General features: G+C 44.1%; 53 protein-coding genes, 1 other RNA gene, 3 pseudogenes and 1 riboswitch (2 of these 58 only partly in view). Of the genes and pseudogenes, 41 read left to right on the top strand and 16 right to left on the bottom strand.

Features of this window, described 5'->3' with window-relative positions; all coding sequences use genetic code 11:
* The 4 genes in view from BTW01_RS14145 to eno are tightly spaced (at most 30 nt apart) and all read left to right on the top strand, a layout consistent with a single transcriptional unit that may run on beyond the window.
* On the top strand, positions 1 to 344 hold the end of the coding sequence (locus tag BTW01_RS14145; protein ID WP_162103587.1) for a phosphoglycerate kinase. The gene continues 841 nt to the left of window position 1, outside the view; only the last 344 of its 1,185 coding nucleotides appear in the window; its start codon lies off the left edge, out of view; its stop codon occupies positions 342 to 344.
* Between the two features lie 30 nt (positions 345 to 374).
* The gene (gene tpiA / locus BTW01_RS14140) at positions 375 to 1,136 is read left to right on the top strand and encodes a triose-phosphate isomerase (RefSeq protein WP_162103586.1); all 762 of its coding nucleotides are present in this window, start codon (positions 375 to 377) and stop codon (positions 1,134 to 1,136) included.
* Positions 1,129 to 2,664 (top strand): 2,3-bisphosphoglycerate-independent phosphoglycerate mutase, encoded by a 1,536-nt coding sequence (gpmI, locus tag BTW01_RS14135; protein WP_162103585.1) that lies wholly within the window; start codon positions 1,129 to 1,131, stop codon positions 2,662 to 2,664. The genes tpiA and gpmI overlap by 8 nt, the downstream gene beginning before the upstream one ends.
* A gap of 28 nt (positions 2,665 to 2,692) precedes the next feature.
* Positions 2,693 to 3,985, top strand: coding sequence for a phosphopyruvate hydratase (eno, locus tag BTW01_RS14130; protein WP_162103584.1), 1,293 nt, complete (start codon positions 2,693 to 2,695; stop codon positions 3,983 to 3,985).
* A gap of 42 nt (positions 3,986 to 4,027) precedes the next feature.
* Here the strand turns inward: eno and BTW01_RS14125 are convergent, their stop codons facing one another.
* Entirely contained in the window at positions 4,028 to 4,495 is a 468-nt protein-coding gene (locus BTW01_RS14125; protein WP_162103583.1) for a GNAT family N-acetyltransferase, read from the bottom strand.
* A 119-nt stretch (positions 4,496 to 4,614) separates the two neighbouring features.
* On the opposite strand from BTW01_RS14125, the gene BTW01_RS14120 reads away from it, so the two are divergent.
* Positions 4,615 to 6,432, top strand: a complete 1,818-nt coding sequence (locus BTW01_RS14120; protein WP_162103582.1) for a zinc ribbon domain-containing protein — start codon at positions 4,615 to 4,617, stop codon at positions 6,430 to 6,432.
* Positions 6,433 to 6,470: 38 nt separating this feature from the next.
* On the opposite strand, the gene BTW01_RS14115 is transcribed toward BTW01_RS14120, so the two are convergent.
* Positions 6,471 to 7,169: a zinc ribbon domain-containing protein gene (locus BTW01_RS14115; RefSeq protein ID WP_162103581.1), complete on the bottom strand. Its 699-nt coding sequence runs from the start codon at positions 7,167 to 7,169 to the stop codon at positions 6,471 to 6,473.
* A 341-nt stretch (positions 7,170 to 7,510) separates the two neighbouring features.
* Between BTW01_RS14115 and BTW01_RS14110 the strand changes: the two genes are divergently transcribed.
* Positions 7,511 to 8,143 (top strand): NAAT family transporter, encoded by a 633-nt coding sequence (locus tag BTW01_RS14110; protein ID WP_162103580.1) that lies wholly within the window; start codon positions 7,511 to 7,513, stop codon positions 8,141 to 8,143.
* A 19-nt stretch (positions 8,144 to 8,162) separates the two neighbouring features.
* Here the strand turns inward: BTW01_RS14110 and BTW01_RS14105 are convergent.
* A pseudogene (locus BTW01_RS14105) lies at positions 8,163 to 8,719 on the bottom strand (GbsR/MarR family transcriptional regulator).
* A 285-nt stretch (positions 8,720 to 9,004) separates the two neighbouring features.
* Between BTW01_RS14105 and opuBA the strand changes: the two are divergent.
* Genes opuBA through BTW01_RS14085 form a run of 4 tightly spaced genes read left to right on the top strand, consistent with a single transcriptional unit; the run spans position 9,005 to position 12,405 of the window.
* Positions 9,005 to 10,150 (top strand): choline ABC transporter ATP-binding protein OpuBA, encoded by a 1,146-nt coding sequence (gene opuBA, locus BTW01_RS14100; RefSeq protein ID WP_162103579.1) that lies wholly within the window; start codon positions 9,005 to 9,007, stop codon positions 10,148 to 10,150.
* A gap of 14 nt (positions 10,151 to 10,164) precedes the next feature.
* Positions 10,165 to 10,818, top strand: coding sequence for a choline ABC transporter permease OpuBB (opuBB, locus tag BTW01_RS14095; RefSeq protein WP_162103578.1), 654 nt, complete (start codon positions 10,165 to 10,167; stop codon positions 10,816 to 10,818).
* Positions 10,819 to 10,829: 11 nt separating this feature from the next.
* The gene (gene opuBC, locus BTW01_RS14090; protein ID WP_162103577.1) at positions 10,830 to 11,750 is read left to right on the top strand and encodes a choline ABC transporter substrate-binding lipoprotein OpuBC; all 921 of its coding nucleotides are present in this window, start codon (positions 10,830 to 10,832) and stop codon (positions 11,748 to 11,750) included.
* A gap of 16 nt (positions 11,751 to 11,766) precedes the next feature.
* Positions 11,767 to 12,405, top strand: coding sequence for an ABC transporter permease (locus BTW01_RS14085; RefSeq protein WP_162103576.1), 639 nt, complete (start codon positions 11,767 to 11,769; stop codon positions 12,403 to 12,405).
* A 38-nt stretch (positions 12,406 to 12,443) separates the two neighbouring features.
* Here the strand turns inward: BTW01_RS14085 and BTW01_RS14080 are convergent, their stop codons facing one another.
* A complete protein-coding gene (locus BTW01_RS14080) occupies positions 12,444 to 13,448 on the bottom strand; it encodes a S8 family serine peptidase (protein ID WP_162103575.1) in 1,005 nt (334 codons plus the stop codon).
* Positions 13,449 to 13,548: 100 nt separating this feature from the next.
* Between BTW01_RS14080 and BTW01_RS14075 the strand changes: the two genes are divergently transcribed.
* Positions 13,549 to 14,259, top strand: coding sequence for a DUF4258 domain-containing protein (locus tag BTW01_RS14075; RefSeq protein ID WP_162103574.1), 711 nt, complete (start codon positions 13,549 to 13,551; stop codon positions 14,257 to 14,259).
* A gap of 11 nt (positions 14,260 to 14,270) precedes the next feature.
* Complete coding sequence (locus BTW01_RS14070) at positions 14,271 to 14,684, top strand: DUF2283 domain-containing protein (protein ID WP_162103573.1); 414 nt, start codon at positions 14,271 to 14,273, stop codon at positions 14,682 to 14,684.
* Between the two features lie 50 nt (positions 14,685 to 14,734).
* On the opposite strand, the pseudogene BTW01_RS14065 reads toward BTW01_RS14070, so the two are convergent.
* The 4 genes and pseudogenes from BTW01_RS14065 to rghR all read right to left on the bottom strand — a co-directional run.
* A pseudogene (locus BTW01_RS14065) lies at positions 14,735 to 15,055 on the bottom strand (methyl-accepting transducer); the annotation flags it as partial.
* A gap of 116 nt (positions 15,056 to 15,171) precedes the next feature.
* Complete coding sequence (catR, locus tag BTW01_RS14060) at positions 15,172 to 15,498, bottom strand: catDE operon transcriptional regulator CatR (protein WP_084993400.1); 327 nt, start codon at positions 15,496 to 15,498, stop codon at positions 15,172 to 15,174.
* Between the two features lie 91 nt (positions 15,499 to 15,589).
* Entirely contained in the window at positions 15,590 to 16,009 is a 420-nt protein-coding gene (locus BTW01_RS14055) for a helix-turn-helix domain-containing protein (protein WP_162103572.1), read from the bottom strand.
* A gap of 28 nt (positions 16,010 to 16,037) precedes the next feature.
* On the bottom strand, positions 16,038 to 16,445 hold the full coding sequence (gene rghR, locus BTW01_RS14050) for a transcriptional repressor RghR (protein WP_162103571.1): 408 nt from the start codon (positions 16,443 to 16,445) through the stop codon (positions 16,038 to 16,040).
* A gap of 152 nt (positions 16,446 to 16,597) precedes the next feature.
* Between rghR and BTW01_RS14045 the strand changes: the two genes are divergently transcribed.
* From BTW01_RS14045 to azoRB, 8 genes are all read left to right on the top strand, one after another.
* A complete protein-coding gene (locus BTW01_RS14045) occupies positions 16,598 to 16,831 on the top strand; it encodes a helix-turn-helix domain-containing protein (protein ID WP_162103570.1) in 234 nt (77 codons plus the stop codon).
* Positions 16,832 to 17,508: 677 nt separating this feature from the next.
* Positions 17,509 to 17,739: a preprotein translocase subunit SecG gene (gene secG / locus BTW01_RS14040; RefSeq protein WP_003220028.1), complete on the top strand. Its 231-nt coding sequence runs from the start codon at positions 17,509 to 17,511 to the stop codon at positions 17,737 to 17,739.
* Positions 17,740 to 17,869: 130 nt separating this feature from the next.
* On the top strand, positions 17,870 to 18,610 hold the full coding sequence (locus BTW01_RS14035; protein ID WP_162103569.1) for an alpha/beta hydrolase: 741 nt from the start codon (positions 17,870 to 17,872) through the stop codon (positions 18,608 to 18,610).
* A gap of 18 nt (positions 18,611 to 18,628) precedes the next feature.
* Entirely contained in the window at positions 18,629 to 20,974 is a 2,346-nt protein-coding gene (gene rnr, locus BTW01_RS14030) for a ribonuclease R (RefSeq protein ID WP_162103568.1), read from the top strand.
* 142 nt (positions 20,975 to 21,116) lie between these two features.
* Complete coding sequence (gene smpB / locus BTW01_RS14025) at positions 21,117 to 21,587, top strand: SsrA-binding protein (protein WP_162103567.1); 471 nt, start codon at positions 21,117 to 21,119, stop codon at positions 21,585 to 21,587.
* Positions 21,588 to 21,763: 176 nt separating this feature from the next.
* Positions 21,764 to 22,125, top strand: a transfer-messenger RNA (tmRNA) gene (gene ssrA, locus BTW01_RS14020).
* A 298-nt stretch (positions 22,126 to 22,423) separates the two neighbouring features.
* Positions 22,424 to 23,218 (top strand): SDR family NAD(P)-dependent oxidoreductase, encoded by a 795-nt coding sequence (locus BTW01_RS14015; protein WP_162103566.1) that lies wholly within the window; start codon positions 22,424 to 22,426, stop codon positions 23,216 to 23,218.
* A 438-nt stretch (positions 23,219 to 23,656) separates the two neighbouring features.
* Positions 23,657 to 24,292 (top strand): FMN-dependent NADH-azoreductase AzoRB, encoded by a 636-nt coding sequence (gene azoRB, locus BTW01_RS14010; protein ID WP_162103565.1) that lies wholly within the window; start codon positions 23,657 to 23,659, stop codon positions 24,290 to 24,292.
* A gap of 35 nt (positions 24,293 to 24,327) precedes the next feature.
* Here azoRB and BTW01_RS14005 read toward each other — a convergent pair whose 3' ends face one another.
* Positions 24,328 to 25,377, bottom strand: coding sequence for an oxidoreductase (locus BTW01_RS14005; RefSeq protein ID WP_225493337.1), 1,050 nt, complete (start codon positions 25,375 to 25,377; stop codon positions 24,328 to 24,330).
* Between the two features lie 153 nt (positions 25,378 to 25,530).
* On the opposite strand from BTW01_RS14005, the gene csoR reads away from it, so the two are divergent.
* The 11 genes from csoR to BTW01_RS13950 all read left to right on the top strand — a co-directional run bounded on the left by csoR (position 25,531) and on the right by BTW01_RS13950 (position 41,355).
* On the top strand, positions 25,531 to 25,836 hold the full coding sequence (gene csoR / locus BTW01_RS14000; protein WP_162103564.1) for a copper-sensing transcriptional repressor CsoR: 306 nt from the start codon (positions 25,531 to 25,533) through the stop codon (positions 25,834 to 25,836).
* A gap of 73 nt (positions 25,837 to 25,909) precedes the next feature.
* A complete protein-coding gene (copZ, locus tag BTW01_RS13995) occupies positions 25,910 to 26,119 on the top strand; it encodes a copper chaperone CopZ (protein WP_162103563.1) in 210 nt (69 codons plus the stop codon).
* Between the two features lie 82 nt (positions 26,120 to 26,201).
* Entirely contained in the window at positions 26,202 to 28,613 is a 2,412-nt protein-coding gene (gene copA, locus BTW01_RS13990; RefSeq protein ID WP_162103562.1) for a copper-exporting P-type ATPase CopA, read from the top strand.
* Positions 28,614 to 28,771: 158 nt separating this feature from the next.
* The gene (locus tag BTW01_RS13985; protein ID WP_162103561.1) at positions 28,772 to 30,880 is read left to right on the top strand and encodes a heavy metal translocating P-type ATPase; all 2,109 of its coding nucleotides are present in this window, start codon (positions 28,772 to 28,774) and stop codon (positions 30,878 to 30,880) included.
* Positions 30,881 to 30,999: 119 nt separating this feature from the next.
* Positions 31,000 to 31,668: a DsbA family protein gene (locus tag BTW01_RS13980; protein ID WP_162103560.1), complete on the top strand. Its 669-nt coding sequence runs from the start codon at positions 31,000 to 31,002 to the stop codon at positions 31,666 to 31,668.
* A gap of 4 nt (positions 31,669 to 31,672) precedes the next feature.
* Positions 31,673 to 32,089: a disulfide oxidoreductase gene (locus BTW01_RS13975; protein WP_162103559.1), complete on the top strand. Its 417-nt coding sequence runs from the start codon at positions 31,673 to 31,675 to the stop codon at positions 32,087 to 32,089.
* Positions 32,090 to 32,260: 171 nt separating this feature from the next.
* Positions 32,261 to 32,869 carry a trimeric intracellular cation channel family protein gene (locus BTW01_RS13970; protein WP_162103558.1) on the top strand — a complete coding sequence of 203 codons (609 nt, stop codon included), beginning with the start codon at positions 32,261 to 32,263 and terminating at the stop codon, positions 32,867 to 32,869.
* A 185-nt stretch (positions 32,870 to 33,054) separates the two neighbouring features.
* A complete protein-coding gene (gene helD / locus BTW01_RS13965) occupies positions 33,055 to 35,379 on the top strand; it encodes an RNA polymerase recycling motor HelD (protein ID WP_162103557.1) in 2,325 nt (774 codons plus the stop codon).
* A gap of 167 nt (positions 35,380 to 35,546) precedes the next feature.
* Complete coding sequence (locus BTW01_RS13960) at positions 35,547 to 37,367, top strand: assimilatory sulfite reductase (NADPH) flavoprotein subunit (protein ID WP_162103556.1); 1,821 nt, start codon at positions 35,547 to 35,549, stop codon at positions 37,365 to 37,367.
* Between the two features lie 25 nt (positions 37,368 to 37,392).
* Entirely contained in the window at positions 37,393 to 39,105 is a 1,713-nt protein-coding gene (cysI, locus tag BTW01_RS13955; RefSeq protein ID WP_162103555.1) for an assimilatory sulfite reductase (NADPH) hemoprotein subunit, read from the top strand.
* Positions 39,106 to 39,342: 237 nt separating this feature from the next.
* The gene (locus BTW01_RS13950) at positions 39,343 to 41,355 is read left to right on the top strand and encodes a Na+/H+ antiporter (RefSeq protein ID WP_162103554.1); all 2,013 of its coding nucleotides are present in this window, start codon (positions 39,343 to 39,345) and stop codon (positions 41,353 to 41,355) included.
* Positions 41,356 to 41,401: 46 nt separating this feature from the next.
* Here the strand turns inward: BTW01_RS13950 and yvgO are convergent, their stop codons facing one another.
* Positions 41,402 to 41,887, bottom strand: coding sequence for a stress response protein YvgO (gene yvgO / locus BTW01_RS13945; RefSeq protein WP_162103553.1), 486 nt, complete (start codon positions 41,885 to 41,887; stop codon positions 41,402 to 41,404).
* Between the two features lie 222 nt (positions 41,888 to 42,109).
* Between yvgO and pgoN the strand changes: the two genes are divergently transcribed.
* Positions 42,110 to 42,940, top strand: a complete 831-nt coding sequence (gene pgoN, locus BTW01_RS13940; RefSeq protein WP_162103552.1) for a glyoxal/methylglyoxal reductase — start codon at positions 42,110 to 42,112, stop codon at positions 42,938 to 42,940.
* A gap of 29 nt (positions 42,941 to 42,969) precedes the next feature.
* Here pgoN and modB read toward each other — a convergent pair whose 3' ends face one another.
* Together modB and modA are read right to left on the bottom strand one after the other, a co-directional pair.
* The gene (modB, locus tag BTW01_RS13935; RefSeq protein WP_162103551.1) at positions 42,970 to 43,662 is read right to left on the bottom strand and encodes a molybdate ABC transporter permease subunit; all 693 of its coding nucleotides are present in this window, start codon (positions 43,660 to 43,662) and stop codon (positions 42,970 to 42,972) included.
* On the bottom strand, positions 43,634 to 44,416 hold the full coding sequence (gene modA / locus BTW01_RS13930) for a molybdate ABC transporter substrate-binding protein (protein ID WP_162103550.1): 783 nt from the start codon (positions 44,414 to 44,416) through the stop codon (positions 43,634 to 43,636). The genes modB and modA overlap by 29 nt, the downstream gene beginning before the upstream one ends.
* A gap of 109 nt (positions 44,417 to 44,525) precedes the next feature.
* Between modA and BTW01_RS13925 the strand changes: the two genes are divergently transcribed.
* Positions 44,526 to 45,452, top strand: a complete 927-nt coding sequence (locus BTW01_RS13925; RefSeq protein WP_162103549.1) for a substrate-binding domain-containing protein — start codon at positions 44,526 to 44,528, stop codon at positions 45,450 to 45,452.
* Between the two features lie 26 nt (positions 45,453 to 45,478).
* On the opposite strand, the gene BTW01_RS13920 is transcribed toward BTW01_RS13925, so the two are convergent.
* A complete protein-coding gene (locus BTW01_RS13920) occupies positions 45,479 to 47,332 on the bottom strand; it encodes an LTA synthase family protein (protein WP_162103548.1) in 1,854 nt (617 codons plus the stop codon).
* 99 nt (positions 47,333 to 47,431) lie between these two features.
* The gene (locus tag BTW01_RS13915) at positions 47,432 to 47,914 is read right to left on the bottom strand and encodes a metal-dependent hydrolase (protein ID WP_162103547.1); all 483 of its coding nucleotides are present in this window, start codon (positions 47,912 to 47,914) and stop codon (positions 47,432 to 47,434) included.
* A 161-nt stretch (positions 47,915 to 48,075) separates the two neighbouring features.
* On the opposite strand from BTW01_RS13915, the gene sspJ reads away from it, so the two are divergent.
* Positions 48,076 to 48,216 carry a small acid-soluble spore protein SspJ gene (gene sspJ, locus BTW01_RS13910; RefSeq protein WP_162103546.1) on the top strand — a complete coding sequence of 47 codons (141 nt, stop codon included), beginning with the start codon at positions 48,076 to 48,078 and terminating at the stop codon, positions 48,214 to 48,216.
* A gap of 118 nt (positions 48,217 to 48,334) precedes the next feature.
* Positions 48,335 to 48,514, top strand: a riboswitch (Lysine riboswitch).
* A gap of 103 nt (positions 48,515 to 48,617) precedes the next feature.
* Complete coding sequence (locus BTW01_RS13905) at positions 48,618 to 50,021, top strand: amino acid permease (RefSeq protein WP_162103545.1); 1,404 nt, start codon at positions 48,618 to 48,620, stop codon at positions 50,019 to 50,021.
* Positions 50,022 to 50,145: 124 nt separating this feature from the next.
* Here BTW01_RS13905 and BTW01_RS13900 read toward each other — a convergent pair whose 3' ends face one another.
* Entirely contained in the window at positions 50,146 to 51,090 is a 945-nt protein-coding gene (locus tag BTW01_RS13900) for an iron-hydroxamate ABC transporter substrate-binding protein (protein ID WP_162103544.1), read from the bottom strand.
* 206 nt (positions 51,091 to 51,296) lie between these two features.
* Here BTW01_RS13900 and BTW01_RS13895 point away from each other — a divergent pair, with 206 nt between their 5' ends.
* From BTW01_RS13895 to BTW01_RS13870, 6 genes and pseudogenes are all read left to right on the top strand, one after another.
* Complete coding sequence (locus tag BTW01_RS13895) at positions 51,297 to 52,343, top strand: FecCD family ABC transporter permease (RefSeq protein WP_162103543.1); 1,047 nt, start codon at positions 51,297 to 51,299, stop codon at positions 52,341 to 52,343.
* Entirely contained in the window at positions 52,343 to 53,353 is a 1,011-nt protein-coding gene (locus BTW01_RS13890; RefSeq protein WP_162103542.1) for a FecCD family ABC transporter permease, read from the top strand. Before BTW01_RS13895 ends, BTW01_RS13890 begins: the two co-directional genes overlap by 1 nt.
* A 15-nt stretch (positions 53,354 to 53,368) precedes the next feature.
* A pseudogene (locus tag BTW01_RS13885) lies at positions 53,369 to 54,179 on the top strand (ABC transporter ATP-binding protein).
* Between the two features lie 170 nt (positions 54,180 to 54,349).
* Entirely contained in the window at positions 54,350 to 55,549 is a 1,200-nt protein-coding gene (locus tag BTW01_RS13880) for an efflux RND transporter periplasmic adaptor subunit (protein ID WP_162103540.1), read from the top strand.
* Positions 55,533 to 56,222 (top strand): ABC transporter ATP-binding protein, encoded by a 690-nt coding sequence (locus BTW01_RS13875; protein WP_162103539.1) that lies wholly within the window; start codon positions 55,533 to 55,535, stop codon positions 56,220 to 56,222. The genes BTW01_RS13880 and BTW01_RS13875 overlap by 17 nt, the downstream gene beginning before the upstream one ends.
* Positions 56,215 to 57,444, top strand: a complete 1,230-nt coding sequence (locus BTW01_RS13870) for an ABC transporter permease (RefSeq protein ID WP_162103538.1) — start codon at positions 56,215 to 56,217, stop codon at positions 57,442 to 57,444. Before BTW01_RS13875 ends, BTW01_RS13870 begins: the two co-directional genes overlap by 8 nt.
* A 33-nt stretch (positions 57,445 to 57,477) precedes the next feature.
* Here the strand turns inward: BTW01_RS13870 and BTW01_RS13865 are convergent, their stop codons facing one another.
* Positions 57,478 to 57,671, bottom strand: the end of a protein-coding gene (locus tag BTW01_RS13865) for a YrvL family regulatory protein (RefSeq protein WP_276019976.1). Its footprint extends 205 nt past the window's final position; the window shows 194 of its 399 coding nt (coding positions 206-399); its start codon lies off the right edge, out of view; the stop codon is at positions 57,478 to 57,480.

Here is a 57,671-nt window from a genome sequence, read left to right as displayed (position 1 = left end):
TGCCGGTTTCTGAAATCCCTAGTGATTTAGAAGCAATCGACATTGGTACGAAAACACGCGAAACATATGCTGACGTTATCAAAAACAGCAAACTTGTTGTGTGGAACGGACCGATGGGTGTGTTCGAAATCGACTTGTTCGCTCAAGGAACAAAAGCGGTTGCAGAAGCATTGGCAGAGGCGAAAGATACATACTCTGTCATCGGCGGAGGAGACTCTGCGGCAGCGGTTGAAAAATTCGGCCTTGCTGACAAAATGAGCCACATCTCAACAGGCGGCGGCGCATCCCTTGAGTTTATGGAAGGCAAAGAGCTTCCAGGGGTAACTGCACTTAACGACAAATAATCTCAAAACTGCTATAAGGAAGTGGAACAGATGAGAAAACCAATTATAGCCGGTAACTGGAAAATGAACAAAACACTCGGCGAAGCTGTCAGCTTCGTTGAAGAAGTGAAATCTTTCATTCCAGCAGCAGACAAAGCGGAAGCTGTTGTTTGCGCGCCAGCGCTTTTCCTAGAAAAGCTTACTTCTGCTGTGAAAGGCACTGACCTTAAAGTCGGCGCTCAAAACATGCACTTTGAAGAAAGCGGCGCGTTCACAGGTGAAATCAGCCCGGTTGCTCTAAAAGACATTGGCGTTGACTACTGCGTCATCGGCCACTCTGAGCGCCGTGAAATGTTCGCTGAAACTGATGAAACAGTTAACAAAAAAGCACATGCTGCTTTCAAACACGGCATTGTGCCGATCATCTGTGTGGGTGAAACGCTTGAAGAGCGCGAAGCCGGCAAAACAAATGATCTTGTTGCAGACCAAGTGAAAAAAGGCCTTGCTGGTCTTTCTGAAGAACAAGTTGCTGCTTCTGTTATTGCATATGAGCCAATCTGGGCTATCGGAACAGGCAAATCTTCTACAGCAAAAGATGCGAATGACGTGTGTGCGCATATCCGTAAAACCGTCGCTGAAAGCTTCAGCCAAGAAATTGCAGACAAGCTTCGCATTCAATATGGCGGAAGCGTAAAGCCTGCAAACATTAAAGAATATATGGCAGAGTCCGATATTGACGGTGCTTTGGTTGGCGGCGCGAGCCTTGAGCCACAGTCGTTCGTTCAATTATTGGAGGAAGGTCAATATGAGTAAAAAACCAGCTGCACTCATCATTCTTGATGGGTTTGGATTACGCAACGAAACAGTAGGAAACGCAGTCGCTTTAGCGAAAAAACCTAATTTTGACCGCTACTGGAATCAGTATCCACATCAAACATTGACTGCTTCAGGCGAGGCTGTAGGCCTTCCTGACGGACAGATGGGGAACTCCGAAGTGGGTCACTTAAATATCGGTGCGGGACGTATTGTGTACCAAAGCTTAACACGCGTAAATGTTGCCATTCGCGATGGAGAGTTTGAACGCAATCAAACATTCCTTGACGCAATGAACAACGCAAAAGAAAATAACAAAGCCCTGCACCTGTTCGGCCTTTTATCAGACGGCGGTGTGCACAGCCACATCAATCATTTGTTCGCATTGTTAAAGCTTGCGAAAAATGAAGGGCTGACAAAGGTTTACATTCATGGTTTCCTTGACGGCCGCGATGTAGGTCCGCAAACAGCGAAAACTTATATCAAGCAGCTGAACGAACAAATCGAGGAAATCGGTATTGGGGAAATCGCCAGCATTTCCGGACGCTACTACTCAATGGACCGCGACAAACGCTGGGACCGTGTAGAAAAAGCGTACCGCGCAATGGCTTACGGCGAAGGCCCGACATACCGCAGCGCAATGGATGTTGTTGATGATTCTTATGCGAATGGAATCTATGATGAATTCGTGATTCCGTCTGTCATCACTAAAGAAAACGGTGAGCCTGTTGCGAAAATCGAAGACGGGGATTCTGTGATTTTCTATAATTTCAGACCGGACCGCGCCATCCAGATTTCCAACACGTTCACAAACAAAGACTTCCGCGATTTCGACCGCGGCGAGAATTATCCGAAGAACCTGCATTTCGTCTGCCTGACGCACTTCAGTGAATCAGTTGACGGCTATGTGGCGTTTAAACCGATAAATCTTGACAACACAGTCGGAGAAGTATTAGCTCAGCATGGATTAAAACAGCTTCGAATTGCAGAAACTGAAAAGTATCCGCACGTCACGTTCTTTATGAGCGGCGGCCGTGAAGCTGAATTCTCGGGTGAAGAGCGTATTCTCATCAACTCGCCGAAAGTCGCGACGTATGACTTGAAGCCTGAAATGAGTGCGTACGAAGTGAAGGACGCGCTTGTTAAAGAAATTGAAGCTGACAAGCATGACGCGATCATTCTTAACTTCGCAAACCCTGATATGGTCGGCCATTCCGGAATGGTTGAACCAACAGTGAAAGCAATTGAAGCAGTGGACGAATGCTTAGGCGAAGTCGTTGACGCGATCCTCGCTAAAGGCGGTCACGCGATCATTACCGCTGATCACGGTAATGCTGACATTCTGATTACAGAATCAGGCGACCCGCACACTGCGCATACGACAAACCCAGTTCCTGTGATTGTGACGAAAGAAGGCATCACGCTGCGTGAAGGCGGAATCCTAGGCGACCTTGCACCAACGTTATTAGACCTTCTCGATGTTGAAAAACCGCAAGAAATGACTGGAACATCTTTAATTCAAAAATAAGCTGAAATCAAAAGGAGAGACATAACTCATGCCATACATTGTTGATGTTTATGCACGCGAAGTATTAGACTCCCGCGGCAATCCAACAGTTGAAGTTGAAGTATATACAGAAACAGGAGCTTTCGGTCGCGCATTAGTGCCAAGCGGAGCTTCTACAGGCGAATACGAAGCAGTTGAGCTTCGTGACGGCGACAAAGACCGTTACCTTGGAAAAGGCGTGTTAACAGCTGTTAACAACGTAAACGAAATCATTTCTCCAGAGCTTCTTGGCTTTGATGTAACTGAACAAAACGCAATCGATCAGCTTTTAATCGAGCTTGATGGTACTGACAACAAAGGCAAACTTGGTGCAAACGCAATCCTTGGCGTATCTATGGCTTGTGCGCGCGCTGCTGCTGATTTCTTACAGATTCCTCTTTACCAATACCTTGGAGGATTCAACTCAAAAACGCTTCCTGTACCGATGATGAACATCGTAAACGGCGGAGAGCATGCTGATAACAACGTAGATATTCAAGAATTCATGATTATGCCTGTAGGTGCTCCTAACTTCCGTGAAGCACTTCGCATGGGCGCTCAAATCTTCCACAGCTTGAAATCAGTTCTTTCTGCTAAAGGAATGAACACAGCTGTAGGTGATGAAGGCGGATTCGCTCCAAACCTTGGTTCTAACGAAGAAGCGCTTCAAACAATTGTTGAAGCAATTGAAAAAGCCGGCTTCAAACCTGGCGAAGAAGTAAAACTTGCAATGGATGCTGCATCTTCTGAGTTCTACAACAAAGAAGACGGTAAATACCATCTGTCTGGCGAAGGCGTTGTGAAAACATCTGCTGAAATGGTTGACTGGTACGAAGAAATGGTTTCTAAATACCCAATCATCTCTATCGAAGACGGACTTGATGAAAACGACTGGGAAGGCCACAAGCTTCTTACTGAGCGTCTTGGCAAAAAAGTTCAGCTTGTCGGTGATGACCTCTTCGTTACAAACACGAAAAAACTTGCTGAAGGTATCAAAAACGGCGTAGGCAACTCTATCCTGATCAAAGTAAACCAAATCGGTACATTGACTGAAACATTCGATGCGATCGAAATGGCGAAACGCGCAGGCTACACTGCTGTTATCTCTCACCGTTCTGGTGAAACTGAAGACAGCACAATCGCTGACATCGCTGTGGCAACAAACGCAGGACAAATCAAAACAGGTGCTCCGTCTCGTACGGACCGTGTTGCGAAATACAACCAGCTTCTTCGCATTGAAGATCAGTTGGCTGAAACTGCTCAATACCACGGCATTAACTCTTTCTACAACTTAAACAAGTAATAAATTGACCGCCGAGATGTTCTCGGCGGTCTTTTTGCGCTTTCAGAGATCCAAATATAACCTCACCATGTCACGGCATTGAATTCCGTTTTCAAAGATATCCTCATCATAATGTCTAATAAAAAAGTCATGATCGATCGCCTGTAGGCGAAAACCGCACTTTTGATAAAGTGAAAGCTGATGGATACTGGAGTTCCCCGTGCCTATTTCTAGCGTGTCCGCATCCAGCTCCTTTGCCTTTTCTATGGCGTCTCGTACAAGCTGTTTGCCAAAACCCTTCTTCTGAAGAGATTCTTTTACGGCAATATTTACAATTTCAACTGTTTGCGGCCTTGTTTTTAGCAATACATAAACACCTGCAAGCTCATCACCGGACCAAGCCGTATAACATTCTCCTCTCTCAAGATATTCATCTACAATGTCTTTGGATGGATCGGCGAGCAGCAATAAGTCGTATAATTCGTCATTTGTTTTTTTCTCCAATTGAATCCTGAGATTTTGCATATTCATTCCACCTTTTTAGTCTGATAGACATTTAATTTTTTCATTCGTTCCCAATTTCATTCTGTTTTATTATAAAATATGAAAAGCAGTAAATGTCATCAAACGAGTAGAATAGGAGGAAAGTCATGTTTTTTTGTAAAAATTGCGGCTCTCAAAATAATGAAGGAGCCAAGTTTTGTAAAGAATGCGGCACCCCAATAGAAGGGAGCAGCAGACAGGCGAATCAAGAAACAGCAAGCGCTACTGAAACGAAGCAGGCTCCCCGAAAACCAATCCCTAAGAAGACGATCATTTTATGGAGCAGCATCGCCGCAGCGTGCGTTATATTATTCGCCGCATATAAAACAGGAGCGTATTTTACGTCAAAGGAGAGGCTGGTCGACAAGTTTGAAGAGGCTGTAAATAATGAGGATAAAGACAAAATCGCATCTCTGCTTACGCCGCAAAGCGACAAGCTTAAACTGACAAAAAATAATGTAAAACCATTCATCTCTTATTTAAAGGATCACCCTGATAAAAAAGAGGAGCTTTTTGCATCTTTGCGTTCTGAAACAGACCAAAAGGATATTGTAAATGCGGAGAAAGACGGGAAAAGCTTGCTCATATTTGATCATTATAATTTAAAGATCACACCAGTTTATTTTGAAGTAACCAGCAATTATAAAAATGCCGATCTATATGTGAATAAAGAGGATGCCGGATCTATAAAGAAAGCGGATCAAGCACAAACTCTCGGACCGTACATTCCCGGTGAATATACAGTCTCAGCCAAACTGAAAAACGATGTCGTCGATCTTGTGAAAAAGGAAGACATTCAAGCGGTTGGCGATAACAGCTTTCGTGTTGATCTCTCATTGGAAGCGGACGATGTCACATTCAGCTTAGCGGATGACATTAAGAGCGGGAAGGGAGAGTTGCTGATTAATGGCAAGTCGATTCATAAAGATCCGTTCAAATCCGTCACATATGGCCCTCTTCTGACAGACGGGTCCATGACGGCCGCAGTCGAAGCGGAGTTTCCGTGGGGAAAAACAAAAACAGCGGGCGTGCCAATCGACAATAAAGAAATGGAGTTAACGTTAATTCCTGACCAAGACACACAGGAAGCGATTATGAAAACGATTGTCAAAACAACTAAGCAGTATTCAAAAGCGCTTTCGGATGGGAATACAGCCCAGATGACAGAGGCTAGCGCCAAATGGAAGGCACAGGCGAAGGATACCGTCGATTCTATGAAATATACGAACTCTTACTTAAAAGATAAATATTTAGAAACTGATTTTGATCTGGATACATTCACTCTCTCTCAGAAAAACGACGGGACATGGCAGGTATCGGTAACAGGAAAAGAACTTCACCAGTCGTCTTCGTATAACGACTATACAAAATCTGAAATGACTGATGACAGTCCGAGTTACAAATATCTCCTTTCCTATGATAAAAAACAGAAAAAGTGGATTTTTGAAGAAGCTGAATCAACATTCGAATCGGCCGGAACAAATATAAAGAAAATCAAAAATGATAAGCCGGAAACGTACACGTCTGACTGGGAAGGCTCGAAAAATAAAAACAGTGAAAGCTCTCCAAGCGGTAATGTTACAGATGAACAAGTGACATTATTTATGGGCAGTTATCTGCAAAGTCAGGCAGATGCCATAAATCAAAATCGTTTCTCATTGATGGAAGACAGTCTTAAAAAAGGCAGTTCTCTTTATTCCGACCAGCAGCACCTTGTGGCGAAATTAAATAAAGAGGGGACAACAGAAGATTTTAATAACTATGAAGTGAAAAGCTGGAGCCAAAATGGATCGGCTATCACGATTAAGACGTATGAAGAGTTCTATATCACAAAATCCGGAGGCAGCCCAAAGCTTAGAACATATAACTGGACCTACACAGGCACAGTGAAGGACGGAAGAATTTATCTAACATCTATTCAATAAAAACAACCCCATCACCAGCAGGTGATAGGGTTGTTTTTTTAAAAGAGCATAGAACGGAAAATTTCTTTGATATAATGTCCGATAATAAGCCGGAATGTAACGCAGGTAATGAGATAAATGACAATCGTTGAGTAAATCACATCTATCTTTCCTTTATATGAATGCTGGTAACTGCTCAGCATTGCAGGAGGAATGGCAAAGAATGCACCGATTAAACCAACGGCTAATATAATGAAGCAAATGTCTGAATGCAATAAAAAGAATAAAAGGGCAATAATCAAAATAGCCGTAAACGGAATAAGAAACGCTCCGAATCTGGAGAACGAATCTTTAAAAGATACTTGGTTTCCCGCGATTTTCAAGGCGAAAAAGACCAATGCATGTAAACCGAAAAGAAACAGGGCAAAGTAAATGGTTGGCTCTAGAAAGACTGCTGTAAAGCTTACGCTTACCGGACCGTCAGAAAAAAGAATATAAAACATTAAAGGGGTCAGCAAACTAAATAGAACCAGTGTAATGATCGCGCTAATCAGCTGTTCTCCGCCTGTTGTTTTACATTCCTGATAAGGACGTTTTAGAACGGCCAACACAAATGAACCGAACTGTTTTGCTGCTTGCTTTGCAGCGGCCCCGGTTTGAGCTGCCTGCTGCTGGCCTGATTGAGCAGGGAGCGGCGAGCCGCATTTCTCACAAAACTTTCCGCCATCTATTTGATGGCCGCATTGAGGACAATACATAAAATAACTCCTTTTTTATCATATAGGGAAAATAGACTACTAGCTTTATTATAAAAGAAAAATGTTGTAAAGTAACCAATGTTTATACAAAAATACCACAAAAAAAGACACAAGCCCCATTTTAGTTGTGTCTTTTATCATGCTCATATTTATCCGATATCAGCTAAGCCCCTTGCACCTGCTGCAAATTTTTAAAACTTCGTATACGTATTTCCTGTTCAACTTGTCACTTCATTGGGGTATGGAGTGTTTTTGATGCGTTTATAGAGAAATCGCTACCGGGTAAAGGGAGGAGAATATTTCTTTTTCCTGTGCAAACAATAACAACAAGGAGGTTTAAGATGTTTTCATTCATCGTTCATGTCTTCATTTCTTTATTCGCCGTATCAAACCCGATCGGAAACGTACCGATATTTCTAACGCTGACAGAAGGCTATTCAGCTGCGGAAAGAAAAGCGATTGCCCGGAAGGCAGCGATTTTATCCTTTTTTATTTTGACGGCTTTTTTGGTTTTTGGCCATCTTATCTTTCAACTGTTTGATATTAACATTCATGCGCTCCGAGTGGCGGGCGGCATATTCATTTTCGGAATTGCCTATCATTTATTAAATGCGAAAGAGTCACACGTGCAGTCCCTTCATCATGATGAACATAGGGAAAGCAAGGAAAAAGCGGACATTTCAGTCACCCCGTTATCCATTCCCATTATCGCTGGGCCCGGAACGATTGCAACGGTGATGAGCCTCTCCGCCGGGCATGGCGGCATTGGCCATTATGCGGCTGTTTTGATCGGCGTCGCCGCAGTTATTGCCCTGACCTTCCTCTTTTTCCACTATTCTTCTTTTATTAGCAGCAAACTCGGGAAAACCGAGATGAACGTCATTACCAGACTGATGGGATTAATCTTAGCCGTGGTTGCGGTCGGAATGATTGGTGCCGGGCTGAAAGGCATGTTTCCGATCTTAACCTCATAATGCAAAAAAAGCAGTTCCCTTACTTGAGGGTGCTGCTTTCTTTTGTTTTCGGAACATATTGAAAGATTTCCTCACTCTCAAAAAACTCAATCAGCCTGCTTAGCCAGTCATAGTAATGGAGCCATTCTTTCAGTTCATATATAGCAGCTGATTGACTTTCTCTTCCGCTTCAGGGGTAAGCTCTTCATCCAATATGCTGAGCAGCTCTCGGCTGAGTTTTTTATGCATCATTTTGTTTTTGCTGACGACCTTGCTCCAAGTGGCTGTAAACAGCGTGATAAACGTTTGGTAGTAGTCCTGCTCAACCTCATACAAATCTTTTCGCACGCCTTTTTCGAATACTTTCTCGCCGATATTGGCATCAAGCATTTCCCGCACAACCTGGCTCATGCGTGTTTTGCTCATGCCGGTTGCTTCAGACAATTCGGCGAGTGTCATCGGTTTTCGATTCATATAAATAATGCCCAGCACGCGTCCGAGGGTTGAGGGCATTCCGAATGCATGCATATTTTCCGCGATTCTTTCTATTAAATGGTCCTCAGCTTGATCAATGATCGTTAACGGATCTTTCTCCATCGGTTTCGATCCTTTCAGCTAACAATTCCGATTGCCAATATACACATTTTTGAGACGGCGAAAATGCTGTAAAAAGAGAATTTGGAAGGGAATTGGAGCAATAAGGAGATCAATACAGGTCAATGCGGATAAACCAGCTTTTACACATAATTTATAAAAAAATATGAACAAATTGTAAACTTTTTATTTTATTAACTTTATTCTATAATGAGAAGCATTCAATTATCTGAAAAATTAAATATGAACTGAATGAATTGAATAAACTTAATTTTGGAGGTGCGATGTTTGCTGACATTAGAAAATGTCTCGAAAACATACAAGGGCGGCAAAAAATCCGTGAATAACGTGAATCTTGAGATTCAAAAAGGTGAGTTTATCTGTTTTATCGGTCCGAGCGGCTGCGGAAAAACGACAACCATGAAAATGATTAACCGATTAATTGAGCCTTCCGCCGGCAAGATTTTTATTGGCGGCGAAAACATTATGGAACAGGACCCTGTAGAGCTTAGGCGTAAGATTGGCTATGTTATTCAGCAAATTGGCCTGTTTCCCCATATGACCATTCATCAGAACATTTCACTTGTCCCAAAACTATTGAAATGGCCGGAGCAGCAGCGGAAAGAGCGGGCGCGTGAACTTCTGAAATTGGTCGATATGGGGCCGGAATATTTGGACCGTTATCCTCATGAATTAAGCGGGGGACAGCAGCAGCGAATAGGTGTATTACGGGCACTTGCCGCAGAGCCGCCGCTTATCTTAATGGATGAACCGTTTGGGGCGCTCGACCCGATTACGCGTGATTCCCTTCAGGAAGAATTTAAAAAACTGCAAAAAACCTTACATAAAACCATCGTATTTGTTACCCACGATATGGATGAAGCGATTAAACTGGCAGACCGGATTGTGATTTTAAAAGGGGGAGAAATCGTTCAAGTTGGAACCCCCGATGATATTTTGAGAAATCCGGCTGACGAATTTGTTGAGGAATTTATCGGCAAGGAGCGGCTGATTCAGTCATCCAGCCCAGATGTGGAACGTGTTGACCAGATCATGAATACGCGGCCAGTAACAATTACCGCGGATAAAACGCTTTCTGAAGCGATTCAGCTGATGAGGCAGGAGCGTGTCGATTCATTGCTTATTGTCGATGACGAGCACGTTCTCCAAGGCTATGTGGATGTTGAAATCATTGACCAATCCCGGAAAAAAGCGAATCTCGTAGGAGAGGTGCTGCATGAAGAACTTTACACAGTATTGGACGGCACATTGCTGCGCGATACGGTCCGTAAAATTTTAAAACGGGGTGTCAAATATGTTCCTGTTGTGGATGAAAATCGGTGCTTAATCGGAATTGTGACAAGAGCGAGTCTTGTTGACATTGTGTATGACTCCCTTTGGGGAGAAGAAAACCAACTCGCGGTATTGTCATAGGGAGGTGGAAAATCATGCACCAAATTGTACAATTTTTGCAAACAAATGGAGTCGAGCTCCTTTATAAAACATATGAGCATATCACCATATCGCTCATTGCTGTCATCTTAGGCGTGCTCGTTGCCGTCCCCCTTGGGGTTGTGCTTACCAGAATAAAAAAGGGAGCCGGCACCATTATCGGCATTGTCAATATCATTCAAACACTGCCGAGTCTGGCGATTCTCGCTTTCTTTATTCCGCTCCTCGGTGTCGGAAAGGTTCCAGCCATTGTGGCATTGTTTTTCTATTCCGTTCTGCCGATTCTCCGCAACACCTACACAGGCATTCGCGGAGTCAATCAAAATCTGCTCGAGTCTGGCAAAGGCATCGGGATGACGCCGGCTGAACAAGTGCGCCTGGTGGAACTGCCGCTTGCTGCACCTGTCATTATGGCGGGAGTTAGAACATCGACGATTTATTTAATCGGCTGGGCTACGCTTGCTTCTTTTATTGGCGGCGGCGGATTGGGTGATTACATTTTTATCGGATTGAATTTATATCAGCCGGAATATATCATCGGCGGCGCGGTGCCTGTCACCGTATTGGCGATTGTGATTGATTATGTGCTGGCGGTGACGGAACGAAAACTAACACCTGCCGGCATGCAGCGATTAAAGGAAGCTTCGTAAGGAGGCGGCTCATGAAAAAAACATATCTCAAATGGATGATCGGGCTAACGCTTGCAGCAATGCTGACGTTGAGCGGGTGTTCGCTTCCGGGTCTCAGCGCCGCTTCAGACCAAACCATTAAAATCGGCGCACAAAGCATGAGCGAATCAGAAATTATCGCCAGCATGCTCGGCCAGCTGATCGAACACCACACTGATTTAAAAACAACAACCATTAAAAACCTCGGCTCCAACGCGGTGCAGCAACAGGCCTTATTGAACCAGGAAATTGATATTGCGGCCACAAGATATACAGGAGACGCGCTGACTGGAACATTGAGAATGAATCCTGAAAAAAATCCGGACAAAGCGCTGGCGCTGACACAGCGGGAGTTTAAAAAAAGATACAATTTAAAATGGTATGATTCCTATGGGTTTGATAATACATATGCCTTTACGGTCAGCAAGGAGCTGGCCGATCACTATCATTTAGAAAACGTATCAGACGTTCAAAAATGGGCCCCGCAATTAAAGCTGGGCGTCGATAACTATTGGATGAAGCTCAAAGGAAACGGCTATCAGGATTTTACGAAGACCTACGGAATGGCATTCGACGGTACGTACTCCATGCAGATCGGACTTGTGTATGACGCGGTGAAAAGCGGAAAGATGGACATTGTCCTCGCGTATTCGACGGATGGAAGAATCAAGTCCTATGACCTCCAAATGCTAAAGGATGATAAGCAATTTTTCCCGCCGTACGACTGCTCTCCGGTTGTTCCCGAACAAGTGCTTAAAGAACATCCTGAGCTTGAAAGCATTATCCAGAAAATAATCGGAAAAATCGACACAGCCACCATGCAGGAGCTTAACTATGAAGTTGACGGCCATCTAAAAGAACCGTCTGTCGTTGCTAAGGATTATTTAGAAAAGCACCACTATTTCGAATCGTGAAAGGGGGACAAAGCCAATGAACGTGTTTGAACAGTTAATGACGTATTACGCACAGAACGGCGGCTACGTAATGGATGAATTCGGCCGTCACTTTCTCATGTCGGCTTACGGCGTCTTGTTTGCCGCTGTCGTCGGGGTTCCAGTCGGAATCCTCATTGCGCATTATCGCCGATTGTCTGCCTGGGTGTTCGCCGTAACAAATGTCATCCAGACAATCCCCGCGCTCGCCATGCTGGCGGTTTTAATGCTTGTGATGGGGCTAGGGGCAAACACTGTAATTGTAGCATTATTTTTGTATTCCCTCCTGCCGATTATCCGAAACACGTACACAGGGATTGTCAGCATTGAACATGCTTACTTAGAATCGGGAAAAGCGATGGGCATGACGAAATTCCAAGTGCTTCGGATGGTTGAGCTCCCGCTCGCGCTTTCTGTCATCATGGCAGGCTTGCGCACGGCTCTCGTCATCGCCATCGGGATTACAGCGATCGGCACATTTGTCGGCGCCGGCGGACTTGGGGACATGATCGTCCGCGGCTCAAATGCGACAAACGGAACAGCCATTATTCTGGCCGGCGCGATCCCGGCTGCGGTGATGGCGGTAGGAGCTGATTTGCTGCTGGCTTGGCTGGAGCGGACCTTAAAGGTGATATAGTAACTAGAGAAAGATAAAACATATGTAGAATTACAAAATTATATCTTCTTAATGTTAGGAGATATAATTTTTTTAACTATAAATAGGAACAATAAGAAAATAGTTATGATACCAAAGATACAAAAAGTGATTTTTATTAATTCAGCATTATGTCTACGTTTAATTGCTTCTTCTAAGTCAAATATTCCGTAACCATATTCAAATCTTGATCCTTTGGAGTAGGCTGATTTTTTCACAGTGTTAATAATATCTTCATTAGTAATATTAAAATTTTCAAATTGAAATAGAAGAGCTAGTGCCCCACTTACATATGCATTAGAAACTGAAGTTCCGCTTGTTTTATAATAGTCACTATTAATTGAATAACTTTTTAAATTTTCTCCAGGGGCCATTATAGTTATTCCCTGCCCTTTACTTGAAGAAAATAAACGGTCATCATGTGAGTTTAATGCTCCCACTCCTATAACTTCATTAAATTTAGCTGGGTATGAAACAGTGTCTAGATTTGATATACCTTTATTGCCTACAGAAGAAGTAAGTATTATGCCTTTATTATAGGCTTTTTTTATGGCGGCATGAAGTTCTTTAGAATAAGAATCTCCACCTAAACTCATGGATATGATATCAACGTTATTTTTTATACTCCATTCAATTCCTTTTGTAATATTTGTATAATTCCCTTTAAGTTCTTTATTTAACACTTTAACAATGTATAGTTTTGCTTTCGGAGCAATGGCGTTAATTATACCGGTGTTATAAGTTCCATGTCCATTTAAGTCATTAACTGTGGTATTAGGCTCATTTACAAAAGATACGCTTTCTTCTATAGGAAGGGAATTCATTTTAGTGCTAATTCCTGAATCTAAAATCGCTATAGATACCCCTTCCCCATCTAACTTATACTTGTTTTTAATTTTTTGGATATCTTTAAATTGTTGTGATATATCATTAGAAGCTGCATTTAAGTTGTTACATGGGAATAAGGTGATAAAAATTATCATAAGCAAAAAGAATAAATAATTCGTGATATTAGGTCTCAACATTTATATCTCCTTTAATTATGAAAATTAACCAAAAAATAGTTGAAGGAAAAATTCAATATGGTAATATATACTTATCAATATATTATCTTAGGAGGAAGAAATGAACAAGAATGTAATTAAAAAAAGTAGAAAGTTAGTTTTTCTATTAACAGCATTTGTTATGTTTTTTACTGCTACAGGTACGGTTTTTGCTGAGCAAATCAATGATCAGAGCTTTAAAGACGTTACTGATTTAGAAAACAATACAACTTTATCAGATGAAGAATTGCTAAATCTAGACGTATCGGATATGATTGATGATAAAAAAGTGGTAAACTATGTTGCAGATACCGAAAAAGAGATTACTGAACTAGAAGTCAAAAATACTGAATCGATTTTAGAAAAGACAATCGATGAAAAAGATATCAAAATTGATGATGAAACGTTTGCTTACATAGATGAAATTAACCCTGAAATAGATACTAGTGTTCTAGATCAAATGGATCAAGAAATAGATGAACAACAAAGTTCAGAAAAGGTAGAAGGTCAATGGTTAGGCCCAGCTGTCAGAGTATTAATAGCAATGTCTTCATCTATGTTTAAAAAATATGGTTTTAAATTTATAAAGGTTTCTTACCATCTAGGATTAAGAATGTATCAAAGAGGAATTTCACCTACCAAAGTGTTTATGGCAGTAAAAAAGGGTAAAAAATATTATGATCCTAAATATAAATCAACCGTATATTACTATAAAGGTGTTGCAGTCGCTAGAAAAGGTAATACTTTAACTACTACTTATAAATCTGCGAAGCCTAAAAAACGTTGGAGATAGGGTGGTATCCCATGTATTCAAATTCGGCAATAACATATGATAAAGAAGCTGAGTTAGCTTATATTTATGTAATTCCTCCAATTAATCAACCATCTACAGTTGAGCTGACTGAAGATTTGGAAGTTAATGAAAATATTTCATTAGATATTAATAAGCAAAACTTAATAGTAGGTATGGAGATTTTCGGGGAATTAGCAAATGACATATCTAAATTAGCAGGTTCTAAAAAAATTTATGAAAAAACCGCTCGAAACAAAAAAGAAATTTATAGCTTTAGATTGTATGATTTGGAAACATCAAATTCGTTTGAATTTAATGGGATTTTATTCTGTTTTGCTGATGATAATTATGAAAAGTTTTTAGGTTACGATGTTATAGATATTGAGAAATATAAAGCAGAGTTATTAAATCAGTATACAATTTAGAAACCTTTATTATGGACATGTATACGCAGTGCATAATTTGCCCTCCTCGGCTAACCTCGACGAGGGTTTTTTTTATTAAACAGATCCATCTTCTCATTAAGCTCCTTCACCAGCTGTTCAAGCTTTTCGGCATTCTCAAGCACTTGATCCAACGAGTGGGCGGATTGCTCGGTAATCGAAAATGTTTCTTCAATGCCGGCGGCAGACTCTTCAGATACAGAAGCGATGTTTTCAATCGACTGGTTGATGGTAATCGATTGGTTTGTTAACTGCTTCAGTCCATCCGTTACTTCCTTAATGCGGTCTGTCACGTGGGTGACTGATTGTTTGATATGCTGCATAGCCTGTCCGGGGTCTGTCAGATTTTCCGTTCTTGTTTTCCAAGTACTTAATAACATAAGAATTTTCTGAGCTGAGAAATCATTTTTCATTCGGAAAATAAAAACAGCTCCTTTTCTCATTTCTGAGATCAGAGCCGTTTTAGCAATTAGCTAAGAAAGGAAGGGTCAATCCAATCGGTCGCCCATTTGGAAATCTCTCCTAAAATGGGGGCGAGCGCCTTTCCTTTATCAGTTAATGAATATTCGATGCGAACCGGAGTTTCCGGGATGACATCCCGTTTTACCACTCCTTCAAGCTCAAGTTCTTTCAGCCTTTCTGACAGAACTCTGCCGCTTAGATTTGGAAGTGCTGCTTCAATTTCACTGAATCGCTGCGACCCATTCAAGAGTTGAAATACGATCAAGGCGACCCAGCGTTTACTCAAGATGTCGACTGCTTTTTCAAATCTAGGACACATTTCTGATTGGTTCATTCTTTTCACCTCGTCTGTCACTATTATAACGCAAATAACGAGGGAAGGTATGCAGGCGTGATTTGTCACATGCAGAAAGAGAAACAGGGGGTTAGGATGAGGAGGCGCGTTTTTTCGCTTCAGAAGCTAAAAAATCGAAGTATTTGCTGAGATTTTCAATATCCTGCTTTGAAAGGTGCTCCCACTTTTGGCTATTGAAAATCGGGAGGTGTTCAGCTCCGCGAGTGACAGCCGTCTGGTAAATGTCATAAATGGATTGATAGTTTTCTGATGCTTCGCGGATTGCTTCTGGAAAGGTCTGAATATGGCCTGCGGCAGCCATCAGGTTTTCGTAGGGCACTTTCAGTACAGACGCCAGTTTTTTAATGGTGGAAGGTTTTGGTGTGCCTCGTTTGCCGTTTTCAATCTTTGAAATGGTGGCCGAGCTGATGCCTGAATACACCGCAAGCTGATTTACTGTCAGCTTGCGGGCGCGGCGCAGCTCCCGTAATTGCTGTCCGAACGGTGACATGGTGATCGCCTCACATTTCTATCAAGAGTTAGTCATCATCAGACCGTTTTTTGGCTTCATCTGAAATAAACGCAAAATAATGATCCAGCATGAGTAAATCTTCTTTATTGAGATATTGCCACTTTTCGGTCTCAAGAAGAGCAAGGTTTTTCAAGTCGTAGACCTCCGCTTTTTCAAGCAGCTTGCACTTTGTTTCATAAGAGGCTCTGGCTTCATGCACTTCTTCGATGTAACCAGCCTTATACATAAGGCCTTCATAAGGTATTTTTAAGGCTGCCGCCAGTTTTTTGATGGTTGCAGGTTTGGGGACACCTCGTTTGCCGTTTTCGATTCTCGAGATGCCGGCTGCGCTTACACCTGAATAAGTCGCAAGCTGGTTGACTGTTAATTTTCTCTCTTCTCGTAATGCCCGCAATTGTTCGCCAAAGCTTTCCATATGTCTCACCCCGTTCCTTGCTGTTACTCATATTCTAGTATGTTTATTGACTAAAGGGAATAGGTAGGTTGGAAATGTGTTGACAAAAGTTAACATAAGCCGTAATGTAAAAGTATAGAAAAAAGTTTTTCCAGAAACGGAAGGTGAGGAAAGTGCCGGTAGAAAAGATACAGATTAAACGTGATTATGTCTTGCAGTATATGGTCAATAATGATTATTCTCTTAATCAGCTTGCGCTGGAAATCGGAGTCTCACCCGCCACACTCAGCCGTGTGCTGAATGGAGAAAGACGGCCGGGGCAGCTTGTAATCGGTAAAATGCTTCACTATTTTAATTTGAAATTTGAGGACCTTTTTTACTATGATTTTATTGACAAAAGTCAATGAAATCATAAGGAACGCAACACAAACGTTGCACAAGTTTTTGTCAGCAGCTGATGCTTTTGATATTCCTTTCTGAAAAATTCGGCATGGCTGCACGCTCTTCGATAAACGTCTGAGGCTGAGGAGACCCAGTCTCTAAGACTGCGCTATACATAAATAGCATTGGGATGAGTAAATGAGGCTGCAGATTGACGCCGAGTATTTTTCATATGGTTTGTTAACGGGTTTCGAAGGTTTTATTTTTTGTGATGGCTGACGGAAAGGGTTTTCATGAGCCATCATCATTTTTCAAGCAGATACATGCCGTTTTATGCAGCTTTTGGACGGTGATATCATCAACAGCGGGATAAGCGCCGGGCAGAACAAGATGCGGCACTTTGTCTGGAAGGGTAAAGGTAGCAAGTAAGCCACCGCAAAATTGAATCATTCAGTCTTATCAATGTGCAGAGCATCTATGAATGGCACAATTTAAGTCTGCATTATCCTTCATAATAAAGATGTTTTCTGCTGGCCATGCTGATAAGAGGCATTGTTTTTCTCCTGTTGCCTTTTTCATATGAATAGGGTAACCAAGATCATACGTTTTATCCTGCCTTTTGACGTCTGATACAGCGTGACATGCCATCCCTTTTCATGTAAAATAGAAGTAATGTAGGCCAGTGAGTCTGGAGGTGTAAGGGATGCACGCAGTTTTGATTACCTTATTGGTTATCGTCAGCATTGCACTTATTATTGTCGTTTTGCTTCAATCCAGTAAAAGCGCCGGATTATCTGGTGCGATTTCAGGCGGAGCGGAGCAGCTCTTCGGGAAACAAAAAGCAAGAGGTCTTGATTTGATTTTGCACCGTATCACGGTTGTGCTGGCAGTCTTGTTTTTCGTGTTAACGATTGCGCTTGCTTATATTTTATAGGGCAATGTTTGTATAAGGTCTGATGTGAAGTCAGGCCTTTTTCACGTTTCAGGCTGATATCAGAGCGTTTTTTTCTGATCAAACTGTGGAAAACTAAATTGACCGTGCAGATAGAAAGGGAGACATGAGCATGAAAGTTGTGACACCAAAACCATTTACATTTAAAGGCGGAGACAAAGCGGTGCTTTTGCTGCATGGCTTTACAGGAAATACAGCGGATGTAAGAATGCTGGGGCGTTACTTGAATGAACGGGGCTATACATGCCACGCGCCTCAATATGAAGGACATGGCGTGCCTCCTGAAGAACTTGTACATACAGGGCCTGAAGACTGGTGGAAAAACGTGATGGATGGCTATGAATCCTTAAAATCTGAAGGCTATGAGAACATTGCCGCCTGCGGACTGTCGCTTGGCGGGGTTTTTTCGCTGAAATTGGGTTACACTGTACCCATAAAGGGAATTGTCCCAATGTGTGCGCCGATGCATATTAAGAGTGAAGAGGTCATGTATCAGGGCGTCCTTTCATACGCTCGCAATTATAAAAAATTCGAGGGGAAAAACCCGGAGCAGATTGAAGAGGAAATGAAGGAATTCGAAAAAACGCCGATGAACACGCTCAAGGCGCTGCAAGACTTAATTGCTGATGTGCGGAATAATGTCGATATGATTTATTCACCGACATTTGTGGTGCAGGCCCGGCATGATCACATGATTAATACCGAAAGCGCCAATATCATTTACAACGAAGTGGAAACTGACGATAAGCAGCTGAAATGGTACGAGGAATCAGGCCATGTCATTACGTTAGACAAAGAACGTGACCTCGTCCATCAAGATGTGTATGAATTTTTAGAGAAGCTCGATTGGTAATCAACAGGAGGTTGGATAATGGAAAAAGAAGCATTTATGGAAAAGCTTCTCTCGTTTATGAAGGAAGAGGCGTACAAACCTCTAACCGTTCAGGAACTTGAGGAGATGCTGAATATTACGGAAGCCGAGGAGTTTAAAGAGCTCGTCAAAGCGTTAGTCGCCTTGGAAGAAAAAGGGCAGATCGTCCGGACGAGAAGCGACCGTTACGGCATTCCAGAAAAGATGAATTTAATAAAAGGTAAGATTTCAGCGCACGCAAAAGGATTTGCCTTTTTGCTGCCTGAGGATACGTCATTAAGCGATGTGTTTATTCCGCCAAATGAGCTGAATACAGCAATGAATGGCGATATCGTCATGGTTCGGCTGAATTCTCAGTCAAGCGGCTCCAGACAGGAAGGGACCGTCATCCGCATTTTAGAAAGAGCGATTCAGAAGGTTGTCGGTACGTATACAGAAACGAGAAACTTCGGCTTTGTCATTCCAGACGACAAAAAAATCACGAGTGACATCTTCATCCCGAAAAATGGGAAAAATGGAGCTGCGGAAGGGCATAAGGTTGTTGTCAAGCTGACGAGCTATCCTGAAGGTCGCATGAACGCCGAGGGCGAGATTGAAACCATTCTTGGCCATAAAAATGATCCGGGTATTGATATTTTATCGGTCATTCATAAGCACGGCCTGCCTGGGGAATTTCCTGCAGATGCAATGGAACAGGCATCAAATACGCCTGACACCATTGATGAAAAAGACTTGAAAGACCGCCGTGATCTTCGTGATCAAGTGATTGTCACCATTGATGGCGCGGACGCGAAGGACTTGGATGATGCGGTTACCGTAACCAAGCTTGATGACGGAAGCTACAAGCTTGGCGTTCACATTGCTGATGTCAGCCATTACGTAACCGAAAACTCTCCGATTGATAAAGAAGCGCTTGAAAGAGGAACGAGTGTGTATTTGGTTGACCGGGTCATCCCGATGATTCCGCACAGACTGTCAAACGGCATTTGTTCTTTAAATCCAAAGGTTGACCGCCTGACACTTTCCTGTGAAATGACGATTAATAGTCAGGGACAGGTGACAGAGCATCAAATCTTCCAAAGTGTCATTAAAACAACGGAAAGAATGACATATTCAGATGTGAATAAAATTCTTGTTGACGATGACGAAGAGATGAAACAAAAATACGAGCCTCTTGTCCCGATGTTTAAAGATATGGAGCGCTTAGCCCAAATTTTGCGCGACAAGCGGATGAACCGCGGTGCCGTTGATTTTGATTTCAAGGAAGCAAAAGTGCTTGTTGATGATGAAGGCGCGGTGAAAGACGTTGTGATCAGAGAACGTTCTGTCGCCGAGAAGCTGATTGAAGAATTTATGCTTGTGGCGAACGAAACGGTAGCGGAGCATTTCCATTGGATGAACGTGCCGTTTATATATCGGATTCACGAAGAGCCGAACGCTGAAAAGCTGCAAAAGTTTTTAGAGTTCGTGACGACATTTGGCTATGTGGTGAAAGGAACGGCGGGGAATATTCATCCGCGTGCGCTACAAAGCATACTGGACGCTGTGCGTGACAGGCCTGAAGAGACTGTTATATCTACTGTCATGCTTCGTTCGATGAAACAAGCGAAATACGACCCGCAAAGCTTAGGGCACTTTGGCCTGTCGACGGAATTCTATACGCATTTTACATCTCCGATCCGCCGTTATCCAGACTTAATCGTCCACCGTTTGATCAGAACGTATTTAATCAACGGCAAAGTCGATGAAGCGACACAGGAAAAGTGGGCAGAACGCCTGCCGGATATCGCTGAGCATACATCAACGATGGAACGCCGTGCAGTTGACGCCGAGCGTGAAACGGATGATTTGAAAAAAGCGGAATACATGCTTGATAAAATCGGTGAAGAGTTTGACGGCATGATCAGCTCTGTAACAAACTTCGGAATGTTTGTCGAGCTGCCGAATACAATTGAAGGACTTGTTCACGTCAGCTTTATGACGGATGACTACTATCGCTTTGATGAACAGCATTTTGCGATGATCGGCGAGCGGACGGGCAACGTCTTCCGCATTGGGGATGAAATCACAATCAAGGTTGTCGATGTCAATAAAGACGAGCGCAATATCGACTTTGAAATCGTCGGTATGAAGGGTTCTCCGCGACGTCCGAGAGAACTTGACAGCAATCGGAGCAGAAAACGCGGAAAGCCTGCCAGAAAGCGCGTCCAAACCACCAATACGCCTGTTTCACCAGCACCGACTGAGGAAAAAGGGGAATGGTTCACGAAGCCGAAGTCGAAGCCGAAAAAGAAAAAACGCGGTTTTCAAAACGCGCCGAAACAAAAACGGAAAAAGAAGAAATAACAGCACAACCAGCAAATAGGGCCGCGGCGCTCTATTTGCTTTCTTTCGGAAACAGCTTTTCATTGTAGCGGTACGTGACATTTGGTAAAATAGAGCTTATCGCAAAAGGTGGACAGTTTTTCCTTAGAGAGGAGGTTCTGGCATGCCAAAAGGGTCAGGAAAAGTATTATCTCAAAATAAAAAAGCCAATCACGATTATTTTATAGAAGAAACCTATGAAACAGGCGTCGTCTTGCAAGGAACCGAAATCAAAGCGATTCGTGCAGGCCGTGTAAACCTAAAGGATTCCTTCGCCAAAATTGAGGGGGGAGAAGTGTTTCTCCACAATATGCACGTCAGCCCATATGAGCAGGGTAACCGCTATAACCACGATCCGCTCCGGACGAGAAAGCTATTAATGCACCGCAAGGAGATTAACAAGCTGATCGGGTTAACAAAGGAAAAAGGCTATTCTCTCGTACCGCTGAAGCTATATTTGAAAAATGGCTTTGCTAAAGTGCTTCTCGGCCTTGGAAAAGGGAAGAAGAACTATGACAAACGAGATGATCTGAAGCGCAAGGACGCGAAGCGGGAAATCGAGAGAGCGTTTAGAGACAGTCAAAAAGGCTTCTAAAGGCATAGTGCTTGATCCAAAAATCAGGCCTGTGCTATACTGTGTTCACGATCGGATCACAGCGTGATTCATTTGAAGGATTTGACAATTGAAAAGCGCCAGAATCGTGTTATAATAAGACTATAGCCAGTTGAGTGAAAGCTTGATAATTTTCTCCCGTATTTCCCTTATAACAAGGGGACGTTACGGATTCGACAGGGATGGATCGAGCTTGAGCTGCGAGCCGAGAGGCGATCTCGTAAACACGCACCTAAATATAACTGGCAAAACTAACAGTTTTAACTCAAACGTAGCACTAGCTGCCTAATAAGCGCAGCGAGCTCTTCCTGACATTGCCTATGTGTCTGTGAAGAGCACATCCAAGTAGGCTACGCTTGCGTTCCCGTCTGAGAACGTAAGAAGAGATGAACAGACTAGCTCTCGGAAGGCCAGCCCGCAGGCAAGAAGATGAGTGAAACCCTAATATGCAGGCTACGCTCGTAGACGCTTAAGTAATCGGTGTCTCTGGACGTGGGTTCGACTCCCACCGTCTCCATACATAACGCCGAAACCGCAGTGTTATCAAGGCTTTCAAAGCCTTCGATAGCACTGCGGTAACATTTTGGCAACATTTTCATGTCCAATCCTTTGAGCAATGACCAAAGGATTACATCACTTAATGACAATAAAGCAGAACCTCTGATGAGGTTCTGCTTTATTTTTTTTCAGATCACAGGCACTAGAAAGTGCGTACTTCCATTTCAATTCCAGCTGTTTCATACTGATTGCAGAGCAGCTGTTTCACTAAACGCATTTCTGTCAATAAATAAGAGGAACGTAAAACGGAGGGATGAAGCATGAAGCTGAATTTACAAGGAAAAACTGCCCTGGTGACAGGTTCGACATCGGGGATTGGCAAAGCCATTGCTTCTTCGTTAGCTGAAGAAGGCGCGGCAGTGATCATCAATGGGCGCCGAGAAGAGAAAGTGAATCAGACGATAGAAGAATTGAAAACGCAACATTCAGAAATGGTCCTGTATCCGGCTGCGTTTGACTTGGGAACAGAAGAAGGCTGCAACGAGCTGTTTCGGGCATATCCGCACGTTGATATTTTGGTTAACAATTTAGGGATTTTTGAACCGACGGAGTACTTTGATATTCCCGATGATGAATGGTTTCGTTTTTTTGAAGTGAACATTATGAGCGGAGTAAGGCTGACACGTAAGTATTTGCACAATATGATCGAGAAAAAAGAAGGGCGTGTCATTTTCATTGCCAGTGAAGCGGCGATTATGCCGTCTCAGGAAATGGCCCATTACAGTGCGACAAAAACGATGCAGTTGTCCATTTCCCGCAGTTTGGCGGAGCTGGCAACCGGCACGAATGTCACAGTCAACACTGTTATGCCGGGTTCTACCTTAACAGAAGGTGTGGAAACCATGCTGAATTCGCTGTATCCGGATGAAAACTTGACTGTTCAAGAAGCTGAGGCTCGTTTTATGAAAGAAAACCGGCCGACATCCATTATTCAAAGACTGATCCGGCCGGAAGAAATCGCTCACTTCGTGACATTTTTAAGCAGCCCGCTATCATCTGCGATCAATGGCGCCGCGCTTCGAGCGGACGGCGGTTTGGTACGCAGTGTCTTTTAAACCTCTCTCAAAAGGAGAGGTTTATTATTTGCGTTTGATTTTCAAAAATTTGATTCGGTCATATTTGATGGCTGTTTAATGGATATTTATGTTCTCTTAAAGGAAAACCATGCAACAAAGTAATCGTGTGTTGAATTTCTTAAAAGCGACTAAATGAGAAGGGTTTTACACATTTAAAGGTCATATAGTTAAAATTGCTGAGGACAATGAAAGAACCATAACTTTCAAGTTATATGTCTCTTATGAAAGAGCTCAGCGCGATGTGTGCGAAGTTGCGAATAACTATTGAGAAGTGAAATAATCTTTAATTCAAGATGTTTTGCTTGAAAGTAATTTTTATTGTCTCTATAATAAACCCTAAGAGAGAAAGAATAATGACAGCGCATCTGTATGATAATAATTGATGTGTGATTTTTAAAAACGAAAGGGCTGGTAAAAATGGCAAAAGTATTGTATATCACTGCTCACCCGCATGATGAAGCAACTTCTTACAGTATGGCAACAGGTAAAGCATTCATCGAATCTTACAAAGAAGCGAATCCAAATGATGAGGTTGTACATATTGATTTGTACACTGAAAACATCCCGCACATTGACGCAGATGTCTTCAGCGGCTGGGGCAAGCTTCAGTCAGGCACAGGATTTGACGAGCTTTCTGAAAGCGAAAAAGCGAAAGTGAGCCGTCTGGGAGAGCTTAGCGATCAATTTGCTTCTGCTGATAAGTATGTATTCGTGACTCCTTTATGGAACTTCTCATTCCCGCCAGTAATGAAAGCGTATCTTGATTCTGTTGCAGTTGCAGGAAAATCATTCAAATACACTGAACAAGGTCCTGTCGGCTTGTTGACAGACAAAAAAGCAATTCATATCCAAGCGCGCGGCGGCTACTATTCAGAAGGCCCTGCGGCTGAAATGGAAATGGGCCACCGTTATATCGGCATCATGATGAACTTCTTCGGCGTCCCATCCTTCGATGGCATTTTCGTAGAAGGGCAAAATGCAGAGCCTGATAAAGCACAGCAAATCAAAGAAGACGCGATTGCGCGTGCGAAAGAAGCAGGAAAAACATTTTAATGAAAAAGCCTCCCTTTTCGCGGGGAGGCTTTTGTTTATTCTTCCAGCATAATGGTTCGTTTCTCTTCACTGCTTTTCATCGCCGCTTCAATGATGCGGATGACATTGATTCCTTCTTCAGCGGTAACAGGCAGCGTGTCGCCTTTCCGCATGCTGTTCGCTATTTCGCGGTAATAAGTAAAGTAAGAGCCATTTACCGATGGAATGGTTTCTGTTTTTTTGTCTGTGCCGTGAACGGTTGTCAGCTCTCCGTAAAACGTCGGATCATCTGCTCCCCAGCTGTCATCCTTCGGTTTTTTACCCGCCCTGAGTGCGGCTTCCTGTCCATCAATTCCGTATTTGATAAAGCTGGAATGCTGTCCGTGAATTTGATAACGCGGGCCATTCGCCGGAACGACCGACCCGCCGTATAAAATGGCTTGGAGCTTGCCGTAATCCATTATCAAATGAAAATAATCAACGGTTTTGGCATTTTCCCGCTGGGTCATCACATTTGCAGTGACGGCTTTAGGCATTCCAAACAAATGGAGGGTTTGGTCTATGATATGGGAGCCAAGGTCATACAGCGTACCTGTGGCGACGCCTTCTTTATCCCGCCAGCGCGTTGCTTGAACCTCAGGTCTGTAGCGGTCATAGGAGACTTGATATGTATTGATATCTTCAAGAGACCCGTCAGCAATCAGTTTTTTAATCGTTAGAAAGTCATTATCCCAGCGCCGGTTATGATAGACACTTAGCAATACACCTTTTTCATCGGCAGCCTTCTTTAACTTCTGTCCCTCTTCGGCTGTCGCGGTCATCGGTTTTTCAATGACAACATGTTTACCGGCCTCAATACATGCCATAGCGTGCTCATAATGAAGGGCGCTCGGGGTAGTGACAATAACAAGCTCAATGCCCGGATCATTTGTGATGGCCTTAAGCTCATGCACAACTTCAGCATCCGGAAAATCTCGTTTTACTTCTTCTGTCCGTGATGTCATGACTTTGCTGATGTGGTACTCATTGAGAACGGCAAGTAGCGGCGCGTGAAAAACAGAACCCGACAGTCCGTATCCTAATATCCCAACCTGTATCGTATCCACTTTTTTCTCCCCTTTAAAAGCGTTTTCACATGAGGTATATACCCTCTGGTGAAAATGGTAAAACCTAACTGGTTCACTTTTTTGCGGCAAGCTTAGACAACAGTTTGTACAATCAGTATAATGGGAATTAATATAAGAAACAGAGGTGTACGGATGGAGAACCATAACGAACATAAAGCATTAAATCATAAAAGCTCAAAGGAAAAGGATCAAATCACAAACCGCTTGAAGCGGATTGAAGGCCAGGTCAGAGGAATTCAAAATATGGTAGAAAACGATCGATATTGTGTGGACATACTTGTACAGATTTCAGCTGTTCAGGCGGCAATGAAAAATGTGGCGCTTCATTTGCTTGAGGATCATGCCCATCATTGTGTGGCAGATGCTATCAAAAGCGGAGACGGAGAACAGGCGATTTCTGAGCTATTAGACATATTTAAGAAGTTCACAAAGTCATAAAGTCTTTTTCAGTTGTAATACCCTACGGGGGTATGGTAGAATGAAGTCAGAAAGATAAACAGGAGGAATTCAGATGGAACAAAAAACATTGCAAGTTGAAGGAATGTCTTGTCAGCACTGCGTCAAAGCAGTTGAAACGAGTGTAGGAGAATTGAACGGCGTCAATGCTGTGCAAGTCAATCTGGAAGCGGGAAAAGTCGATGTTTCGTTTGATGCTGACAAAGTATCAGTTAAGGACATTTCAGATGCAATAGAAGATCAGGGCTATGATGTAGCTGAGTGATGCAAAGTATCGCGCCTTTATGGGGCGCGATATTTCTTAAATTCTTATATACCCCCGGGGTGTATATAAAGGAGTGAGTATGTTGAGTGAACAAAAGGAAATTGCCATGCAGATATCTGGGATGACCTGTGCGGCCTGTGCCACTAGAATTGAAAAAGGCCTCAAGCGGTTGCCGGGTGTCACAGACGCCAACGTCAATCTGGCAATGGAAACGTCAAATGTCACCTACGATCCTGCTGAAACAGGGGCTGAAGCGATTCAAGGGAAAATCGAAAAGTTGGGTTATCATGTCGTAACAGAAAAAGCTGAATTCGATATTGAGGGCATGACCTGTGCGGCCTGCGCCAATCGGATTGAAAAGCGGCTCAATAAAATGGAAGGCGTCACAAACGCTCCCGTAAATTTCGCTTTAGAAACAGTTATGGTCGAGTACAATCCAAAAGAAACATCTGTCGGCGATTTGAAAGAAATCGTTGATAAACTGGGATATAAGCTTAAACCAAAGGGCGACGAGGACGGTGAGGCGGCTGCATCTAAAAAGAAAGATGAACGGAAACAAATGGCGAGATTGATCTTTTCAGCAGTTCTGTCGTTTCCATTGCTCTGGGCGATGGTGAGCCATTTTACGTTCACATCGTTCATTTGGGTGCCGGATATATTCCTTAATCCATGGATGCAGTTTGCGCTGGCGACGCCAGTGCAGTTTCTGATCGGCTGGCCATTTTATGTTAGTGCGTATAAGGCGCTCAAAAATAAAAGCGCCAATATGGATGTGTTGGTCGCGCTCGGGACGACGGCTGCTTACGCTTACAGTCTTTATCTTACGATTCAAAGCCTCGGTTCCCACGGGCATACAGACGGCCTTTACTATGAAACAAGCGCGATTTTGCTGACACTGATCTTATTGGGTAAGCTGTTTGAAACAAAAGCAAAGGGCCGTTCATCAGATGCCATTAAAAAGCTGATGAAGCTTCAAGCGAAAACAGCGACTGTCGTAAGAGATGGACAGGAACAAATCATCCCGATAGACGAAGTGCTTGTCGATGACGTTGTTTACGTCAAACCGGGCGAACGAATTCCTGTCGACGGAGAAGTAATTGAAGGCCTCTCGGCAGTTGATGAATCGATGATTACCGGAGAAAGTCTTCCTGTTGACAAAAAACCAGGTGACAGCGTGACAGGCGCAACCGTGAACTCAAACGGTTTCCTGAAAATCAAAGCAGTCAATGTCGGAAAGGATACGGCGCTTTCTCATATCATCAAAATCGTCGAGGAAGCACAAGGATCAAAAGCACCAATCCAGCGTCTCGCTGATCAGATTTCCGGCATTTTTGTGCCTATCGTATTAGGGATTGCGGTTCTCACGTTCCTCATTTGGTATCTTTGGGCCGCTCCCGGCGATTTTGCTGAAGCAATCAGCAAGTTCATTGCGGTTCTTGTCATTGCTTGTCCTTGCGCCCTCGGCCTTGCCACTCCGACGAGTATTATGGCTGGATCTGGGCGCGCTGCTGAATTCGGAATTCTTTTTAAAGGCGGCGAGCATTTAGAGAAAACATATCGTCTTGATACGATTGTTCTCGATAAAACCGGAACTGTCACAAACGGGAAGCCGCAACTGACAGATGCTAGTCCGGTCGGCCGCTTTGAAGAAACCGACCTGCTTCAATTTGCAGCGGCAGCCGAAACGGGATCGGAGCACCCGCTCGGTGAAGCAATTGTTGCCGGGGTGAAAGACAAAGGGCTTGAGATACCGAAGCTGACCCGCTTTGAAGCAAAAATCGGCGCAGGCATTTTGGCTGAAGCCGGAGGCAAAACCATTCTTGTCGGCACAAGAAAGTTAATGGAGAGTGAACAGGTTGAGCATAGATCACTTCTTGCCCAAATGGAAGAACTTGAAGCGGAAGGAAAAACGGTTATGCTAGTTTCCATTGACGGTGAAGCCGCAGGGCTTGTAGCTGTTGCCGATACGATAAAAGACACGTCACGGGCGGCAGTGGCGCGTCTGAAAGAGTTGGGGCTCGATGTCATCATGATGACAGGTGACAACCGCAGGACCGCAGAAGCCATCGCGAAGGAAGCTGGAATTACGAGTGTTATTGCGGAAGTCCTGCCTGAACAAAAGGCTGCGGAAATTTCCCGCCTGCAAAAAGAAGGTCGTCAGACGGCCATGGTGGGCGACGGAATTAACGATGCGCCGGCGCTTGCCACAGCCGATATTGGCATGGCAATTGGAACAGGGACGGACATTGCCATGGAATCAGCAGATATTACGCTGATTCGCGGCGACTTGAACAGCATTGCCGACGCAATCCGCATGAGCAGACTGACAATGAAAAATATTAAACAAAACTTATTCTGGGCGCTTGGCTATAACAGCCTCGGCATCCCAATCGCGGCGCTCGGATTTTTAGCTCCGTGGATCGCGGGAGCAGCAATGGCTTTCAGCTCTGTTTCTGTTGTTCTGAATGCGTTGCGTCTGCAGAGAGTAAAATAAAAATCGGCTATATGCCGGTTTTTGTTTTATATTGACACTTTCAGGGAATTGAACATATAATAGATGTAATTAATATATGAGTATATGTTCATATATATATAAATTCACGAATACTCATTGATGCGCTTTAAAGAGGGAACCTTAAATCGGAAGGTAAGGTGAGACTAGTGAAACAGGAATATGTTCTGGACGGTTTGGATTGCAGCAACTGTGCTCAAAAAATTGAAAATGGCATCAAAGGCATAAATGGCATTGACGAATGTGCGGTTAATTTTGCGGCAAGCACCTTAATTGTCTCAGCTGATGGAAAAGAAGAGCAATGGGTCACCGATAAGGTGGAGAAAAAGGTGAAATCAATCGATCCGCATGTAATGGTTCGTCAAAAGCATAAAAAGAAGCCGGCTGATGACGGGTATCGTCATCGAATGATTAAGATGCTGGTCAGAATGTCAGCGGCTGTCATATTTGGAGCAGCGGCCTATTTCGTTCATTCCGGAACAATCGAATTTTTGCTTTTCCTCGCCGCCTATTTGATTATTGGCGGTGACATTATCATTCGGGCAGTCAAAAACATCAGCCGCGGTCAGGTGTTTGATGAGCATTTCTTGATGGCTCTTGCCACAATCGGCGCTTTTTTGATTCAGCAATACCCAGAAGGCGTCGCCGTTATGCTGTTTTATCAAATTGGCGAGCTTTTTCAAGGAGCAGCGGTCAGCCGGTCTAGAAAATCGATCAGTGCACTAATGGACATACGGCCTGATTATGCCAATGTGAAAACAGAGAACGGCATTGAACAGGTTTCTCCGGAAGATGTTCAGACAGGTAATATTATTGTGGTCAACCCGGGAGAAAGCATCCCGCTTGACGGTAAGGTTGTGCTGGGATCAGCAATGGTTGATACATCCGCTTTGACCGGTGAATCTGTACCGAGAAAAGCCGCAGAAGGGCAAGAGGTCATGTCAGGCTTTATCAACCAAAACGGCGTTCTCCATATTGAAGTTACAAAGGGCTATCAGGAATCTGCAGTATCGAAAATATTAGATTTAGTTCAGAATGCGAGCAGCCGTAAAGCCCGGACGGAAAACTTTATCACGAAATTTGCCAAGTATTATACACCTGCCGTGGTGATCATCGCGGCATTGCTGGCCTTTGTCCCTCCGCTGGTTCTTTCTGACGCCGCACTTTCCGATTGGGTGTACCGCGCGCTTATTTTCTTAGTGATTTCTTGCCCATGTGCGCTCGTTGTTTCTATACCGCTCGGTTTTTTCGGCGGGATTGGCGCAGCCTCAAAGGCTGGAGTGCTTGTGAAGGGAAGCAATTATTTAGAAGCCTTGAATCAAGTCAAATACGCTGTGTTTGATAAAACAGGGACACTAACAAAAGGCAGCTTTGAAGTAACAGAAATCAAACCTGCAGAAGGATTCATAAAGGATCGTTTGCTTGAAGCGGCCGCATATGCTGAGCTTCATTCACAGCATCCGATTGCTGAATCTGTTCGTAAAGCCTACGGAAAAGCAATTTCCTCTGACGCGATAGAATCCTATGAGGAAATAGCGGGCCACGGCATTGTTGCAAATGTAAACGGAACTGAGATTCTTGTCGGGAATAAAAAACTCATGGAAAGAGAACAGATTGAGGGCGTCTCAGATGAGCATGCCGGGACGATCGTCCACATTGCTGTTGATCAACGCTATGCCGGAGCCATCATTATAGCGGATGAAGTAAAAGAAGATGCAGCACAGGCGATTGCCGATTTGAAATCATTCGGAATTAAACAGACAATTATGCTGACAGGTGATTCGAAACAAACAGGAGAAGCTGTCGGAAAACAGCTAGGCATCGACGAGGTGTATGCGGAGCTGCTGCCGCAGGATAAAGTGTCGCGGGTCGAAGCGTTAGAAGCCGAGCTTTCACAAAATGAAAAACTCATTTTTGTCGGTGACGGTATCAATGATACGCCGGTGCTTGCGCGTGCAGATATCGGAGCAGCCATGGGCGGACTTGGTTCAGACGCCGCGGTCGAAGCTGCAGACGTTGTGCTGATGACAGATCAGCCGTCCAAAATAGCGGAAGCGATTCGGATTGCGAAACGGACGCGGCGAATCGTGTGGCAAAACATCGGCTTTGCTTTAGGTGTAAAAGCGGTCTTTCTCATTCTTGGAGCATTTGGAATTGCGACGATGTGGGAAGCGGTTTTCTCAGATGTCGGCGTTACACTGCTCGCTGTGGCAAACGCCATGCGCGTTATGCGTGTCAAAAACAGATAAATTGTCGGAGAGAATTCAATTTTTCGGGGTTTTCTTACCGGCGTTTGTCTTGTTAAAATAAAGAAGTGGGTCAGATGTGATCCGCTTCTTTTTTAATTTTAAAACGATGAGGTGTCGGAGTGAAAAAGAAACAGCAGTCTTCTGCGAAATTTGCGGTTATCCTTACGGTTGTGGTTGTTGTCTTATTAGCAGCCATTGTTATCATTAATAACAAAATGGAACAAGACAATGAAGCGGTTTCCGCACAGCCGTCTATTAAAGGCCAGCCTGTGCTCGGCAAGGATGATGCACCGGTAACTGTAGTTGAATTCGGAGATTACAAATGTCCGTCTTGTAAGATGTTTAACAGTGACATCTTCCCAAAAATACAAAAAGACTTTATTGATAAGGGCGATGTGAAATTTTCATTCGTGAATGTGATGTTTCATGGAAAAGGCTCTAGATTAGCGGCTCTTGCATCAGAGGAAGTATGGAAAGAAGACCCTGACTCTTTCTGGGCATTCCATGAAAAGCTGTTCGAGAAACAGCCGGACACAGAACAGGAATGGGTAACACCAGCCGTCCTTGGTGATCTTGCTAAAAGCACCACAAAGATAAAACCTGAGGCGCTCAAGGACAACCTTGATAAGGAAACATTCGCTTCTCAAGTGGAAAAAGATTCTAACCTTAATCAGAAGATGAACATAAAAGAAACACCGACGATTTACGTGAATGATAAAGTGATCAAACATTTTGCGGATTATAAGGAAATCAAAGAAACGATAGAAAAAGAGCTGAAAGGGAAGTAGTCATATGAAAAAAAGAATCGTATTTTTATATGCTTCCTGGGTTGTCGCTCTTGTCGCTATGCTCGGCAGCCTGTATTTCAGTGAAATCAGAAAATTCGTCCCGTGTGAGCTGTGCTGGTACCAGCGTATCCTCATGTATCCGCTCGTGCTGATTTTAGGAATTGCGACCTTTCAAGGGGACACACGCGTGAAAAAATATGTGCTTCCGATGGCGATTATCGGAGCATTCGTGTCGACAATGCACTATTTAGAGCAAAAAGTGCCCGGCTTTGCCGGTATTAAGCCGTGTATAAGCGGCGTGCCGTGCTCAGGCCAATATATAAACTGGTTCGGCTTTATAACCATTCCATTCCTGGCCCTGATTGCTTTTATCCTGATTATTGTTTTTATGTGCCTGCTGAAAGGTGAAAAATCTGAGTAACGATAAAGCGCCCGCGTATGCCGGGTGCTTTTTGAATCTCGAAAACCCGTTTGATATATTCTCTCAACATTTATCTTTTTTATCGTGAAAATGTTGTTGATTTTACGCTCGAGCGATTATAAAATCTAGAGATCGTCAGAAAAATTAACAAACATAAAGGGAGTCATCAGAATGGCTTGGGAGCTTCTCAGTGTAATTGGCATCATTGCGTTTGCAGTCAGTGGTGCAATCGTTGCGATGGAAGAGGAATATGATATTTTAGGAGTTTATATATTAGGAATCGTCACTGCCTTTGGAGGAGGAGCGATCCGTAATTTGCTGATCGGAGTTCCGGTGTCAGCATTATGGGAGCAAGGCGCATATTTTCAAATCGCTCTCGTGGCTATTACCATTGTGTTTCTATTTCCGAAGCTGTTGCTGAAGCATTGGAACAAATGGGGCAATTTATCAGATGCGATCGGCCTCGCAGCCTTCGCCATCCAAGGCGCGCTGTATGCCGTCAAAATGGGACATCCGCTCAGTGCCGTCATTGTGGCTGCGGTGCTGACCGGGAGCGGCGGCGGTATAATTCGCGATCTTCTTGCCGGACGCAAGCCGCTTGTGCTGAAAGCAGAAATTTATGCAGTATGGGCGGCTCTAGGCGGATTAATCGTCGGCTTAGGCTGGCTGGGAAACTCATTCGGCTTGTATGTTCTGTTTTTCGTGCTCGTTGTGTGCCGCATTTGTTCCTATATGTTTAAGTGGAAGCTGCCAAACCGTTCTTTTCGTTTAGATAACTAGCATCAAAAAACCGATTTCGCATTGAAATCGGTTTTTTGCATATAAATAACCCAAACCTTGATTGATATTGGGTGATGTGGTAAGATAAATTGTATTTTCTCATTTATATATATCTATATATGTATCCAATTATATTATACAGTATTTAATCTATGTTTGTCAACTATTTTCTGGAGGTGCCGTTCATGAATCAGCAGGAAAAGGAATGGAAGGAAGAACAGTCAAGAATAGACGAGGTGCTGCAGGAGCTGGACAAAAAAGAGCGGTTTCTGGAAACGTCTGCGGGCGGGTTAAAGCAAGATATTATCGGGTTAAGAAAAAACTTTTGGGAGGATGTTAAGGTTAATCTTGATGATGCCCATGAAGCGGTTGAAACGATGGCGAGCATGAAGCAGCAGGCCGAGCTGCTGTCTGATCGGGAGCGGAATCATCGGCGTATAGATCAGCAGCTCAAACGAATTCACCAATTAAAAGCGTCGCCTTATTTTGGCCGGATTGATTTTGTTGAAAAGGGAGAGGGGATGGCGGAGCGAATTTATATTGGTTTGGCTTCTTTTATGGATGAGAAGGAGGAACAATTTCTGATCTATGACTGGAGAGCGCCGATATCAAGTATGTACTACAATTATTCCCCAGGAAAAGCGGAGTACGAAGTGCCCGGTGAAACGATAGAAGGCGAAATGTTGCTGAAACGCCAGTTTATCATCAAAAATGGCGCTCTTAAGGCGATGTTTAATACAGAGATGACGATTGGCGATGAGATGCTGCAAGAGGTATTAAGCCATCACTCTAACATCCAAATGAAAAACATCGTGTCAACGATTCAGAAAGAACAAAATCAGATTATCCGTAATGAAAAAAGCAAATTTCTGATCGTGCAGGGAGCGGCTGGGAGCGGAAAAACATCGGCCGCGCTTCAGCGTGTTGCTTATTTGTTATACAGACATCGCGGTGTTATTGATGCCGGACAAATCGTTTTATTTTCTCCTAACTTTTTATTTAACAGCTATGTCTCCTCTGTTTTGCCTGAGTTAGGAGAAGAGAATATGGAGCAGGCGACGTTTCAGGAATATATTGAGCATCGGCTTGGCCGCAAATTTCAATGTGAAAGCCCTTTTGAGCAGCTCGAATATTGCCTGACAGAAAAAACAGATGGCACTTTTCCTTTTAGGGTTTCGGCAATCATTTGGAAAGCTGGCTTATCTTTTCAGCGATTCATTGATGAATACGTCAAACGGCTGTCCTCTGAAGGGATGATTTTTAAAAACATCGTCTTCCGCGGACAAAAATTAATCACAAAGGAACAGATTCAATCCTATTTTTACTCACTTGACCAAAGCCAGTCCATTCCGAACCGCATGGAGCAAACGGCGAAGCGGCTGCTGGTTGAGCTGAACAAGCTTGAGAAAAAGGAACGGCGTAAAGATTGGGTCGTTCAGGCAGCTGAGCTTCTGGACAAAGAGGATTACTTGGACGTGTACAAAAAACTGCAGGAAAGAAAGCAGTTTAATGAGAATACATTTAACGATTATCAAAGAGAGCAACAGCTGCTTGCCGCCATCATTGTGAGAAAGGCTTTCAAGCCGCTTAAGCAAGCGGTCAAACGCTTCGCGTTTCTTGATGTAAAACAGCTGTATCTGCAATTGTTTTCTAGCTGCGAAACGAAGTCTCAGCTTGAGAAAATGGCAGAAATAGGAGAGCTGACCCGATCGGCATTTGCGGAAAATCAATTGCTTTATGAGGATGCGGCGCCGTTTCTTTATATGCAGGATCTCATTGAAGGCCGAAAGAAAAATACGAAGATCAAACACCTTTTTATTGACGAAGCTCAAGATTATTCGCCGTTTCAAATGGCGTACATGAGAAGCATTTTTCCAGCCGCCAGCATGACGGTGCTCGGCGATGTCAACCAGTCTATCTATTCCCATGCCATACATGGCGCAAAACGAATGGATGCGTACTTTGAAGGTGAGCCGGCTGAATATGTTCGTTTAAAGAGAACGTATAGATCAACAAGGCAGATTGTCGAGCTGACAAAAACAATGCTTCAGGACGGAGCGGACATTGAGCCTTTTAACAGAGACGGGGAAATGCCTCTTGTCTTCAAAACGAAAGAACGTGAGGACCTTTGTCAAAAGCTTACGAAAGAAATTGAACGGCTCAAGACGCAAGGTCATGAAACGATAGCCGTCATTTGCAAGACTGCGCAGCAAAGCATACAAGCACACGCGTACATGAGTGAATATATAGATGTTCGATTGATCCATAAAGAAAATCAAACATTTCAAAAAGGAGTTTGTATCATTCCGATTTATTTAGCGAAGGGGATTGAGTTTGACGCAGTCCTCGTTTACGATGCATCAGAAGAACAATTCCGAACTGAGCATGATCGCAGGCTGTTATACACTGCCTGCACCCGAGCCATGCATGTGCTTTCGGTGTTTTATACAGGGAATGCCAGTCCGTTTGTAACGGCTGTGCCGCCTCATTTATATCAGAATGCTGAATGAAGAGAAGGAGATCCTTCTCTTTTTTATTTAATGAAACAAAGCGGTTTTATCATTAGGATTCTTAATAGTTATCATCATGTAAATATATTTTACTTAAGCCTAGTATTCCGGTAAAGTTTAATTAGATGCAATTTTCGATCAGTTTATAACTTTGTGAGGTGGATATGTTGCAACTTCAGGTAATGAACAGTCCGTTTAATCAGGAGCAGGCAGAGCTCCTTAACCGCCTTCTGCCAACCTTAACCGAATCTCAAAAAATTTGGCTGAGCGGATATTTATCTGCTCAATCTGTTTCCGTTCAAGTAACGGCGGGGACGCCAGTAGCAGCTGTGTCTGCAGAAGCGCCGGCACCGGCTGTTTCCAAAGAAGTAACCGTTCTTTACGGTTCACAGACAGGAAACGCACAGGAGCTTGCGGAGAACGCCGGCAAGCAGCTTGAACAGCGCGGTTTTCAAGTGAACGTTTCATCTATGAGCGATTTCAAGCTGAATCAGCTGAAGAAAGTAAACAATCTTTTGATCGTTGTCAGTACGCACGGTGAAGGTGACCCTCCCGATAACGCGCTATCGTTTCATGAATTTCTGCATGGAAGACGGGCGCCTAAGCTTGAAGACCTTCGTTTTTCCGTTTTGGCGCTTGGTGACAGCTCGTACGAATTTTTCTGCCAGACAGGGAAAGAGTTTGACCAGCGCTTAGAAGAACTCGGCGGAACTCGGATTTCTCCGCGCGTTGATTGCGACCTTGACTATGATGAGCCGGCAGCAGAATGGCTTGAGAGCGTATTTGAGGGATTAAGTGAAGCCGGGGGCGGAAGTGGTGCACCGGCGCCGGCAGCTGCTGCGCCTCAAACCGGTGAGTCTTCATATTCCAGAACAAACCCGTTTCGGGCTGAAGTGTTAGAAAATATAAATCTGAACGGCAGAGGATCGAATAAAGAAACACGCCATGTGGAGCTGTCTCTTGAGGGATCTGGCCTGACATACGAGCCTGGTGACAGCCTCGGCGTCTATCCGGAAAACGATCCTGAGCTTGTGGATCTGCTGCTTAAAGAAATGAATTGGGACCCTGAGGAAATTGTGACGATCAATAAGCAAGGTGATGTTCGTCCGCTGAAAGAAGCGCTCATTTCTCACTACGAGATTACCATTCTCACAAAACCGCTTCTTGAACAGGCGGCCCAGCTGTCTGGGAGCGATGAGCTTAGAGAGCTTTTAGCTCCGGGGAATGAAGAGAACGTAAAAGCATATCTTGAAGGGCGAGATTTGCTTGATCTCGTTCGGGATTATGGCCCATTCAGCGTATCAGCGCAGGAGTTTGTTTCGATTCTCCGGAAACTGCCGGCCCGTCTCTATTCGATTGCGAGCAGTTTATCAGCAAATCCGGATGAAGTGCATTTAACGATCGGCGCAGTCCGCTACGATTCGCACGGCCGTGAACGAAAAGGTGTCTGCTCGATTTTATGTGCAGAGCGTCTGCAGCCGGGCGACACACTGCCGGTTTATGTCCAGCATAATCAAAACTTTAAGCTTCCGAAAGATCCTGAAACGCCGATTATCATGGTCGGCCCTGGGACAGGCGTCGCGCCGTTCCGTTCCTTTATGCAGGAGCGTGAAGAAACGGGTGCGGAAGGAAAAGCATGGATGTTCTTTGGCGATCAGCACTTTGTGACAGATTTCCTTTACCAGACAGAGTGGCAGAATTGGCTTAAAGACGGTGTGCTGACAAAAATGGATGTGGCGTTCTCACGCGATACGGAAGAAAAAGTCTATGTGCAGCATCGCATGCTTGAACAGAGCGCAGAATTGTTCGAATGGCTTCAAGAAGGTGCGGCTGTTTACGTTTGCGGCGATGAAAAGCATATGGCGCATGACGTCCATCACACATTGCTTGATATTATCGAAAAAGAAGGCAATATGGGCCGTGATGAAGCGGAAGCTTATCTTGCCGATTTGCAGCAGCAAAAACGCTACCAGCGTGATGTATACTGATTTCACTTGAAAGGAGTTTTTCAACATGGTGACCAAAAATTTAAAAGCACCGGACGGCTCTCCAAGCGATGTTGAACGCATTAAAAGAGAAAGTGACTACTTGCGCGGCACACTGAAAGAAGTGATGATGGATCGGATCAGTTCCGGAATTCCGGATGATGACAACCGTCTGATGAAACACCACGGCAGTTATTTGCAGGATGACCGCGACCTCCGCAATGAACGCCAAAAGCAAAAGCTTGAACCGGCCTATCAGTTCATGCTGCGTGTGCGCATGCCAGGAGGCGTTTCAACGGCTGAGCAATGGCTTGTCATGGATGACCTTTCTCAGAAATATGGGAACGGCACATTAAAGCTGACAACCCGTGAAACATTCCAAATGCACGGAATTTTAAAATGGAATATGAAGAAAACCATTCAGACGATCCATTCAGCACTTTTGGATACAATCGCAGCCTGCGGAGACGTAAACCGCAATGTTATGTGCGCTTCGAATCCTTATCAGTCTGACATCCATTCAGAGGTTTACGAATGGTCTAAAAAATTAAGTGATGATCTGCTGCCACGAACGAGAGCATATCATGAAATTTGGCTTGATGAGGAAAGAGTGGCTGGCACGCCAGAAGAAGTCGAGCCGATGTACGGACCGCTCTATCTGCCCCGGAAGTTTAAAATCGGTATTGCCGTTCCGCCGTCTAATGATATTGACGTTTTCTCACAAGATCTCGGATTTATTGCGATCGTTGAAGATGGCAAACTGATTGGTTTTAACGTGGCCATCGGCGGCGGCATGGGAATGACACACGGCGACACAGCGACATATCCGCAATTAGCTAAGATAATTGGGTTCTGCCGTCCTGAGCAAATGTATGACGTTGCTGAAAAAACGATTACGATTCAGCGTGACTACGGAAACCGTTCTGTCCGCAAAAATGCACGGTTCAAGTACACGGTTGACCGCCTTGGTTTAGAAAACGTAAAAGAAGAATTGGAAAACCGCCTCGGCTGGAGTCTGGAAGAAGCGAAGCCGTATCATTTTGACCATAACAGTGACCGCTATGGCTGGGTGGAAGGCATTGAGGATAAATGGCATTTCACGCTGTTTGTCGAAGGCGGCCGTATAACGGATTACGATGATTATAAGCTGATGACTGGCTTGCGGGAAATCGCTAAAGTTCATACAGGCGAGTTCCGTCTGACAGCCAATCAGAACTTGATTATCGCCAACGTCTCAAGTGAGAAAAAAGCTGAAATCAGCGCGTTAATCGAGCAATATGGACTCACTGACGGCAAGCATCATTCAGCGCTCCGCCGCAGTTCTATGGCGTGTGTCGCTCTCCCGACCTGCGGATTGGCAATGGCTGAAGCAGAGCGTTATTTACCGACCTTTTTAGATAAAGTCGAAGAGATTATTGACGAAAACGGCCTTCGTGATCAGGAAATCACCATACGCATGACAGGATGCCCGAATGGGTGTGCACGCCATGCACTTGGTGAGATTGGATTTATCGGAAAGGCGCCGGGCAAATATAATATGTATCTTGGCGCTGCATTTGACGGAAGCCGTTTAAGCAAAATGTACCGTGAAAACATCGGTGAAGAAGATATTTTAAGCGAGCTGCGCGTCCTTCTTTCCCGCTATGCGAAAGAACGTGAAGAAGGCGAACACTTCGGTGACTTTGTCATCCGCGCAGGAATCATTAAAGCAACGACTGACGGCACGAATTTTCATCATTGATAAAGAGATGAGAGGCAGGGATCATTCCTTGTCTCTTTTTTTGAATTTGCTCTGGTGCAAAAAAGTTCACAGTGAGCATATCATGAGAAAAAATACCCTAAAAAGGGTACTATAAAAGAAGACAAGTGCGGAGAGAACTCCTGAGAAATCACGTATTAATACAAAGCCATCTAAATAAGCCTAAAGCCTCTGCTAGCACATCAAGCATGAACACAACAAACGAAGGAGGTCATGTATTTGGACATATTTTTAGTCGTTCTCGTTTTATTAACGATTATTGCAATATCAAATATCATAAACCGATTTATTCCGTTTATTCCTGTGCCTTTGATTCAGGTGGCGCTCGGAATTATCGCTGCCTCGTTTCCACAGGGGCTACATTTTGAATTAAATACCGAATTGTTTTTTGTTCTGTTTATTGCGCCTCTTCTATTTAATGATGGAAAGAGAACGCCACGGGCGGAGCTTTGGAATTTACGGGCTCCGATTTTATTGCTTGCACTCGGCCTTGTATTTGCGACTGTGATTGTAGGAGGCTACACGATACACTGGATGATTCCTGATATTCCGCTGGCAGCGGCTTTTGGACTTGCGGCCATTCTTTCACCGACTGATGTTGTCGCTGTCAGCGCATTATCAGGAAGAGTGAAAATGCCCAAAGGGATTCTCCGCCTCCTTGAAGGTGAAGGGCTGATGAATGATGCATCAGGTCTGGTGGCCTTTAAGTTTGCGATTGCGGCAGCAGTGACCGGTGCATTTTCATTAGCGCAAGCGGCTTTCAGCTTTGTTATTATTTCTCTCGGAGGCTTGCTGTGCGGGGTAGTCATTTCGTTCTTGATTATCCGCTTTCGCCTATTTCTTCGCCGGCTCGGTATGCAGGATGTCACGATGCATATGCTGATTCAGATTTTGACGCCGTTTGTGATTTATTTGGCAGCGGAAGAAATCGGCGTTTCCGGCATTTTGGCCGTTGTGGCGGGAGGAATCACCCATGCGGTTGAACAGGACCGTTTGGAATCAACAATGATCAAGCTGCAAATCGTATCCTCGAGTACGTGGAACATCATTTTATTTATTTTGAACGGTTTGGTTTTCGTGATTCTCGGGACGCAAATTCCAGACGTCATTTCTGTCATCTTTAACGACACCGCTATCAGCAACTTGAAAGTGATCAGCTATATCCTTGTGATCACATTTACGCTGATGCTGCTCAGATTTCTGTGGGTGCTGTTCTTCTGGAATGGCAAGTGGTTCTTTAATAAAGATCAGAACATCTATAAACCGGGTCTGCGTTCGACGCTGTTACTTTCGGTTTCCGGTGTGCGCGGAGCTGTCACGCTTGCAGGATCTTTCTCCATTCCGTATTTTCTTGAGGATGGCACACCGTTCCCCGAAAGAAACCTGATTCTCTTTTTAGCAGCGGGCGTCATTTTATGTACGCTTGTCCTTGCCACTGTTGTCCTGCCGATTCTGACTGAAAAAGAAGAAGAGGACGAGGAACGCAATAAGAAGCTCCTGACGGCGAGACGTAAATTGATTAAAACAGCTCTCCAAACGATTAAAGAGGACATGAATGAGACGAACAAAACGGCCTCTCTTGCGGTGATAGCTGAATACAATGAGAAAATGAAAAATCTTCGTTTCCAGCAGTATACATCGTCTAATCGGATCAAAAAACATGAGCGAAAGGTTCGTGCGCAAGGGGTTAAGGCTGAGCAAGAGGCACTGATGAAAATGCTGGAGCGGGGAGACATCCCGGAAGAAACGGCAAATGTGCTGCAAGAACGGTTTAATGAATTAGAGATTTTGTATGGCAACCCATTTAAAGTCGGATTGTCAAAAACAAGGCTCAAGCGGCTGATGTATTGGATTTTCTTCGGTGAACATAAAAAACCGGAGATGTCGATTTTAAATGAAGCGGGATTGATACGGGCAACGAGAGTAAAAACAGCAAAAGCAGCGATAGAATACTTGGAAAAATATAAGGCGGACGAACATAAAGAAGTGGTTTTATCTGTCATTTCATTTTATAAACAGTTAATTTTCAGGCTGGAGCACAGCCATCATGAGCTAAGATCAAGCGCCCAATTTGAAAATCAGAAGCTGGAAGTGAAGCTGAAAGCCGTTCAGGCGATCAGAAACGAAATTCAAACGCTTTTCGAGGAGCGGGAAATTTCTCGGGACCTCTCCCATGAGCTTCGCCAATACATTAATGATGTGGAAGCCGCCATGCTTGAAGGCGGCGAATAGATAACGGAAAAAAGCTGGCGCCAGAGCGCCAGCTTTTTTCTATATATTAAGGGCGATGAAATTCGACGGTGCTGCCATCCCGGTCGAACCAGCCTCTGAAGGCCCAGTTGATCCAGCCGCCATCCCCTTTGTTTGTAAAGGTTCCGTCTTCAAATACCCATATGCCATACGTAATGCCGTCGTAAACGGCTGAGCCGTAAAATTGCACACCATGTAAGTGATCTTCATATTCCTGACTTAAATTAAATACCATGACGTTGTATTTTTGACCGGAAGCGTAGAAGGAAGACTCCATAAGATTTTTCACAAATCCATCCCGGTTCTGTGCGGATTTAATGGCGTCGGAAATCTGGTTGGCAATGCCAAGCACATCAAGGTTTACATTGAGACCGACCTCAGACGCAGATGCTCGGGCTGTTTTGGTCTGCGAGATCTTTGGAGTTGGTTTTTCTTCAGCGGAAGCAAAAGACAAAGGGGCAATGGTCAAAGCGGCACCAAGCGCAAGTGTCATTGGGATACGAATGTGTTTCAAAATGTTTCCTCCTTTGTTTTTTGGTGGTTGCACTATTCAAATACCCTGCTCAGTTTTTCATAATCTCATTTTTTCTAAAATAGGAATAAAATAGTGTATTGAAATTGGCTGTGACGTGAAAAAAGAAGCAGAAATAGGCTCTTAAGCTTATTGTTGGTATCTGCCGAGAGGAATGTGAGATAATATAATCACTTCTATTTCTTTGAAAGGGTGGATGTTCAAGTGCCAAAAAGTTTAAAAGATACTGTAAAGCTACATAATGGAGTGGAAATGCCTTGGTTCGGTCTTGGTGTTTTTAAAGTAGAAAACGGAAGTGAAGCGACTGAATCTGTGAAAGCGGCGATTAAAAACGGTTACCGCAGTATTGATACAGCGGCTGTCTACCAAAATGAAGAAGGCGTGGGCATCGGGATTAAAGAATCCGGTGTGGCAAGAGAAGAGCTGTTCATTACATCAAAAGTATGGAATGAAGATCAAGGCTACGAAAAAACGCTTGCTGCCTTTGAAAAAAGCCTTGAACGACTTCAGCTTGATTACTTAGACTTGTACTTAATCCACTGGCCTGGCAAGGATAAATATAAAGATACGTGGCGCGCGCTTGAAAAGCTGTACAAAGACGGCAAAATCCGCGCAATCGGCGTCAGCAACTTCCAGGTTCATCATTTAGACGAACTGCTGAAAGCGGCTGAGATCAAACCGATGGTGAACCAAGTGGAATTTCACCCTCGTCTCACGCAAAAAGAAGTAAGAGATTACTGCAAAGCGAACGGCATCCAGATGGAAGCATGGTCTCCCCTTATGCAGGGACAGCTTTTGGATAACGAAGTGATTGCACAGATTGCAGAAAAACACAATAAATCTGTGGCTCAAGTCATCTTGCGTTGGGATCTTCAGCACGAAGTGATCACAATTCCAAAATCCATTAAAGAACACCGCATTATCGAAAACGCTGATATTTTTGATTTCGAATTGTCTCAAGAAGACATGGACAAAATTGACGCATTAAACAAAGATGAGCGTGTCGGTCCGGATCCGGACGAACTTTTGTTTTAATCAAAAACTCCCCTGTGACGGGGAGTTTTTTAGTGTGTCTTTTTTTGTTGAATAAAAAACAGCATCAAAAAGGATATGACAACGATACAGACGACCCACGCCCAAGCAAGGGTGTTGTTGCCGGAATCCAATGCGACATATATCGCTGTCGGCAGTGTTTGCGTAACACCGGGGATATTCCCAGCAAACATCAGTGTGGCCCCGAATTCTCCGAGCGCCCGCGCGAGGCTGAGGATGCTTCCGGTCAGCAATGAAGGATAGGCAAGCGGGACGGAAATATAGATAAATACCTGCCACCTGCTTGCGCCGTCTACCATTGCCGCACCCTGTATATCGGGATCAATGTCAGAAAACCCGGTTTTGGCGGATTGATACATAAGCGGAAAGGCCACAACAGCTGAAGCGATCACAGCGGCCCACCAAGTGAAAATGACAGGCTGCTGAAAAACCCACTCAATCGCTTGTCCAATGAAACTGTGCTTTCCGAATATAACAATCAAGATAAAACCGACAACGGTAGGCGGAAGAACGAGCGGAAGCAGAAAAAAGGTTTCGAGCGCCGTTTTTCCGAAAAAGGATGCCTGTGACATCCATGCGCCAGCCAGTGTTCCAAGAATGATCACAACGATTCCGGCAATTGCTGCCACCTGAAAGGAAAGCAAAACAGGTGTGAAAAATTCTGAAGCACTTATGCTATTTGGCAGTAAAGCCATATTTCTCAAATACTTTCATTGCTGCTTCAGATTGCAGGTAATCGTAAAATGCCTTTGCTTCTTTCCGGTGTTTTGTATCTTTTACAATCCCTAATGGATAGACAATTGGGCTGTGTGTATCTGCTTTTGCCCCGTCAATGATGCTGACCTTTTTAGAGATCAGAGCGTCTGTTTTATAAACAATGCCGGCGTCCACATTGCCGGTTTCTACATAAGAAAGAACTTGGCGAACGTCTTTTCCGTAAACGATCTTACCCTTTAGTTTGTTCCATAAAGACAACTTTGTCAGGGCTTCTTTCGCGTAAGCGCCTGCGGGAACCGATTCCGGCGTGCCGAGGGCGATTTTTTCTGAATCAGCCAAATTGCTGAAGCTTGTCACAGGCGAATCCCCGTTTTTCGGCACGATCAGCACAATTTCATTACCAACTAAGTCAGTGCTGTCTTTTTTTGCAATATCGCCATCATCCACCAGCTTTTGAAATTTATCCTCGGCAGCTGAGAAAAACAGATCTGCTCCTGCTCCTTGAGAAATCTGTTTTTGCAAGGCGCCGGATGAGCCATAGTTATCTTGGATGGTAATAGGTTGATGTTTTTTTTCGTAATTTTTTTGGATTTCTTCAAGTGCATCCTTTGTGCTGGCGGCAGCTGAGATGGTTAGCGTCACCTTTTTCTCGCTGTCTGCTGAAGACTGGTTTGAAGAGCAGCCTGCTGCAAGCAGAAAAACGGCTAAGGCTGCTGTTAGAATGGAATACTTTTTAAGCATGATCGCACCCCTTATAATTAGATATATCTAATTATAACTAATTATGTTTCATTTGTGTGGTATTTTTAAATTTGATGAAAAGGTATAATAAAATAGGAGAGTGATGATAATGAATGAAACCTCTTCCTATACGATAGAAGAAGTGGCAGGCCTGCTGAAGGTATCGAAGCTGACCGTTTATGATTTGATCAAAAAAGGCATGATCTCTGCTTACCGTGTCGGCAGGCAGATGCGTGTAGACGAAGAAGATTTGAAGCAATATAAGTCAAATATGAGAATGTCTCAGCCTCTGGCTGCTGTCGAAGAGCCGAAAAAGATGCACGAGACGGAGGTGGAGGGCAGATCGAATGTTATGATCAGCGGCCAGGATATTTCGATGGATCTCCTTAGCAAGCAATTGGAAAATGCTATTCAGGAGACGCCGCTCCGCAAATACAAAGGTAGTTTGAACAGCCTGATTGATATGTATCAAGGTAAATGTGATATTGTCAGCCTGCATTTGTACGATGCAGAAACAGGCCAATATAACACACCTTATGCAAAACGGATTTTGTCAGGCGAGCCGTTTTGTTTGATCAATGTTGTTCTCCGCAAAGCCGGACTGTATGTTCAAAAAGGGAATCCGAAAAACATTCAAGGCTGGGAAGACTTGAAAAGAGCCGATATCCGGATCATCAACAGGGAAAAGGGTTCTGGCGCAAGGGTGCTCCTTGATGAACAGCTTGGCTTGCTTCATGTGAATCCGGCTGATGTAAAGGGATACGAGGAGATCGTGACCGATCATTATGCTGTCGCTTCCCAAGTCTCAAGCGGACAGGCAGACGCGGGAATCGGAGCGCAGCACGCGGCGCACATGGGCAGTGTGGATTTTATTCCGCTCATCGACGAGCAATATGACATCATCGTTTTGAAAAAACATGAGCAGCTGCTGAAAGCTGTGAAGGAGATCTTACAATCTGAGGAATACAAAGCAAATCTGGCTCAATTAAACGGCTATGAGACGAAGCTGACCGGCAAAGTGATGTTGGAAACATAAAAATCCCTCTGGAAAGGAGGGATTTTTTATTCGTAAAAACGGAGCAGGTCACCGTTTAAGATTTTATCAGAGAAAGACAGTTCTTCATTTGCTTTCTCTTTATAAGGGAGACATGCGTCCTGGTCTTCCAGCACTTCACCTGTTTTTTGGCTGTAGCACGTGTTTTTCGTGTATACATAGTTATTCGTAATAAAGCTGCCGTTTCTCAGCACGGCAAATGGAGTACGGTCATCTGACAGCAAATCATTGCCGAATTGAATTTCGCCTTTTGTCTCAATGCCAAGAAGGTGCATCAGTGTCGGCCTGACGTCGACCTGCCCTCCGGCATCAGAGATGGTTTCCGGCTTTTGATCAGTGATTCCCGGGATATGTATAAGAAACGGCACCCTCTGGAGCTGAACATTGTCATAAGGTGTGATTTCATCTTTCCCTAAAAACTCAGCCATTGCCTCGTTATGAGCTTCTGAAATCCCGTAATGATCCCCCATAAAGACGATCATCGAGTTGTCGTATAAGCCTTCTATTTTCAGCTTTTTGATAAAATGCTTCAATGCCTCATCTTCATATCGCACTGTCGTCACATAGCGGTTTAACAGGTCACTGCTTGAATCGAACTCATCGATTAGCTGATCTTTTTCCTCAATTTCAAACGGAAAATGATTCGTTAACGTGATGAGACTGCTGTAAAACGGCTGCGGCAGGCTTTTCAGTTTGCCTGCGGACTGCTCTAAAAACTCTTTGTCCTTTAAACCCCAGCTTGTCGATGTTCTGGGCGTTACATGAAAATCATCAACATCAAAAAAGCGGTCAATCCCAAATGTATCGTACATCACATCTCTGTTCCAAAATGTTTTATGGTTGGCGTGAAAGACGGCTGAATAATATTCATGTTTTTTCAGCGATTTGTACATTGTATGAAATTGATGGTCGCTTTTTGTGAAAAAGACAGCTCCGCTAAGGGAAGGATACAGCGAGTTTGCGACAATGAATTCTGAATCAGACGTTTTGCCTTGTTCGGTTTGCTGGTAGAAATGATCAAAGAAATAGCTTTTTTTGATGAAGTCATTCATAAACGGGGTTATTTCTTTTCCATTTACCTTTTCATTCAAAACAAAGCTTTGGGTTGATTCAAGCGTTACAAAGATGACATTGCGCCCTTTTGCCAGACCGAATTTGCTTTGGTCAGGCTTGCTGTAATCAGCTTCTGTATAATTTTTAATGACAGTCATGCTGTCTTCATCTGCAAACGCTTTTGCGCTTATATGAACCGTCTGAGAAATCGTATCATAGATATGGAACTGAAACAGTCCGATATTTTTGACGAGCATTTCCCGGTCAAAGGAATGCGCCAAAAGCTTTGGCTGCTGTATTTCTGCAAGTGCCAGCGTGCATAAGATCATTCCTAAGGAAGCTGCATAGTACCGTTTGATCGTACGGGATGAGGCTTTTGTCTGCGGGGGCTTTTCTTTTCTGGAAAGCAGCAAAAGAAAAACGAAATCCGCAAACAAGGCGATAAACAGAGGATTGAACAGCTCTTTAATACTGCTGCCCATATCGCTCATGTTACTGGCCTGAAATAAAACCGGGATGGTAATAAAATCAATATAAAAACCATAAAAAATCGTGTTGGATATCAAAATGACAGTCAGAACCAAATTAGCAATCAGCAAAAAGGCCCGCTGCTTGTTTCGTTTCAGAAACAGGCTGATTCCGAATACAGGAAGAATAAAACTGAGCGGATTGATTAGCAATATGAGCTCTTCCAACAGTGAATCAATCGGTAAGTCAAAGCCGAGTTTATAGATCGCATATGTTTTGATCCACATAAATACGATCGAAATCCATAAAAACCGCTGATTGTGAAAAAAGGTTCCTTTCATTAATATGACCCCTCACGTTTACTTGATCATTTTCATGACATCCTTCTTATGTAAAACCTACTAAAAACAGCCTGTTCAGACAAGTGCCCGCACTCACGTTTAAATCGTTTGGCCATGAAACAGCATATAAAAGTAGTAACATGAAGCAATGGTCAGGCCGGCTAACACGAGCTGCTCAGAAAAACTGCCTGTCTTCATATATAATGGGAGCCGCACGCGGATCGTTGAAGGGAATAATAATTTGATCCCGTTCACCGTCCAAGCGTCAAGAACCAAGTGGCTTGCCATTCCGATCATCAGCCCGGTCGATATGTTTATATCTGGAATATAAGTGGATGTGATAAAAAACATAATGAGCAGAAACAGCAGGCTGTGCGTAAAGGTTCGATGGCCAAAAACGGAACTGACCACTTTCGATATAAAAGGAAACCTTCTCCCGATTTTGCTTTGCGTGTGGCAGATATCGGGTATTAATGCCCCAATTGCGCCTGACGCTGCCATAAGCACTGGATCAAAACCATAATAATAAGCCGCTGCTGTACAAGAAGCGATGCCTCCCATGATGTGTGTTTTTCCTGTCATTTGTCGCTTCTCCTTTATCTTTTGCAAAAAATCTCTGAATTACAAATATATCAAGAGAATGTATGTTTGATCAACAGGACTTTGAGTGAAAAAAATGTATAATTTCTCAAAGAAAAAGGCATCTTAAACATGTACCTATTTTCTATAAAGAGGTGATACGAATGGGTTTCTTTAATAAAGATAAAGAAAAACGCTCTGGAAAAGAAAAAAACGTCATCCAGGGAGCTCTTGAAGATGCCGGTTCAGCTCTCAAAGACGATCCGCTTCAAGAAGCTGTGCAAAAAAAGAAAAATAATCGCTAGTTACATGCGGATAGGGTTTGGCCCTATCCGTATTTTCCATCTGTTCCCTTTGACAGATCATCCTTTCTTTGATAACCTTCTGGGAGTAACTGAATATTTTCAAATCCTCACTCTTTCTCAGTGAGGTAGAGGTTGCGCGGATGATAAGTCACACATGCCAGGCTGACAGGAGCTGTTAACCATGTGTAAAAGGCATCAGCGCCGAAGTGTGGAGAAAGCCGATCCTTCTCTATGCTGGGACTGTATCTGAATAAGTGCAGGACTGCCGCGTGCTTTTTCGCGGAGGGCTATCCGGAGATCAAGGGTGTGTGTTTCTTTAAGCATGGACTTTTGTTCAGGCTTTTTTTGCGTTTACATGATCTCGGGGTCTGGTCCGTACAAAGAATCATGGAGGTACTGGAATGGAACAGACAAAAAAATGGGGTTTTTGGTTATTAACGGCGTTTGTCGTTGGAAATATGGTTGGATCAGGAATTTTCTCCTTGCCGAGCTCGCTTGCTTCAATCGCGAGTCCGTTTGGCGCTACGTCTGCCTGGCTTTTGACAGGGGCCGGTGTGCTGATGATCGCGCTTGTTTTCGGGCACTTGTCCATTCGCAAGCCTGAGCTGACAGCGGGACCGCAAAGTTATGCGAGGGCGCTGTTCTCTGATAAGAAAAAAGGGAACGCTGCTGGTTTCACAATGGTGTGGGGCTACTGGGTGGCGAGCTGGATCAGTAACGTGGCGATCATTACAAGTCTCGCTGGTTACTTGACTTCGTTCTTTCCGATCTTGGTTGATAAACGTGAAATGTTTACGATCGGCGGGCAAGAGGTGACACTCGGCCAATTGCTGACATTTGCTGTCTGTACGATCTTGTTATGGGGAACGCACACGATTCTTGTTACAAGCATTAACGGTGCAAGTAAATTGAACTTTGTCACAACACTTTCAAAAGTATTAGGCTTTGTTTTCTTTATCGTTGCCGGATTGTTTGTGTTTCAAACGGCATTATTCGATCATTTTTATTTTCCGATTCAAGGAGAAAACGGCACAAGCATTGGAATTGGCGGCCAGGTGCATAACGCCGCGATTTCTACATTGTGGGCGTTTGTCGGAATTGAATCAGCGGTCATCCTGTCCGGCCGTGCGCGTTCTCAGCGTGATGTGAAACGTGCCACAATCACCGGTTTGCTGATTGCTTTGAGCATTTATATTATTGTGACTTTCATTACGATGGGTGTGCTGCCGCACGATAAACTTGTCGGCTCTGAAAAACCGTTCGTCGATGTCCTGTATACGATTGTTGGTAACGCGGGAAGCGTCATTATGGCACTTTTGGCTATCCTTTGCTTATTCGGAACGATGCTCGGCTGGATTTTGCTTGGCTCTGAGGTACCATATCAAGCCGCGAAAGCAGGCGATTTTCCGGCAATATTTGCGAAAACGAATAAAAAAGGAAGCCCGGTTATCGCACTTATTATCACAAATGTGATGTCACAAGTCTTCATTTTCTCGGTTATTTCCCGGACAATAAGTGACGCATTTACATTTTTAACGACAGCAGCAACGCTTGCGTATTTAATACCGTATTTGGTATCAGCGATTTACAGCTTGAAGATTGTCATCAAAGGTGAAACATATGACCAGCTAAAAGGCTCCCGTGTAAAAGACGGAGTGATTGCGATATTAGCGTGCGTATACTCGGTGTTTGTCATCATAACAGGCACAGCCGATTTAACGACATTCATTCTCGGTATCGGTTTATTCTTTGTCGGCTTGATCGTTTATCCATTTATGGCCAAAAAGTTTCAGAAAGAAAAATAAGCATAAAACAAAAGACACCTGATTTTTCAGGTGTCTTTTTTATGAAATGCAATTTCCCGAACAGAATATCGAAAACGCATAATAATCCGCTGATGGTACAGCTCATTATGAATATTATCTTTTATTATTTTGTTAAGCTTTCCGTTATAAACTCCAGCTGGCCCTCTAGCGAAATCGGGTCTGTGAAATAGAAGCCAATCGGATCGATCTGAAAGACATGGTCATTTTTAACAGCGCTTAGGTTCTTCCAAATGGAACTATCAAATACGCCGCCATCGTCACCGCCTGATTGCCATGGCCCCGCGAAAATATAATCCCCGGCGAAGTCAGGGAGCTTCTCTAATGAAATACTCGTATAGCCGGGACCCTGATCAATGGCTTTTTCTTTTGTCAGCTTTGTGGCTTGCAGGTCGAGATCTTTGTAAATGATGCTTCCGCCTCGTCCGAAATCTTTGCCGAATACGTAAATGTCTTTTCCATTGGATTGCATAATGGAAATGGTTTTGTTACCGATAGCTTTTTTGATGTTTGCTTTAGCCGCCGTAACTTTTTTATCCCACTCAGTCAGCCACTTTTCCGCTTTATCTTCAGTCCCAGTCATTTTTGCGAATTCTTTTAACTGTTCAATGTTGTCGAGCTTATCGTATGTTACCGCAACAGTTGGCGCGATTTTTTCAAGCTTTTTAATATCAGCGCCTTGTGTTGTCCAGACGATAATCAGGTCAGGATTCAAATCAATCACTTTTTCAACAGATGTGCCGTCCCCGATGTTTGTGACACCATCGGTTTTTCCTTTATAGTAAGGGTTTTTAAAGACGTTTTCAGGCGCCCCGACAATGTTGACGCCCAGTGTTTTGAAGTAGCCGTAGTAGCCGTCAGCCATGACAACCACTCGTTGAGGATGTTTAGGGATGTCTATCTTTCCGTTTTCAGCCTTGTATGTAAAGGTTTCTTCGCTTTTTGAATCAGAAGAGGAACCCTTGTTTTCTGAGTTGCCGCAGGCGGCCAGCACGGTGATCAATAGCATTGTAATAAATGCGGTTACGAATTTCTTATATATACGGGGCATATCTCATACCTTCTTTCAGAAAAATGGGTGAAAAAGAGAATCATTATCAATGAGATTATACCATTACAAATGTCTGCTGACACGATTTTTTTAACAATTATATTCTCATTTTTTCTATAAAACGCTCTATTACATCTGTGGAAAAAGGTGATATACTGGAATTATAATTGATAATCATTATCAGTAGTAGAAAGGAAGTACGACTGTTGAGTCAACATAAAAATAGACAGACCACATCAGAAAAAATCCAATGGACGTCAAGGTCATATAGTGCGGTTATCGTTCTTATGGCGGGGATCTGCTTACTTTGTCTTGGCGTGTTTCTATCCATATCACTCGGTGCAGCAGATATCCATTTACGCACTGTGTGGGACGCCATCTTTCATTTTCAGCCGGCAGAGACGTCTCATCAAATTATACACGATCTTCGGCTGCCGAGAACGGCTACAGCCGCGCTTGTCGGCGCATTGTTAGCAGTGTCCGGTGCCATTATGCAGGGGATGACAAGAAATCCTTTGGCAGAGCCTTCGATTATGGGGGTTACTTCGGGATCGGCATTTGCCGTTTCGATAGCATTTGCCTTTTTTCCCGGACTTTCTGCAATGGGGCTTGTTTTATGGTCCTTTGCGGGAGCGGGGCTGGGGGCATCGACGGTAATGGGCATCGGCATGTTTTCCAGAGGCGGACTTTCGCCTGTAAAGCTTGCTCTCGCGGGAACGGCTGTTACTTATTTCTTTACGGGCATTTCAACCGCCATTGCAATCCGCTTTGATGTCGCACAGGATATCAGTTTTTGGTATGCAGGCGGAGTAGCGGGTGTGAAATGGTCAGGTGTCCAGCTTTTACTGATCGCAGGGGCTGTCGGCTTAGCACTGGCATTCATCATCGCCCGGTCGGTGACAGTGTTAAGTCTTGGTGACGAGCTGGCAAAAGGGCTTGGTCAATATACATCAGCGGTGAAAGCGGCCGGCATGCTTGTCGTTGTAATCTTGACGGGAGCTGCGGTTTCTGTCGCCGGCACCATCGCATTTATCGGGCTGATCATTCCGCATATTACCCGGTTTTTAGTCGGTGTGGATTATCGGTGGATCATACCCTGCTCGGCGGTTCTCGGTGCTGTTTTGCTTGTGTTTGCTGACATTGCGGCAAGGCTCGTAAACGCGCCCTTTGAAACACCTGTCGGCGCGCTGACTTCTCTTATCGGCGTTCCCTTTTTCTTTTATTTGGCACGTCGTGAAAGGAGAGGGCTGTAATGAAAACAAAAGCAAAAACACCGCTTGCAGTAATGGCTGTGACCTTTCTGCTTATCGTGATGGTCTTTTTTATCAGTCTGAATTTGGGTGTCATCAAGATGGCGCCGCTTAAAACGCTTCAGGTCTTTTTGGGCCAAGGAACGGCTCGTGACGAGCTTGTTTTATTTGAATTCAGGATTCCTAGGATTATCCTTTCCTTGCTCGTTGGGGCAGGAATCGCAGTTGCCGGCGCCATTTTGCAAAGCGTATCTCAAAATGATCTGGCTGAGCCCGGTATTCTTGGTATTAATGCCGGCGGCTCACTCGCTGTTGTGCTTTTTATTTACTTTGTTCAAGGGTCAGCTTCAGACCTCAGCTTTTTCGGTACATTTATGCTGCCGTTCAGTGCTTTGGCGGGAGCAATTCTCGCTGCATTTCTCATTTATCTTCTGGCTTGGAAGAAAGGTGTGACCCCAATTCGGCTGATTTTAGTCGGTATTGGCGTGAATGCAGGGTTTAATGCTCTGCTGCTGATTTTTCAGCTCAAGATGGATCCCCATGATTTTATGCAAGCCGCGGTTTGGATATCCGGCTCCATATGGGGAGCGAACTGGAATATGATTTGGGCGATACTCCCTTGGATTGTGATCTTGCTTCCGTTTACTTTATATAAAGCGCGTTATTTGAATATTTTACAGCTTGGAGACCAATTAGCGACTGGGCTGGGCAGTGCTGTTGAAAGGGAAAGACGGATTCTTCTGCTGGCAGCGGTCACTCTCGCCGCTTCATGTGTGGCAGCTGCAGGGGGCATCGCGTTTCTCGGATTGATTGCGCCTCACGTGGCAAGAAGGCTTACCGGTCCTCGGCACCAAACACTGATCCCGGTCTCTGCCTTCATTGGCGCATTTCTGTTTTTGCTCGCTGATACGCTGGCGAGAAATGTATTGGCGCCGTCAGAGATTCCGGTTGGGCTTGTCATTTCCGTGTTAGGTGCGCCTTACTTTATTTATTTATTGATGAAAGCGAATTAGAGGAGAGGGCCGAATATGAATTCATTATCAACAGAACAACTTAGAATCGGTTATGGAGACAGGGTGATCGTAGAAGATTTAAATATCTCGATCCCTAAAGGGAAAATTACCACCTTAATTGGTCCGAACGGCTGCGGAAAATCAACGATATTAAAGACAATGTCCAGAATGATGCGTTCGCATGCAGGTTCCGTCTATTTAAACGGTAAAGCGATTCATAAAATGTCTACAAAGGTCATTGCGAAGGATATGGCAATTTTACCGCAGACACCTGAAGCGCCAAGCGGTTTAACGGTATATGAATTGGTATCGTACGGCAGGTTTCCGCATCAATCAGGATTCGGCAGATTACATGAGGAAGACCGCCGGATTATTAAATGGGCGCTTAAAGAAACAGGCATGGCTGAATTCGCTGATCGGCCGATTGAGGCACTGTCAGGCGGACAGCGTCAGCGCGTGTGGATTGCCATGGCGCTTGCGCAAGGGACGGAGCTCCTGCTGCTGGACGAACCTACAACGTATCTAGATCTCGCCCACCAGCTTGAAATTTTGCAGCTGCTTGACAGACTTAACAAGGAGCAGGGGCGGACGATTTTAATGGTCATTCATGATCTTAATCATGCAGCCCGTTTTTCTCATTATATGATCGCGCTTAAAAAAGGCCAGGTCATTAAAGAAGGCACTGCGCTGGAGGTCATGACGCCTGATATTTTGAAAAAGGTATTTCAAATTGATGCCGAAATCGTGACCGATCCCCGTACAAATCAACCTGTCTGTTTGACTTATGACCTGATTTAAAAATGAAAAAACGCTTGTTTCTCATTAAGAAAAATCCCGGTGCAGAGCCGGGATTTTTTATTTTTGTCTACGAAAATATAATTTTTCTATTTTATTACATTTGTTTCAATAAATAGATTGAAAGTCTTTTTGGATTAATAGATAATATTGGTTATAATGATTTGTAAATTACATAATTGACAGAAAGAGGAGATCCTAGTGTCCAAGAAGAAAAAATGGTTTATTGGCAGTGCGATATGTGCCGGTGTACTCGTATTGGCGGGGATCGGAGCCGGCGGTTTTACCTTTTTTACTCATATGAATCGAATGGCCGTCTCATCGGAAGCGGAGCCCTATGCCGAGTCGGTAGCGGTATACATGGGGAGAGAATCAGAGTCAGGCCAAACGTTTTCCGGAAAGGTTGAGCCTGAGAAACAGCAGAAAGTATATATAGATTCAGAAAAAGGCAGCATGAAAAAAACATACGTCAAAGAAGGCGATCAAGTCAAAAAGGGTGATAAGCTTTTTGAGTATGAGGGTGAGGATCATTCCGAGGATGTCGAGCAAGCCAATTTGCAAATTGAAATGACCAACCTGCAAATCAGCCGTTTGCAAACATCGATAACGGAAACGGAAAAGAAGCTGAAATCGGCCGAAAAGGAAGAGAAATCCCAGCTTCAAGATGAACTGGACCAGACCGATTTCGACTTAAAAACAAGCCAGCTTGAGCTTAAGCAGCATCAAAAAGAGCTGGCTGCCCTGACGAAAAACACCGGCTCTCATATCGTGACAAGCAAACATGACGGAATCGTTCAAAGCGTCAATCAGGATATCGCAGACGGAGCAACTGGCGATCAGGCAACAGGTCCGTATATCCAGATCGTTTCGACGGGCAAATATCTAGTCAAAAGTCAAATCAATGAGCTGTTAATGGACACAATCAAAAAAGGCAGCAAAGTTAAGGTCACGCTGAAAACAGGCGGTGAAGGCGAGTGGAAAGGGAAGGTCGTCTCGATCGGCAAGCTTCCCGCGGGAGCAGGCGAGGGTGAGGAATCAGAAAGCTTTGCTGAAGAAGAAATGAATCCCCAGTCCTCTAACTATCCGTTTACCATTTTATTAGACGGTCATAAAGGTCTCGAAGTCGGCTATCATGTCAATATCGAAGTGGTGAGTGATGAGGCTGATGCTGACACGATCAAGCTGCCCGCTGGCATGATCATTCAGGATGACGGCGAACCGTATGTGTGGAAAGCGGATGAGAATCAGAAAGCGGTCAAACAGCCTGTTGAAATCAGGGAAACTGATGAAAATGATATGGTGGAAATCAAGAGCGGCCTGACGCCGGAAGATTATGTGATCTACCCTGACTCCGCGGTCAAGGAAGGAAAGCAGGTTACAGTCAATGCTGACACTGAATAATATTTCGAAATCTTACAAGCTGGGAAAAGAAGGAGTTCCAATCTTGAAGCATATCAATCTGACTGTCCAGGCTGGTGAGTTTCTGGCGATCATGGGGCCTTCTGGTTCTGGAAAGTCGACGTTAATGAATATCATCGGCTGTTTGGACAGGCCAACCTCCGGGACCTACACGCTTGATCATATAGACATATTGAAAGGGAAAGACGGTGCCTTAGCTGAAATCCGCAACGAATCGATCGGATTTGTGTTTCAAACCTTTCATCTGCTGCCGCGTCTCACCGCGCTGCAAAATGTCGAGCTTCCGATGATTTACAATAAAGTGAAGAAAAAAGAGAGAAGGCAGAGAGCCTATGAAGCGCTGGAAAAGGTCGGTTTAAAAGACAGGGTCTCCTACAAACCCCCTAAGCTGTCCGGCGGTCAAAAGCAGCGGGTGGCGATAGCAAGGGCCCTTGTCAATCAGCCAAAGTTTATTTTAGCTGATGAACCGACCGGGGCGCTTGATACGAAATCAAGTGAGCAAATTTTGGCGCTGTTTTCTGAGCTGCATCAGGAAGGCAAGACCATTATTATGATTACTCATGACCCAGACGTCGCCAGAAAAGCTGACAAAACGATTTTTATTAGAGATGGAGAACTGGTATTAGATGAGAGAGGGGATATCAGCCATGCTTGAACATGTTCGCATCTCCTTTCAATCCATTTTCTCTCATAAATTAAGATCGATTCTGACGATGCTCGGTGTGATTATCGGCATTGCTGCAATCATTGCAATTGTTTCGATGCTAAAAGGCCAAAGCGAACAGCTAAAGCAGAGCATGATCGGTATGGGAAATAATGCGATCAACGTTGTCTACCAGCCATCAAGCGGAAAAGAGGAGGGAGGAGGCTCCCCGGTTTCGTATACATCGGCGCCGCCTGTGGCCGAGGAAACAATAAAAACGATCAAATCTGATCCTATGGTCAAAGGATTATCTTTATATTACTTGTCAGAAGGCGCGAGTGTTTTTCATTTAACAAATGTCTCGTATCCTCAAGTATACGGAGTTGATGATGATTACTTCGATATGTTCCCAATCCGTATAACCGAAGGGAGAAAACTGACAGAAAAGGATTTAAAAAGCACCCATCAAGTGGTAATGATCAATGAAGCTGTCAGAGATGAACTGTTTCCAGACGGAGATGCCCTACATAAAAACATTGAGATGAACGGTGTGCCGTTTAAAGTGGCCGGTGTTTTTAAAGAAAACGATCTGCAGGAAAGCATGTTTGAAGGCGATTATGCGAACCCGGTTTTGTATGTGCCGAAAAAAGTGTGGCCGCTTATTGAAGGCTTTGACGCGCCAACGCAGATTGCCGTGCAGGCTGGTTCATCTGATCGTATCCAGGAAGCCGGTGTAATGGCGGCGGACCTTTTGAATCAGGGACTGTCCGAAGCTGAATTGGAAAAAGCAGAGTACAGTGTGATGGATCTTCAGGAGATCGCACAGGAAGTGGAGTCTTTTAATCAGTCATTTGCATTGCTGCTTGGCGGAATCGCGAGTATTTCACTTTTGGTAGGCGGCATTGGCGTCATGAATATTATGCTCGTTTCCGTCACGGAGCGCACGCGGGAAATCGGGATTAAGAAAGCACTTGGTGCTAAGAGGCGTGTGATTTTATTTCAATTTCTAACCGAAGCTGTCGTGCTGACAAGCATTGGCGGTATACTCGGTGTTCTAGCAGGATTTGGCATTGCGAAGCTGCTGACGGTCGTTCTTCCGATGCCTTTTATCGTCTCCGTTCCGGCTGTTATCGGATCACTCATCTTTTCTATGGCGGTCGGAATTGTTTTCGGCTTGCTCCCGTCCATCAAGGCATCCAAGCTTCAGCCTGTAGACGCGCTTCGCTATGAATAAAAAGAACGCATTCCAAAAGGATGCGTTCTTTTTTTAGCTGGGAAGGGCTGAATTGCATTTGTCTAAAAGCAAAAAAACGGCTGCGATGATCATTTCTTCTGTGGTGGACAGCCAGATGTCGCTCATTATTTCGTCAGTTGTATATGCAGTCATCCACAAAAAAAGCAGCTGGACAATGCCAGCGAGGAGAATGACTAAGCGTTTATCTGTCTTGAAAAAAGTAAAAC

The organism is Bacillus sp. SKDU12 (genome assembly GCF_010093085.1).
GTDB classification, from domain to species: domain Bacteria; phylum Bacillota; class Bacilli; order Bacillales; family Bacillaceae; genus Bacillus; species Bacillus mexicanus.
The sequence above is the reverse complement of the archived record's forward strand: the minus strand, read 5'-3'. Positions and strand labels throughout refer to the sequence as shown.

Bases quoted from the DNA above. Each gene is read 5' to 3' on its own strand.
- rghR (WP_162103571.1), bottom strand. From the start codon at position 16,445: ATGGAAAGCTTTGGCGAACAATTGCGGGCATTACGAGAAGAGAGAAAA.
- BTW01_RS14055 (WP_162103572.1), bottom strand. From the start codon at position 16,009: ATGTCACCGTTCGGACAGCAATTACGGGAGCTGCGCCGCGCCCGCAAG.
- gpmI (WP_162103585.1), top strand. From the start codon at position 1,129: ATGAGTAAAAAACCAGCTGCACTCATCATTCTTGATGGGTTTGGATTA.
- BTW01_RS13920 (WP_162103548.1), bottom strand. From the start codon at position 47,332: ATGAAAGGAACCTTTTTTCACAATCAGCGGTTTTTATGGATTTCGATC.
- copZ (WP_162103563.1), top strand. From the start codon at position 25,910: ATGGAACAAAAAACATTGCAAGTTGAAGGAATGTCTTGTCAGCACTGC.
- BTW01_RS14035 (WP_162103569.1), top strand. From the start codon at position 17,870: ATGAAAGTTGTGACACCAAAACCATTTACATTTAAAGGCGGAGACAAA.
- BTW01_RS13875 (WP_162103539.1), top strand. From the start codon at position 55,533: ATGCTGACACTGAATAATATTTCGAAATCTTACAAGCTGGGAAAAGAA.
- BTW01_RS13925 (WP_162103549.1), top strand. From the start codon at position 44,526: ATGAATGAAACCTCTTCCTATACGATAGAAGAAGTGGCAGGCCTGCTG.
- opuBC (WP_162103577.1), top strand. From the start codon at position 10,830: ATGAAAAAAACATATCTCAAATGGATGATCGGGCTAACGCTTGCAGCA.
- BTW01_RS14085 (WP_162103576.1), top strand. From the start codon at position 11,767: ATGAACGTGTTTGAACAGTTAATGACGTATTACGCACAGAACGGCGGC.
- catR (WP_084993400.1), bottom strand. From the start codon at position 15,498: ATGAACCAATCAGAAATGTGTCCTAGATTTGAAAAAGCAGTCGACATC.
- secG (WP_003220028.1), top strand. From the start codon at position 17,509: ATGCACGCAGTTTTGATTACCTTATTGGTTATCGTCAGCATTGCACTT.
- BTW01_RS13890 (WP_162103542.1), top strand. From the start codon at position 52,343: ATGAAAACAAAAGCAAAAACACCGCTTGCAGTAATGGCTGTGACCTTT.
- BTW01_RS13870 (WP_162103538.1), top strand. From the start codon at position 56,215: ATGCTTGAACATGTTCGCATCTCCTTTCAATCCATTTTCTCTCATAAA.
- csoR (WP_162103564.1), top strand. From the start codon at position 25,531: ATGGAGAACCATAACGAACATAAAGCATTAAATCATAAAAGCTCAAAG.
- tpiA (WP_162103586.1), top strand. From the start codon at position 375: ATGAGAAAACCAATTATAGCCGGTAACTGGAAAATGAACAAAACACTC.
- helD (WP_162103557.1), top strand. From the start codon at position 33,055: ATGAATCAGCAGGAAAAGGAATGGAAGGAAGAACAGTCAAGAATAGAC.
- BTW01_RS14015 (WP_162103566.1), top strand. From the start codon at position 22,424: ATGAAGCTGAATTTACAAGGAAAAACTGCCCTGGTGACAGGTTCGACA.
- BTW01_RS14110 (WP_162103580.1), top strand. From the start codon at position 7,511: ATGTTTTCATTCATCGTTCATGTCTTCATTTCTTTATTCGCCGTATCA.
- BTW01_RS13915 (WP_162103547.1), bottom strand. From the start codon at position 47,914: ATGACAGGAAAAACACACATCATGGGAGGCATCGCTTCTTGTACAGCA.
- BTW01_RS14070 (WP_162103573.1), top strand. From the start codon at position 14,271: ATGTATTCAAATTCGGCAATAACATATGATAAAGAAGCTGAGTTAGCT.
- smpB (WP_162103567.1), top strand. From the start codon at position 21,117: ATGCCAAAAGGGTCAGGAAAAGTATTATCTCAAAATAAAAAAGCCAAT.
- opuBB (WP_162103578.1), top strand. From the start codon at position 10,165: ATGCACCAAATTGTACAATTTTTGCAAACAAATGGAGTCGAGCTCCTT.
- modA (WP_162103550.1), bottom strand. From the start codon at position 44,416: ATGCTTAAAAAGTATTCCATTCTAACAGCAGCCTTAGCCGTTTTTCTG.
- BTW01_RS14080 (WP_162103575.1), bottom strand. From the start codon at position 13,448: ATGTTGAGACCTAATATCACGAATTATTTATTCTTTTTGCTTATGATA.
- BTW01_RS13975 (WP_162103559.1), top strand. From the start codon at position 31,673: ATGAAAAAAAGAATCGTATTTTTATATGCTTCCTGGGTTGTCGCTCTT.
- BTW01_RS13900 (WP_162103544.1), bottom strand. From the start codon at position 51,090: ATGCCCCGTATATATAAGAAATTCGTAACCGCATTTATTACAATGCTA.
- rnr (WP_162103568.1), top strand. From the start codon at position 18,629: ATGGAAAAAGAAGCATTTATGGAAAAGCTTCTCTCGTTTATGAAGGAA.
- eno (WP_162103584.1), top strand. From the start codon at position 2,693: ATGCCATACATTGTTGATGTTTATGCACGCGAAGTATTAGACTCCCGC.
- azoRB (WP_162103565.1), top strand. From the start codon at position 23,657: ATGGCAAAAGTATTGTATATCACTGCTCACCCGCATGATGAAGCAACT.
- cysI (WP_162103555.1), top strand. From the start codon at position 37,393: ATGGTGACCAAAAATTTAAAAGCACCGGACGGCTCTCCAAGCGATGTT.
- BTW01_RS14120 (WP_162103582.1), top strand. From the start codon at position 4,615: ATGTTTTTTTGTAAAAATTGCGGCTCTCAAAATAATGAAGGAGCCAAG.
- BTW01_RS14125 (WP_162103583.1), bottom strand. From the start codon at position 4,495: ATGAATATGCAAAATCTCAGGATTCAATTGGAGAAAAAAACAAATGAC.
- BTW01_RS13905 (WP_162103545.1), top strand. From the start codon at position 48,618: ATGGAACAGACAAAAAAATGGGGTTTTTGGTTATTAACGGCGTTTGTC.
- sspJ (WP_162103546.1), top strand. From the start codon at position 48,076: ATGGGTTTCTTTAATAAAGATAAAGAAAAACGCTCTGGAAAAGAAAAA.
- BTW01_RS14115 (WP_162103581.1), bottom strand. From the start codon at position 7,169: ATGTATTGTCCTCAATGCGGCCATCAAATAGATGGCGGAAAGTTTTGT.
- BTW01_RS13970 (WP_162103558.1), top strand. From the start codon at position 32,261: ATGGCTTGGGAGCTTCTCAGTGTAATTGGCATCATTGCGTTTGCAGTC.
- BTW01_RS14075 (WP_162103574.1), top strand. From the start codon at position 13,549: ATGAACAAGAATGTAATTAAAAAAAGTAGAAAGTTAGTTTTTCTATTA.